The sequence below is a fragment of the Actinomadura meyerae genome (assembly GCF_900188445.1).
Lineage (GTDB): Bacteria > Actinomycetota > Actinomycetes > Streptosporangiales > Streptosporangiaceae > Spirillospora > Spirillospora meyerae.
In genome coordinates this window covers 109,086-165,293 of the sequence record NZ_FZOR01000006.1, presented here as the reverse complement: position 1 = coordinate 165,293, position 56,208 = coordinate 109,086, and the positions used below count along the sequence as shown (strand labels likewise).

Below are 56,208 nucleotides of genomic sequence, written 5' to 3'. Positions count from 1 at the left end.
CCCGGGGAGAGACCGCGGAAAGGGCGGGAACATGAGCGCCGAGACGCTGCCGGTCGCGACGACCGCGCAGGTGCGGGCGTACGCGCGGCGGCTCGTACTGCGGCACCCCCGCGCCCTCGCCGGGGTGCTCGGCCTGCACGCGCTGGCCGCCGCGGCGGGCCTGGTCACGCCGCGGCTGCTCGGCGCGCTCGTCGAGGACGTCCGCGACGGGCACGCCGCCATCGACACCGCCGGCCTCGCCATCGCCGGGTTCGTGATCGCGCAGGGCGTGCTGATCCGGTACGCCTACCTGGCGTCGGCGAAGCTGGGCGAGCGGGTGCTGGCCGAGCTGCGGGAGGAGTTCGTCGACCGGGTGCTGGCGCTGCCGCTGTCCACCGTGGAGCGGGCCGGCACCGGCGACCTGGTCACCCGCGCGTCCCGCGACGTGGACACGCTCAGCACGTCCGTCCGGTACGCGATGCCGGAGACGCTCGTCGCGATCGTCGTCGGCTCGCTCACCTTCGGCGCGCTGCTGCTGAACGGCCCGCTCGTCGCGCTGCCCGCGCTGGTCGCCGTGCCGCTGCTGGTCGCGGTGATGCGCTGGTACCTGCCCCGCGCCCACACCGGCTACCTGCGGGAGAACGAGGCGTGGTCGCGGATCGCCGACGGGCTCACCGAGACCGTCCAGGGCGCCCGGACCGTCGAGGCGCTGGGGCTCGCCGAGCGCCGGCACCGCCGCGGCGACGACGACATCGCGAACTCCTACAAGGCGGAGCGCTACACGCTGCGGCTGCGCATGGTCCTGTTCCCGGTCGCCGAGCTGAGCTTCGTGCTGCCCGTGGTGTCGACCCTGCTCGTCGGCGGCCTCCTCTACATCCACGACATGGCGACGCTCGGGCAGGTGACCGCCGCGACCCTGTACGCGCAGCTGCTCATCGAGCCGGTGGACACCATGCTCTCCTGGCTGGACGAGCTCCAGCTCGGCGGCGCGTCGCTGGCCCGCCTGCTCGGCGTCGGCAACGTCCCGCCCGACCGCGAGCCCGGGGACGCCCGGCCCGCCGGCGACCGGCTGGCGGCCCGCCGCGTCCGCTACTACTACCGGCCGGGCAGGGACGTCCTGCACGGCGTGGACCTCGACCTGCGGCCCGGCGAGCGGCTCGCCATGGTCGGGCCGAGCGGCGCGGGCAAGTCCACCCTCGGCCGCCTCCTCGCCGGGGTGGACGGCCCGCGCGGCGGCGCCGTCACCGTCGGCGGCGTCCCGCTGGTGGAGCTGCCGCTGGACGGCCTGCGCCGCGAGGTCGCGCTGGTCACCCAGGAGCACCACGTGTTCCGCGGCACGCTCCGCGAGAACCTCCTGATGGCCCGCGAGGACGCCTCCGACGAGGAGATCCGCCGGGTCCTCGCCGCGGTCGAGTGGGACGGACCGGACCTCGGTACCGTCGTCGGCTCCGGCGGCGCGACGCTGACGCCCGCGCAGGCGCAGCAGCTCGCGCTGGCCCGGCTCGTCCTCGCCGACCCGCACACCCTCGTCCTGGACGAGGCGACGTCGCTGCTCGACCCGCGCGCCGCGCGGCGCCTGGAGCGGTCGCTCGCCGCCGTCCTGGACGGCCGGACCGTCGTGGCGATCGCGCACCGCCTCCACACCGCCCACGACGCCGACCGTGTGGCGGTGGTGGAGGACGGGCGCATCACCGAGCTGGGCGCCCACGAGGACCTGCTGGCCAGGAACGGCTCCTACGCGGCCCTGTGGGCGTCCTGGCACGGCTCAGCCGGCTAGCACCGACTTGAGGTAGTCGACCTGGAGGTGGAGGAGGTTCTCCGCGACGACCTCCTGCGGGGTCATGTGGGTGACGCCCGACAGCGGCAGGACGGTGTGCGGGCGCCCGGCGGCCAGCAGCGCCGACGAGAACCGCAGCGTGTGCGCGGCCACCACGTTGTCGTCCGCGAGCCCGTGGATGACCATCAGGGGACGCTTGAGGTCGGCGGCCCGCTCGATGAGCGAGTTCGCGGCGTAGGCCTCGGGCTCCTCGTCCGGGTGGCCGAGGTAGCGCTCGGTGTAGTGGGTGTCGTACAGCCGCCAGTCGGTGACGGGCGCGCCCGCGATGCCCACGTGGAACACGTCCGGGCGCTCCAGGACGGCGAGGCCCGCGAGCCAGCCGCCGAACGACCAGCCGCGGATGCCGACCCGGTCGAGGTCCAGCGCGGCCGGGTGCTTGCGCGCCGCCTCGATCAGCGCGGTGATCTGGTCCTCCAGGACCGGCCCGACGAAGTCGCCGTGCACGGCGCGCTCCCACGCCGGGCCGCGCGCGGGCGTGCCCCGGCCGTCCGCGATCACGACGGCGAAGCCCTGGTCGGCGAGCCACTGCGGCTCGCAGTACATGCGCTGGACGGCGAGGACGCGCTGCGCGTGCGGCCCGCCGTAGGGGTCCATCAGGACGGGCAGCCGCCCCTGGGACGGCTCCCAGCCGGTGGGCAGCAGCACGGCCGTGCGGATCTCCCGGTCGCCCGCGCGCAGCAGCTCCACCTTCGGGGTGATCACCGGGGTCTCGGCGAACGAGGCGACGGGGTGCGTTCCGGCGGGCGTGCGCACTTCGATCTCCGAGCCGGGGCGGTCGAGCCGCGAGCCCGTCACCACGGTGATCCCGCCGGAGCGGATGCCGCCGAAGACGCCGGGCCCCTCGGTCAGCCGGGTGGTCTCGCCGCCCGCCCAGGAGTAGAGGTGGACCTCGGCGGGGTCCTCCGAGGCGGTGAACAGGACCGACTCGCCGTCCACCCCGAGCACCGACCGGACCTGCAGGCCGGCCGGCGTGACCGGCTCGCCGCCGATGGTGACGCGGCGGGTGTCGGCGTCGCGGTCCTCGGTGGTCCAGACGAGGTCGCCGGAGGACGTCCGCGCGGGCAGGCCGGGGACGATCTCCGTCCACACCGGGTCGTGCTCGGTGTGCAGGAGGGTCGTCTCGCCGTTGGACGGGTCGACGCTCAGCACCCGCTGCGCGCGCTGGTCGCGCGGCTGGACGACGATCAGCAGGCCGTGCCGGTCCCAGGAGGCGGCCACGAAGTAGGGGAACATGCCGCGGTCCCAGGCGACGGCGGTGCGCCGCCCGTCCACCTTCAGCAGCACCAGGGACACCAGCGCGTTCGGCGTGCCGGCCGCCGGGTAGGCGATCTCGGACGGGGGCCGGTCGGGGTTGGCGGGGTCGGCGATGTGCCAGCGCTGCACGGGCGTCTCGTCCACCCGTGCCGCCAGCAGCGTGCCGCCGTCGGGCGCCCACCAGTGGCCGCGCATCCGGCCCATCTCCTCGGCCGCGACGAACTCGGCGAGGCCGTAGGAGACCTGGTCGGACTCGGGCTGGACGAGGGCCCGGTCGTCGGTGCCGTCCATCTCGATGACGCGCAGCGTCCGGCCCGACACGTAGGCGACGCGCCGCCCGGCCGGGTCGGGACGCGGGTCGAACACGGGTGCCCGCGCGGGCAGCTCGCGGACCAGCGCGGTGGCGATGTCGACCGCGTACAGCCGCCCCGCGAGCGTGAACACGGCCTGCCGCATGCCCTGGTCGGTGGCGTAGCCGACGATGCCGCCCGCCTGCTCGCGGGCGCGCTCGCGCCGGGCCCGCTCCTCGGCGGGCAGGTCCTCCTCGCCCGGCACGTCCAGCGCGGCCGGGTCGGCGATGCACTCCTCCTCGCCGGTCGCGGTGTCCAGCGTCCACAGGCAGGTGACCGGGTCGTCGCCCGCCCTGGTGCGCAGGAACGTCACGCGCGACTCGTCCGGCGCGATCTGGAAGGCGCGCGGGACGCCGAGGCTGAACCGGCGGGTGCGGGCGCTCTGCCGCGGATAGCTGATGCTCATGGCATCCGAGTCTGCCAGGATGCCCGGGAAGTACGGCGCACGGCGGCCTCCTGCCCTCTATGATCACGGGTCGTCGCGTGGTGGCCGGGGAATGTCCCGTGCCCGGGTCCGCGCTCGCGTAAGCTCAAAGCTTCCCCAAGCACTTTTTTCGTCGTCGCGGGCTGAGGAGTGGTCAATGCCGGAGCTGCAGCCGGGAGATCCCCGGCGGCTTGGCTCGTACGAGATCGTCGAACGGCTCGGCGAGGGCGGCCAGGGCGTCGTCTACGCCGGTGTCGACGCCTCCGGGAACCGCGCCGCGATCAAGCTGCTGCGCGCCGACCTCGCCGCGGACACGATGGCCCGCACCCGGTTCGTCCGGGAGGCGCAGGCCGCCAAGCAGGTCGCGCGGTTCTGCACCGCGCAGGTCCTGGAGGCCGACGTCGCGGGCGACCAGCCCTACATCGCCAGCGAGTACGTGCCCGGCCCCTCGCTCTACAAGCAGGTCACCGAGACCGGCCCGATCGGCGGCGCGGCGCTCGACCGGCTCGCGATCGGCACCGCGACCGCGCTGGTCGCGATCCACCAGGCCGGGATCGTGCACCGCGACTTCAAGCCGCACAACGTCATCATGGCGCCGGACGGCCCGCGGGTGATCGACTTCGGCATCGCGCGCGCCCTGGACACCGGGCAGACGAACGCGACGAAGGCGATCGGCACGCCGTCCTACATGGCGCCGGAGCAGGTGGCGGGCGCCACCCTCACCGAGGCCGTGGACGTGTGGGCGTGGGCGACGACCATGGTGTTCGCCGCGACCGGCCACCCGCCGTTCGGCGACGACACCGTGGTCGCGGTGATCAACCGGGTGATGAACGAGCCGCCGATGCTGGACGGCGTCCCGCCCGACCTGCACCGGCTGATCGCGGCGTGCCTGGTCAAGGAGCCGGAGCGGCGGCCGACCGCGCAGCAGATCATGATGGCGCTGATCGGCAGCGGGCCGGGCGGCGCCGGGCAGACCCGCATGGACGACCCCGCGCAGGCCACCACGATGCTCGCGGAGGGCTCCACGCTCGCCGCGGGCGGGCTCGGCGCGGCCGGGCTCGCCGGCGCGGGCGCCACCCACCCGGGCGGCCCGGCCGGCGGGACGCGCCGCGTCTCGCCGTCGGAGTACACCGGGAGCCTGCCGCCCGCGGGGCCGCCGCGCGGCGCCGCCCGCGCCCGGTACGACGACTGGGAGCCCGAGCGCAAGTCGAAGTGGCCGATCGTCGCGGCCGTCGCCGCGATCGCCGTGCTGGCGCTCGTCGTCGGCGTGTACGCGGCGACCCGGGGCGATGACGGCTCGCCGAACACGCCCACCACGCCGTCGGTGACCGACTCGGCGGAGGTCTCCGAGACCCCGACGTCGGAGGAGCCGGAGGAGCCGACCCCGACCCGCACCCGGACCCGCCGCACCACCCCGCCGCCGCAGACGTCCGAGCCGGTGACCGAGGAGCCGACCAGCGAGCCGCCCACGTCGGAGCCGCCGACCAGCGAGCCGCCCACCAGCGGCCCGCCGACCACCGGCGGTGGCGGCGGTGGCGGTGACGACGGCGGCACCGGTGGCGGCGGCGGTGGCGGCGGGCCGGGCTCCGACGACTGATCCCGACCCCGACCCCGACGCCCGCCCCGACGCCCGACCCCCGCGACCGACCCGGCCGGCCGGTCCCGACCGGCCCGGCCGGGACCGGCCGCACCGCGTGGGGCAGGGCGGTCATCGCCGTCGCGCCGTGCCCTGAGTAGGCTCGTTGACTATGAAGGAGCCGCGGATCCTGTTCGTCCACGCCCATCCGGACGACGAGTCCATCGGGACCGGGGCGACCATGGCCAAGTACGCCGCCGAGGGCGCCCACGTCTGTCTCGTCACCTGCACCCTGGGCGAGGAGGGCGAGGTCATCCCCGAGGAGTTGCGCCACCTGGCCTCCGACAAGGAGGACAGCCTCGGCGAGTACCGCATCGGGGAGCTCGCGGCGGCGTGCGAGGCGCTCGGCGTCCGCGACCACCGCTTCCTCGGCGGCGCGGGGCGCTGGCGCGACTCCGGCATGATGGGCGCGCCCACCAACGACGATCCGCGCTGCTTCTGGCGGGCGGACGTCGACACCGCCGCCGCCGACCTCGTCCCGGTGATCCGGGAGGTCCGGCCGCAGGTGATCGTCACCTACGACGAGCGCGGCAACTACGGGCACCCCGACCACATCCAGGCGCACCGCGTCGCGCGGCGCGCGTTCGAGCTGGCCGCCGACCCCGCGTTCACCGGGGGCGGCGAGCCGTGGCGGGCCGCCAAGTTCTACGCCTACGCCACCCCGCGCACCGTCCTCGCGCGGGCGATCGCGGTGATGCGGGAGGCGAAGCTGCCGTTCGCGCGGGTCGCCGGGCTGGACGAGCTCGGCTCCGGCGTCCCCGACGGGCAGGTCACCACGGTGGTCGACGCCCGCGCGCACCTGCCCGCCAAGCTCGCCGCGCTGCGCGCCCACCGCACCCAGATCGTGGTGGCGCCCGAGCAGGTCGGCCCGTTCTTCGCGCTGTCGAACAACCTGGGGCAGCAGGCGTTCGGCACCGAGTACTTCATCCTGCAGGCCGGGGAGCTCGGCCCGGTCGGGCCAGGCCGCCGCGAGCGCGACCTGTTCGCGGGCCTCGCGGAGCGGACCTCCGGCGACGGCGCCTGACCGCCCCGGCGCCTGACCGCCCCGGCGCCTGACCGCCGCGGGGCCCGCGGCCGGTAGCCTGGCCCCGTGCACAAGGACGATGACGAGGCGCGGGTGAGCCTCGCCAAGGACGGCCTCCCGGCGGACGGCGCGGCGGGCGCCACCGCCGCGCGGGAGCCCGGCGCGGAGGGCCCGCTGGACGCCTTCGTGTCCGGCGCCGCCTACGCCGCGCTCGCGCTGCTCGGCGCGGTGTTCGGCGTGGTCGGGTCGTTCAGCCAGGACTGGACGCTCGGCCCGGTCCCCGTCGCCGCGATCGTCCTGGTCGGGCTGGTCTTCGCGATGGCCCGGCTGGCCGGCCTCGGGATGGGCGGCCGGCTCGGCGCGACGGTCCCCGCGGTGGTGTGGGGCGTGGTGGTGTTCGTCCTCTCCATGCGCCGCGGCGAGGGCGACCTCGTCATCCCCGGCACCCTCGCCGGATACCTGTTCATCGTCGGCGGGATGCTCGCCGCGGTCGCCGGCGTCATGACGGTGCCGCCGGCCCGCCCGCCGGGCCAGTGGCTGCTCGGCGGGGCGGGCCGGGTCCGCGACTAGCGGCCCCCGGTCAGGACGCCATCGGGTCAGGACGCCATCGGGGCGGGCTCGGCGTCGAGCCGCGGCACCGCCGTGTCGCCCTTGCGGCCCTTCAGCGTGAGGCACGCGGCCGCGCTGAGCAGGATCACGGCGATCGGCAGCCACATCGCCGGCTTCATCGCGTGCACGAAGCCGTGCGAGAACACCTGGCCCGCCAGCTCGTGGACGCGGTGCGCGACGTTCGGCGGGACGCCCGGCGGGAGCTGCTGCTCCGCGCCGCTCTGGCCCGCGCCGACCTCCAGGCCGCCCTTGGCGGCGTTGGCGAACCCCTGCACGAACCCGGGGCGCACGTCGGCTGGCAGCACCGACGAGCGGGCGGACGCCTCGTCCCGCAGCGCGGAGGCGAGCTGGTTCTGCATGACGGCGCCGACCGCCGCGCTGCCGAGCACCGACCCGACCTGCCGGATGGTGTTGTTCACGCCGGACGCGGCGCCGGCGAGGCGCGGCGGGACGTTCCGGGTCGCCTCGGTGGCCATCGGCGCGAACACGCCGCCGATGCCGATGCCGGACACGACGAGCGCGGGGATGAACGCCTTCCAGTCCGTCCCGACCTCGGCGACGAGGACGATCCACATCATCCCGGCGCCGTAGAGCGTGAGGCCGCCCATCAGGATGAACTTGCCGCCGATCCGGTCGGACAGCCGACCCGCGACGGGGGCGAGGAACATCGACACCAGCGACGACGGCGCCATGACGAGCCCCGCCTTGAGGGCGCTGAAGCCCAGCACCGACTGCAGGTAGATCGTCATCGGCAGGAACATGCCGACCATGCCGACCGAGACGGCCGCGCCGACGAGGTTCAGCACGGTGAAGTTGCGGTCCCGGAACAGCGAGAACGGGACGAGCGGCTCGCCGTCCTGGCGGGACCGCTGCTGCACCACGAAGATCACGAACAGTGCGATCCCGGCGGCGATCAGCCCCCAGATGCCCGCGCTCCACTCGTGCTTCTGGCCCTCGGTGAGCGCGAACGTGAGGCAGAACAGGGACGCGGACGCCAGCAGCACGCCGACGAAGTCGAACCGGTGCCGGACGCCGGGGGTGCGGCCGGGCAGGATCGGCACCGCCATGGCGAGCACCAGGATCCCGATGGGCAGGTTCACGAAGAAGATCCAGCGCCAGTCGAGGCTGGTGACGAGCAGGCCGCCGACCGTCGGTCCGGCGATCGTGGACACCCCGGCGACCGCGCCCCACACGCCGAGCGCCGCGCCGCGCCGCTCGGCGGGGAAGACCCCGATGATGATCGACATGGTCTGCGGCATCAGCAGCGCCGCGCCGAGGCCCTGCACCGCGCGGGCGGCGATGAGCTGCGTCGGGTCCTGCGCGACGCCGCACGCCAGGCTCGCCACCGTGAAGAGCGCGACCCCGGCGATGAACAGGTTCTTCTTGCCCCACAGGTCGCCGAGGCGGCCCGCGGTGATGAGCAGCACCGCCAGCACCAGGACGTAGGCGTTGACGACCCAGAGCACCTCGTCCAGCGAGGCGTGCAGCTTGTCGGTCATGCTCGGGATCGCGATGTTCACGATCGTCAGGTCGAGCAGCGTCATGAAGAATCCGAGGGAGAGCGTCAGCAGGATCGCCCAGGGATTTCCGCGCCATTTGCTCATGGGGCCCCCTTGTCGTCGTCGCGTGGTGGTCGGGGGCGCGGGTGGCAGCGGGTCTGCACCTCGTCGTCCCTCCAGGTGAGGCGGCCGGACTCCAGGTCGGCGACCAGTGCCCGCACGAAGTCGAGCTCGCCGCGCAGCTGAGCGATCTTCCACTCGTGGTCGACGAGCTTGTACCGCTCCAACCCCTGCTTGAGGAGCGCGTCGTGCGCGGTCCGGCGCCCGGCGAGGGCGGCCTCCAGCGTGATCGACCGGCCGCGCAGCAGCCGGGTGACCTCGCTCTCCGGGAGCAGGTTGAGGAACGCCAGCCCGGTGCCGAACAGCGGGAACTCCTCGGCGGGGTGGCGCAGCAGCTCGGCGAGCCGGATCTGCGCGGCGTCCCGCCCGGCGGCGGTCACCGCGTAGATGGTGCGCTCGGGCCGCCGGCCCTCCCGGCTGGTCTCCAGCGGCTCGATCAGCCCGCACGCGGCGAGCCGCTCCACCGAGTGGTAGAGCGACCCGTGCGTGATCTTGACGGCCTGGTCGTAGGCGTGGTCGCGGATGCGCTGCTGCATCTCGTAGGGATGCATCGGGCCGTCGCAGAGCATCCGCAGCACGGTCAGCGCGAGCGGTGTCAGCGGTCGGGGCATGGGTCCGGCCTCATGGTCGATTCCGATTAGTCCAGACAGACTAATCCAAATGGATCGACTTCGTCACCTCGACGGCGAGCCGGACATGTCCGTCCAGGTCGGCGGGGGTCAGCGCACGGTGTCCACGGAGTTGGCCGCGCCGTTGCGGGCGACGTAGTCGCCGACGGTGTCGTCGCGGACGGCGGTGAACAGCGCCCGCACGCCATCATCGTCCAGGAGTACGACACTCTGGCCGTCCCGCTCGGCGGGCCTGTCGACCGGCGCGGTCAGGTACTCGACCAGGGACGACCTGAGCAGCCGGTGCGCGAGCCCGCGCAGCGTCCCGGCGGTGACCGAGTCGTCCACGGTCACCGACCCGGTCACGGCCCGGATGAACCGGTCGATCTTGATCGGGTTGCGGGTGTCGAGGGCCTTGCCGGCGAGCGCGTGCAGGAACGCCTGCTGCCGCTTGATGCGGTCGAGGTCGCCGTCCGGGAGGTTCCATCGCTGCCGGACGAAGTCGAGCGCCTCGGTGCCGTCCAGGTGCTGCGCGCCCGCCTTCCAGTGGCGCTCGTGCTTCGGGTCGTAGGTGTCCTTGGTGATGGTGACGTCCACGCCGCCGAGCGCGTCGGTCATCTTCACGAACCCGGTGAAGTCGAGCGAGGCGTAGTGGTCGACGCGGACGCCGCTGAGCCGCTCCACCGTGCGGACGAGCAGCGACGGCCCGCCGTGCGCGAACGCCGCGTTGATCTTCGTGGTGCCGTGCCCGGGGACCGGCACCCAGCCGTCCCGGGGGATCGAGATCAGCGACACCCGGTCGCCGCGCCCGGACAGGTGCACGAGCATGATCGTGTCGGCGCGAGCGCCCATCGACGGGATGTCCGCGCGCCGGTCGGAGCCGATCAGCAGCCAGTTCTCGCCGCGGCCGGTGGAGGACGGCCGCCCGGCCCCGGTGGGCAGCGCCCCGGAGACCCGCCTGACCTCCCCGTTGTAGGCCCGTTGCAGGAGGTAGAGGCCTCCGGCGAGAAGGAGCAGGACGCCCACCGCGAGCCCGCCGCAGCCGATGGCGACCCGGCGCCGGCTCGTGTTCCGCAACAGCATGCGGACCACCCTGCCGCCACGCGCGCCGCGCGCCGCGCCGCGCCGCCGGGCGGGGGAAACTCTTTGACGACTCGCGGGTTTGCATTAGCGAAGCGAGACGCCGCCGGGCGCCGTTGACCGGCGGCGTCTCGGGCCGGGGGGAGCGGGCGGGCGGAGCCGCGCCCGCGTACGGCGCCGCTAGCCCTTGAGGGCGATCTCGAGCTGGTCGAGGGCCCAGTCGAGGTCGGCGCGCTCGATCACCAGCGGCGGCGCGAGGCGGAGCGTGGTCTCGTGGGTCTCCTTGGCGAGGACGCCGAGGTCCATCAGCCGCTCGCTGACCGGGCGGGCCGGGCCGTTCAGCTCGACGCCCGCCCACAGCCCGCGCCCGCGCACCTCGCGGACGAGGTCGCCGGGCAGCCGGCCGAGCCGGTCGTGCAGGTGCGCGCCGAGCGTGCGGGAGCGCTCCTGGTACTCGCCGGTCTTCAGGATCGCGATGACCTCGCGGCCGATCGCGCAGGCGAGCGGGTTGCCGCCGAACGTCGAGCCGTGCTGGCCCGGCTTGAACACGCCGAGCACGTCGCGGTCGGCGACGACGGCGGAGACCGGCATGATGCCGCCGCCGAGGGCCTTGCCGAGGATGTAGACGTCCGGGACGACGCCCTCGTGCTCGACGGCGAACGTGGTGCCGGTGCGGCCGAGGCCGGACTGGATCTCGTCCGCGATCATCAGCGTGCCGTTCGCGGTGCACAGCTCCCGCACCGCGCGCAGGAACCCGCTCGGCGGGACGTTCACGCCGGCCTCGCCCTGGATCGGCTCGATCAGCACGCCGACGGTGTGCTCGTCCATCGCGGCCTTGAGCGCCTCGGCGTCCCCGTACGGGACGGTCCGGAAGCCGGGGGTGTAGGGGCCGTAGGAGTCGCGGGCGTCGGGGTCGGTGGAGAAGCTGATGATCGTGGTGGTGCGGCCGTGGAAGTTGCCCTCGAACGTGATGATGTTCGCCTCGCCGGCCGGGACGCCCTTGACCTCGTAGCCCCACTTGCGGGCGGTCTTCAGCGCCGTCTCGACGGCCTCGGCGCCGCTGTTCATCGGCAGCACCATGTCCTTGCCGCACAGCTCGGCCAGCTCGGCGACGAACGGGCCGAACTGGTCGTGGTCGAACGCGCGGCTGACCAGCGTGACGCGGTCGAGCTGCCGCCGGGCGGCCTCCGCGAGGCGGGGGTTGCCGTGCCCGAAGTTGACCGCGGAGTAGGCGGCCAGCATGTCGAGGTAGCGGCGGCCCTCGACATCGGTCAGCCAGGCGCCGTCGGCCTCGGCGACCACGATCGGCAGGGGGTGGTAGTTGTGCGCGCTGTGGTCCTCGGACATCGCTCGCAGCTGGTCGGTTTGCGTCACGACGCTCCTTCGCGGCTCGGCCCGGCCGGTCGGGCCGGGGCATGGCTGGACACCGGACGGGTGGTCCGGTGCCGAGGGGAGGGCCGGGCGGGGTCCGGGTGGCCGCCGGTCCACTTCCCAGCGTATGTTCGGAAATGACCGCCGACCAATGACGAAAACCGACTTCGGGGGTGTTATTTGTTGCGTCTTGACGATCTGGACCGTCGAATCGTTGCGCGGCTCCTGGAGGACGGGCGCGCCTCGTACGCGCAGATCGGGGACAAGGTCGGGCTGTCCGCCCCGGCGGTGAAGCGGCGGGTGGACCGGCTGCGCGCGGACGGCGTCATCAACGGCTTCGCGGCGGTCGTCGACCCGGCCGCGCTCGGCTGGACGACCGAGGCGTTCATCGAGATCTTCTGCACCGGCGCGACGTCCCCGGAGGAGATCTACGCCAGCGTCCGCGGCCACCCGGAGGTCGTCGCGGCGTACACGATCAGCGGGGACGCGAGCGCGCTCGTGCACGTCCGGGCGCGCGACATCCAGCATCTGGAGCAGGCCCTGGAGCGGCTGCGCCGGGAGGACAACATCACCGCGACCAAGACGGCGATCGTGCTGTCCCGGCTGATCGGCCGGCCCACCGACGCGCCGTCCGGCGGTCCGGTTACCGGGCAGTAGGCTGCCGTCATGGACTTCGCGACCGCTGACCTCATCGACGACTTCGGGGCCGAGCTGCGCAGCTGCGAGACCCAGTTCCGCCAGTACGGCGGCCGGACGGCGTTCGCCGGCCCGGTCTCGACCGTGCGCTGCCACCGCGACAACGGCCTGGTGAAGAAGCTGCTGAACACGCCGGGCGAGGGCCGGGTGCTGGTCGTGGACGGGGCGGGCTCGCTGGCGTCCGCGCTGATGGGCGACATGATCGCGGCGGCGGCGGTGGCGAACGGCTGGTCCGGCGTCGTGATCAACGGCGCGGTGCGGGACGTGGCCGCGCTGCGCGGGCTGGACCTCGGCGCGAAGGCGCTCGGCTCGAACCCGCGCAAGAGCGCCAAGGACGGCGCCGGCGAGGTGGACGTCCCGGTGTCGTTCGGCGGCGTGGAGTTCCGCCCCGGCGACTGGCTCTACAGCGACGAGGACGGCATCGTCGTCGCCGAGCGCGAACTCCCGCTCTGACCTGCGCGCATCGCGCGACATGACACGCCGTTCGCCACAAGATCGGCTAATTCGGCCCTAGCCGGTCGTGGCGGCGCGGGTCTTTCCTGCACTCGACGACACACCAGAGGTAGGGGAGACATGCGCGTCAAACAGATGCTGCTGGTACCCGCGTCGGCGATGCTGCTGGTCGCGGGCCTCGCCGCCGTCCCGGCCGCGGCGGAGCCGGGGCCGCCGATCCCGGAGGAGACCGCCAACCCCTGGCAGATGCGGCACTGGCCGCAGACGCAGCCGTGGCAGCGCGGGCAGCCGTCCGCCCGCACGTTCGCGGCCGGAGCACCGAGCCCGATCGACCCGCAGAACTACGAGCTCCCCGACACGATGACCTGGGACGACTACAAGAAGATCCCCGGCACCTCGTGGGCGGATCCGTCCCGCAAGGGGTCGGTGGAGAACTTCAACGTCGCGATCGTCCTCGTCGACTACCCGAACCAGCCGTTCGAGGTGACGCGGCCGCAGAACTCGTCCATCTTCGGCAACCCGGTGAAGGTCGGCGACGTCCCGCGCGAGCGGGTCGCGACGTTCTACCAGGACCTGCTCAACAAGCCGCAGGACCTGAACCACGGCCACACCCTGCACGAGTACTGGATGGAGGACTCCGGCGGCCGGTACGGGGTCGACCTCACCGGGTTCGGCGCCTACCGGATGCCGGCCAAGGACCACGAGTACGGCGTCGACGACCGCATGCAGGGCGGCACCGGCTGCCCCGCCGGCGACACCTGCAACCGCGACCTGCGGGCCGACGCCCGCGCCGCCTGGGTCGCCGACGTCGGCGAGGAGACCGCGAAGAAGTACGACTTCGTGTTCTTCCTCAGCGCCGGGCAGGACGAGTCGTCCACCTGGCAGGAGTTCGGCGAGATGAAGTTCACCGCGAAGGAGGACGTCCCGCCCGAATGGGGGCCGGGCGACCCCGCCCTGACGAACTGGGTGCGGACCCGGTACGTCCCGTGGACGTCCTGGCAGGCGGGCTCCACGATCTGGCCGAACGCCATCTTCGGCGTCTCCTCCACCCAGGCGGAGAGCTCCGGGATGTCGGTCTACGCGCACGAGTTCAGCCACATCCTCGGCATCGGCGACAACTACAACAACCCGTACGGCGACCCGCCGCGCCGCGCCTACAGCGGCCCGTGGGACATGCTGAGCCGCGGCACGTTCAACGGGCCGGGCGGTCCGCACAGCCGCTGGACGATCCCGGCGACGGGCGGCGGCTCGATGGGCGCGCAGCACATGCTCCGCAACAAGATGAAGCTCGGCATGGTGAACCCCGACAACGTGCTGCAGCTCAGCAGGGAGGCGCTCGCCTCGTCCGGCATGGTCGTCGCACGGGTGACCGCCCGGTCGGTCGACCCGGGCAGGAACGGTCTCTCGGGCATCAACGTGAAGCTCGGCGACGGCGGCGACAAGGGCCCCGCCTGCGACACCTCGTCGGACCCGCTGTGCGACGGAGGCGGTTACGACAACTACACCCTCGAGGTCGTCGACCGGCTGGGCACCGACTCCTTCACCCCCGACTCCGGGGTCCTGCTGGCGAAGACGAAGGACGAGGACGACGCCCCGTTCATCTGGGTCAAGGACGCCAACCCGCAGGACATCGACAAGGTCGACTTCGTCCGCCCGGACGGCACCCCGGTGAAGATGACGATCGGCGACTATCGGCAGCTCTCGGACGCCCTGTACCACGCGGGCGCCGACTCCGGGAGCGAGTACGAGTACGTGGACGAGGCCAACCGGCTGCACTTCTACGTCCTGGACCTGAAGCGCGACCGGCGCGGCGTCCTGTCCTACACGGTCGCGGTCAGCTCGCTCGACGGCGCCGGCCCGCAGCGGCGCGGCGTGAAGGTGGACTCCGGGCCCGCCAGGCCGACCGGCGCTGGCTGGATGAAGTGCACGCTGACGCTCCGCAACACCGGCCGCGGCGGCGAAGGACGCCACGGCTCCGACGTGTTCCGGCTGAAGGCGGGCGTGACCGGTGACGGCTGGACGACGTGGCTGCCGAACGAGCTGGCCACCGCGCCCGCGGGCGGCCGGACCGCCGTCGAGGTGTGGGCGAAGCCCGGGCCCGGCGCGTCCCGGCACGCGCGGCTGCGGTTGACCGGGACCTCGGAGAGCGACCCGTCGAAGTCGGACTCCGGGACCTGCGCGCTGCGCTGATCCGGAGCGGGACGGCCCCGGCGGCGGGGCCGTCCCGTGCCCGGCGGCGGGGCCGTCCCGTGCCCGGCGGCCGGGCCGTCTCGTCCCCGGCGGTGTAAACAGAAATTGCCCATTAAGAAAGGTGCGGCCGCTTTTACCCCGACCCGGACGCGGCAACGTCACGAAACGTGATGATCATGCAACGTACGGTGACCGCAGTGGGGTGTGCGGCCCTCGCGGCTGTGGCGGCCGGTGTTCCGGCGATCGCCTCGGCCGCCGGACCCGCCGCCGCTCCCGCGGGTCCCGCCACGGTGACGGCGACCATCGCGAAGGCCCCGGCCGGGCTCGATCCCCGCGACTTCGAGCTGCGCCGGGGCCCCTCTCACGCGGCGCCGATGCGGGCGCTCGACCGCGTGCTGCGGCACGGCGGCGTCGACGGAGTGATCCGCTCGTCCGGCCAGCAGAAGCTGGGCCGCGGCTGCGGCCGGCCGGCCGCCGTGCCCGCCGGGTCGCTCGTGCACTGCTTCGACCGGGCCGACACCGCGACCAGGGCATGGGTCCCGCAGGGCGTCACGACCGCGTCGGACGCCTTCGCGGGCGAACGGTCGCCGGGCGGCGGCAGGCCGGTCATCGTGTCCTGGCACAACGGCGGCAAGGTCAGGGTCACGGTCGTCGATCCCGACCGGCGCACCTACCGGCACGTCCTGCTCGTCGAACCGGAGGTGCGGGGCGGCCGCGCCACCTTCACCGACGTCGGCGTCCACGCCGGCGGGATCGCCTGGTACGGCGACACCCTGTACGTGGCCGACACCCGCCACGGGCTGCGGATGTTCGACATGCGCCGGATCTACGACCTGGGCAAGAGCGCGAAGGGCTCCACCGGCCATTCGGGACGGGTCGGCCTGTACAAGGGCAAGTACTACGGGCACGGGTTCCGCTACGTCCTCCCGCAGTCGGGCAGCTGGCGGTGGGCCCGCGGCAAGGTCGGCCGCCAGTGCCGGGGCTCCGGCCCGCCGCGCATGTCGTGGATCTCCATCGACCGCACCGACCTGCCGCACGTCCTCGCGGGCGGCGAGTACTGCCTGCCGAACTGGAAGCGCGGGCGGGTGGTGACCTGGCGGCTGGAGGCGCTCGCCGGAGGCGGGCCCGTCCGCCCCACCGGCGGAGCCGAACTCCCCGCCGACCGGATCCAGGGGGCGGTGAGGACGAACGGCCGCTGGTGGTTCTCGCAGAGCCGCGGCGCGCGCCAGCGCGGCCGGCTCCTTACGGCCCGCTCCACCGCTTCCGGCTGGAGCGGGGTGCGGAGCCGCGCGTCCTCCCACGGTCCCGAGGACCTGTCCTGCCAGCGCGGCGCGCACCGCGTCTGGACGGTCGCGGAGTACGCCGGCAGGCGCGCCCTGTGGAGCTTCCGCGCCGGCTCCTGCGCCTGATCACTGTCAGGCGTTGACCGACGTCCGGGTCCGCGCGGCGTCCTCGACCGGGCGCCGCCGGACCCGGCCCAGCGCGACCGCGCCGAGCGCGGCGGCTCCCAGGCCCGCCCCGATCCACGCCGTGGCCGGGTAGTCCATCCCGGCGTCGAGCGCGAGCCCGCCGAGCCACGGCCCCGCGGTGATGCCGATGTTGAACGCGACCACGTTCCCGGCGGCCACCAGGGTCGCGGCGCCGTCCACCATCCCGAACGCCCGCGTGTTCAGCGTGGGGTTCGTGGCGAACCCGGCGAACCCCAGCAGGAACACCAGCGCGACGACCGGAACGGGCGAGTGCGCCGTCAGCGCGAGCAGCACGGACACGACCGTGAGCCCCCCGAACCCCGCGTACAGGGTCGGGACGGCCCGCGTGTCGGCCGTCCGCCCGCCGGCGGTGATCCCGATGAGCGCGCCGACGCCGTAGAGGGCGAGGACGCCGGGCACCCACGCCTCCGCGATCCCCGTCGTCTCCGTCAGCAGCGCGCCGAGGTAGCCGAACGTGACGAGGAGCCCGCTGGTCGCCAGCGCGGTCGTCCCGTACAGCAGCCACAGCCGGGGGACGGCCACCGCGCGCAGCTCCGCCCGGACGCGCGGCGCCGGGCCGCCCGACCGCCCGGCGGGGATCGTCGCGGCGACGCCCGCCATCGCGGCCGCCGACATGGCCGCCACCGCCCAGAACGCGGCCCGCCAGCCGAGGTGCTGGCCGATGAGCGTCCCGGCGGGCAGGCCCACGATCGCGGCCACGGTGAGCCCGCCCGCGACGATCCCCATCGCCCTGCCCCGCGCGCCCTCCGGGACGAGCGCGACCGCCGTGGCCGCGGCCACCGCCCAGAACCCGGCGTAGACGAACGCGCCCACGATCCGCATCGCGAACAGCACCCAGTAGCCGGGGGTCAGGGCGCTGACGGCGTGCGTCACGACGAACACCGCGAGGAACGCCAGCATCGTCCGCCGGTGCGGCCACCGCAGCGTCAGCAGCGCCAGGACGGGGGCGCCGACCAGCATCCCGATCGCGAACGCGGAGATGAGCAGCCCCGCGTCCGGCACCGACACGCCGAGGTCGGCGGCCATCTCCGGCAGCAGGCCCGCGAGCATCAGCTCCGACGTGCCCTGGGCGAAGATCGCCATCCCCAGTACGTACACGGCCAGTGGCATCGCTGTCCCTCTCGTAGTATTGGATAGATCAGTACAAAATTGGGGCGTGGAAAAGGGCGGCCGGGGCCGCCCTCGTCTCAGATGGAGGTCATCGCGGTGTCGGCGATGCTCCGCAGCGTCGCCCGGTCGGCGCCGCCGCGGGCGGCGACCTGGATGCCGCTCACCGTCGCGGTCACGAAGTTCGTCAGCGCCGCCGGATCCCGGTCCGGGGGGATCTCGCCGACGCGGATACCGTGCTCGATGGCGGACTTCAGCAGGTCGAAGCGCCGCCGCCGGTCCCGGTCGAGCCGCTCGGCGATGTCGGGGTCATGCGGGCCGAGCTCGACGGTCGCGTTCACGACCAGGCATCCGGACGGGTCTTCGGCGTCCGGTTCGACGGCCCAGTCCAGCACGGTCCGCAGCTTCTCCCGCACGGGCCTGGACTCGTCCTCCATCAGTTCGGCGAGGCGGCCCGTCCGGTGGTGCATGTAGTGCGTCAGCGCCTTGACGTACAGGTCCCGCTTGCTGGCGAACGTGTTGTAGATGCTGCTGCGCCCGAGGCCGGTCGCCTCGCACAGCTCCTGCGTCGAGGTCGCCTCGTAGCCGTCCGCCCAGAAGGCCAGCATGGCCGCCCGGACGGCCCGCTCTTCCTCGAACTTCCGCGGCCGCCCCATGCCCGTACGCTAACACGTTATGTATCGGTCGGTCCAATATCGTCAGCGGACGGACGCGACCTGGACGAACCGGCTCTCGTACCCCTGCGTGAGGACCCCGCGCCCGGGGACGCGCTCGGCCGGCGACGGCCCGCCCATCAGCAGGGCCGCGCACACCTCCGGGTGCAGCTCGTCGAGCAGCGAATCGGTCCCGGCGGACGACCTGGTCTCCGTGCGGGCGACGACGAGGTGGAGCCGCCCCTCGCCGAGGTGCGGGCCGAGCGGCAGGAACAACCCGCGGTCGAGCAGGTCGTGGTCGTCCACGAGCAGGTAGAACTCCGCCGCGGGCGACCTTTCCAGGCGTCCGAGAAGCCCGCCGATCAGTGACCGCGCCTGCGACGTCGTCGCGGCGTACTCGCCGGTGGAGACCCGGGGCGGGCCGCCCAGCCGGAAGTCCAAGTCGTTCAGCCCGCCGCTCGGGTCGATGACGTACGGCTCCTCCCCGCCGGTGCTGAGGGCGTCGAAGACGAGGTACAGCACGTTCGTCTTCCCGGATCCGGGCGGGCCGACCACGCTGAAGTGCGGCAGCTCCCGGAAGGCCAGGACGGCCGGGGCCTGCGTGCCGTCCTCGACGCCGATGGGGATGCGCCCGTGCGAGGCCATCGCCAGCTCGCCGCGCGGCAGGTGCTCCGGCAGGGAGCCCGCGTCCCCGCCCCACTCCGCCGGGGCGACCATGCGGAACCCGTCGGCGGTGCCGGGCGGCAGCAGGGTGAGCAGGGCGCGCATGGCCGGGGCCGGCCCGCACAGGACGATCAGCGGGTCCGCGCGGTCCGCGGCCATCCTCGCGATCACCTCGATCGCCGCCATGGCCAGCGGCCCGCCCTCGGCGGTCACGAGTTCGCCCGCGTCCTCCACCACCAGCACCCCGCCCGCCGACTCCCGGAAGAGCCGGGGGACGGGGGTGTCGCGCTCGCCGGAGTCCTGGCCCACCAGCATGCGCCAGGACGTCGCGGTCACGTTCCCGTGCGGCAGTGCGCCCTGGGAGGCGCGCCGGCTCCCGTACCACCGTGCCGTCGTCAGCATCTCCTCCCCGAACCGGCCGCAGAACACCAGATGCCCGTCCGGGGGGAAGTCGTCGAGCGGGGGCACCGGATCGGCCAGGGGCGTCCGCGCGGTGGCGGGAAGCGCCGCGCGTTCGCGCGTCCGGCGGACGAAGTCCTCGACGGCGGGCGCGGGCGGCTCGTCGGCGACGCTGAAGCGGCGCGGTGCACCGCTACCCGCGCGGAGGTAGGCCGTCCGCTCGCCGGCGAACGGCAGGGACGCGCGTCCGAGGACGCGCTGGAGCACCGCGGGCGGCTGCTCGCTCGCGGCGACCCGCCAGCCGAGGAGGGGCAGGAAGCGGTCCCAGATCGTCGTGTCCTCGACCGTCGCGGAGCCGACCAGGAGCTGGACGCCGAGCGCCGCGCCCTTCTGCGCCACGGTGAGCAGTGCCTCGGCCGCCTCGGGTCTGCCGGCCGGGAAGGTCAGCGACACGTCGGCGAAGACGACGAGCCCCGGCGGATCGGCCACGGCCCGGGCGGAGCGGGCCTCCATCTCGTTCGACAGGAAGCCGGTGAACCGCCGGAGGCGGTCCGCCGATCCGAGCAGTTCCTCGTCGGAGTAGCGGACGTGCGGTAGGTCGAGCGGCTCACCGAGCGGATGCTCGCCCAGCCCCGCGAAGGCGAACGTGAGGTCGCTCGGTGAGTAGGCCGCGGCGAGCGAGAACGTGATCGCGCGCATGACGCGGCGCCGTGCCTCGGTGTCGCCGACGATCATGCCGTGCGGGATTCCGGCCGAGATGTCGAGCGGGTAGAGGGTGACGACGTCACCGCTCTCGTCGTATCCGATGCCGGGGCTCCGCGGCTCGGACGCGGGGAGCGCCCACGTCTCGTGGAACATGCCGCTGGGGCCGCCGCCGTTGAGGCGGAGGACGTCGAAGCGCGGCGGGGCCTCGGGCGCGGGGGGTTGCGGTGGTGCTACGGGGTCGGCGGGGAGGTGGAGCCTGTCCACTCGCGGGGCCCGCCGGCGCACCGCCTCCACGATGGAGTCGGCGTCGTCGGAGGAAAGGCGGGCCGGCCGGAAATCCTGGTGGAAGTGGCTCCCCGTCGGGAGCTTCATGGACATCCTGTGCTCCCCCATGTCGGCCTGCCAGGTCGCGAGGTCCGCCGCCCAGGGGAAGAAGGCGGCGTCGGCGTGGGCCATGGAGAAGACGAAGCGCAATCCCTGGTCGGCGCCCAGCTCGCAGAGCCGCGCCATGGCCTCCGGGAGGTCGTGCCCGAACAGGTCGTCGGCGTCCTGGACGATCACGACGAGCGCGGGCAGCGGGGGGAGCGGGCGCCCTCTCGCGAATTCCGTCTGGTAGGCGTCCCACGTGCGGACGCCGGCCTCCCGCAGGACGGCTTCGCGGCGCCTCCGCTCGGTTTCGAGGGTCTGCGGGAGGCCGTCGAGCAGCGCCGGCAACGGAGTCGACTCCGAGGTGGACAGGGCGAGATGCGGGAGGTCCGCCAGGTGGTCGAAGGTGTCCCACCGCGAGAAGTTGACGAACCCGAGGTTCACGAGTTCGGGCGAGTGGGTGAGGACGAGCCCGGCCACGATCACTCGCAGCAGCGCGTCGCGGTCCGCCGGGGGGCCGGTGACCAGGCCGTGGGGGAGGTCGGGGCGGCCGCTGAGGATGTCCAGGCTGAACCAGCCGCCGTCGCCGGCCGCGCCGATGAGCGTCTTGCGGGACGGGCCGTGCCAGTGGCGGTCGATCAGCTCGTCGGGCGATGCGCCGAAGAGTTCCAGCAGGTCGGGCGCGGGAGCCCTGTTGGAGTCGGGGGCCGGGCTGGAATCGGGGGCCGGGGCGGAACCGGGGGCGAGGTGGGTGCGGGTCTCCGGGGTGACGAGCGCGAAATGGTCGGTGTCGGCGGTGAGGGTGACGGGGCCGCCGTCGGCGGGCAGCAGGGCGCGGAACGTCTCGGCGGCGGTCCCGGCGCGGCGCTCGATCTCGGCGGAGACCGCTTCGAGGACGCGCCGCGTGTGCAGGGCCTCGGGCCGCGGGAGGGTGTCGAGGAGGGCCTCGCGGGCGCCCGGCACGAACGCGTAGCGGACGTCGCCCGCCGGGCGCAGCAGGCCGCTGAGCAGGACCTCCGCGAGCTGGCCCGGCCCGGAGCCGCCGAGGACGCGGTGCTGGATGAGCCGCATCACCGGCAGGGACGGGTCGGACACGGCGACGTGCGCGGCGAGTTCGGCGGCGCCGGGGGAGGCCGTGGCCAGGAATCGGCGGACGCGCTCGCCGATCGGCAGTTCGCGCTCGCGGCCGACGGGCGCGGAGCCGGACGGGCGGGCGGGCAGCGCGGCGACGGCGGCGGGCTGCGGCCCGGAACCGGACACCAGGCGGGCCCACGCGGCGAACCAGCGCGGTGCCGCCTCCATCACCGGGACGGGCACGCCCGGCGGCATCGCCCCGTCGTGCGGGGTGAAGCGCAGGGCGGTGTTCGCGGCGCCGGGCCGGGGGAGGGCCGCGAGGCCGGGGACGGCCGGTGCGGCGGTGCGGCGCCACAGGCGCTCGGCGAGCGGCTGGAGGATCGCGGTCGGCCCGGCCTGCGCCCAGCGGCGGACGGTGCGCGGGGCCTGCCCGCTCCACCAGTGCGGGCCCGAGCAGTCGCTCAGGACGAGCACCGCGTGGCGGCCCGACGCGTCCAGGAGGGTGCCGGGGTCCTGGGGCGGGGCGCCGGGGGCCGAGGCGATGCGGCCGGTTGCGTCCAGGTAGGCGACGTGGACGTCCTGGAAGGCGCCCTGGCGGATCAGCGTCTCGGTCAGCTCGCGGGCGAGGGGCCGCCAGAGCCGCATGGTCGGCCCGGTGTCGACGACGAGGCTGAGCGTGAGCCACCGTTCCGACGACGGGACGAGTACTGGCGCCCACAGGCCGGTGTCGGCGATGCGCGCGGCGGTCGCCTCCTCCTCCAGCTCGCGGCGGTGCCGGGACGGGACGCGGCGCTTCAGCGGTCGCAGCGCGCGCTGCACGCCGAGGGCGTCCGCCAGCATCGGCGCGGTCGGGACGAGCACCTCCGCCGCCGACCCGGCCGGTTCCGCGCCGGGGCCGGGACGCGGGTGGAGGCCGGTCAGCGGTTCCGGCGCGGGCTCCGGAGGCACGGCCGCGGGCGGTGGCTCCGGGACCTCCCCCGGCTCCTCGGGGTCCGCCCGCGGGCGGGCCGGGGGCGGCGCGGGGGAGGTCTCGTCCTCGGCGACGGGGGTGATGTGGCAGGCGAGCCACAGCATCTCGCTCAGCTCGCGGGCGTCCGGCGGCGGCCCGGTCGCCGCGAGGGCCGCGCGGAGCCGGTCGATCCCGTTCATGCGTCCCCGTTCATGCGTCCCCGTTCATGCGTCCCCGTTCATGCGTCCCCGTTCATGCGTCCCCGTTCATGCGTCCCCGTTCATGCGTCCCCGTTCATGCGTCCCCGTTCATGCGTCCCCGTTCATGCGTCCCCGTTCATGCGTCCCCGTTCATGCGTCCCCGTTCATGCGTCCCCGTTCATGCGTCCCCGTTCATGCGTCCCCGTTCATGCGTCCCCGTTCATGCGTCCCGGTTCATGGCTCCCCGTTCATGGCTCCCCGTTCATGCCTCGTCGTCGATCGGCCCGGTCAGGTACGGCATGATCCGGTCGGCGAGGGCGTGCCGGTCGGCGGCGCCGGCGTGCCGGCACAGGTAGACGGCGTTGAGCAGCTGGTCGGTGGCGAGCGTCCCGGACGCGGACCGGTCGAGGAAGCGGCGGACGAGGTCCTCGCTCCGGTCGGCGAGCGGCCCGAGGTGCTCCCGGACGATCGCCGCCAGCTCCGCCTCCCCGGTCGGCTGCCGCAGCTCGACGGTGACGCAGCGGCGCAGGAACGCGGGCGGGAACTCGCGCTCGCCGTTGCTGGTCAGCACGACGAACGGGAAGGCGTTGCAGCGGACGGTCCCGCCGGTGACGGTGACTCGGGCGCCTGGCCCGTCGGCGGCCATGACCTCGGCGGACGGGTCGGCGCGCCGGGTCAGCTCGGGCAGCTCGTACTCGCCCTTCTCGAAGATCGTGAGGAGGTCGTTGGGCAGGTCGATGTCGCTCTTGTCGATCTCGTCCACCAGCAGGACGCGCGGCCGCCGGTAGGGGAGCAGCGCGGTGCCGAGCGGGCCGAGCCGGATGTAGCGGCCGATGTCGTCGCCGGGCGCGTCTCCACCGGCGGGCGCGTTGCCGCGCCCGGCCGCGTACAGGCGGGTCAGGGGGTCGTACTGGTAGAGGCCGTCACGGAGCGTGGTGCGGCTGGTGATGGGCCAGTGCAGGACGGGCCCGAGGCCGAGTTCGTGGGCCACCGCGTAGGCGAGTGTCGACTTCCCCGTGCCGGGCGGCCCCGTCACCAGCAGCGGCCTGCGCAGGTACAGCGCGGCGTTGACCTGCTGTACGGCGTCGTCCGATGGGCGGTAGGTGGTGGCCTGGTGGTCGTTGCCGGAACCGCCGGGCGGGGTGTCCAGGACGGGCTCGCCGTCGAACGTGCGCCATGGCGGCGGGCCGGGGAGCCGGTCGATGCCGTCGTGGGTGCGACGGCTCCCTGTGTAGAGCAGCCAGTCGGACACCTATACCTCCATGGCGAGCGGGGGGTCGGGAAGGCGGGACGGGTCGTCCCACAGCAGGGTCAGGTCGCGTCCGCAGTGCGGCTCGTCCTTCGGTGCCACGAGGGCGGCCTTGCGCAGGGCGAGCGCGACCTGCGGCAGCTCGCCCGGATGCCGGTCGCCGACGGCGGCGGTCAGCTCGTCCAGGACACGGTGCCCCCGGCAGTCGTGATGGGACGCCGCGTCGCAGGGCGTGCGGGTCCACAGCATGACGGGGATGCCGTTGTTGAGCGCGGCCGTCAGCCAGCTCTTCACCGGACGCGACCCGTAGACGAGCACGCAGAAGTCGACGTTGGCCTCCAGCCAGTCCTGGAAGTCGCTGCCCTTGCGGGGCGCGTCGCAGGCGATGGGGCGCGGGTCGCTGCGGCCCCGCTCGTGCAGCAGCCGCCAGCGGTGGTGGGCCTGGTCGCGGCGGAACGAGTCGGGCCGCATCCGCTCGACGTCCCGCACGACGACCGGGTAGCGGCGCATCGGGATGCGGTTGCGCGGGTCGAGGTGCCACTGCTCGAACGGCTTGCCGAGCCAGCTCTCCGGCACCGCGAACTCGATCATCCAGTCGCGGCCGAACAGCGCGGGCGCGAGCGCCGCCACGCCCGCCTCGGCCACCGCCCGCACCCGCTTCTCCGGGACGCGCTCGGTCGGCCGGCGCGGCCCCTCGGCGCCGTCGATCCAGGTGTGCACGGTCACGTCGAAGGCGTTGTCGAACGTGACCCGCTCCAGCCGGACGATCACCGACGCGGGCCCCGAGCGCGGGGCGGCGGCGGGCGCCGCGCCGGGCAGGTGCCGCGCCGACCAGGCGGTGAGCCGTGCGCGCGCCGCGTCCGGCAGGTGCGGGCCGAGCGCCGCGAGGTAGCGGACGAGCCGGTCCTCCGGCCAGCCCTCGGCGACGTACCGGACCGACCCCCACGCCGAACGGAACCCGCCGGACGCCGGGCGCCCGGTGACGCGCTCCAGGGCGGCGGCCAGCGGGTCGGTGTAGCGGACGCCGTCGAGGAGTTCCCGCAGCTCGCGGCGCGCGTCCGGGGTGAGCCAGCGGAGCGGCAGCAGGTCGTCCAGCTCCTCCCAGTGTGTCCGGATGTGCGGGAGGGGCAGCATCCAGCCGAGGTCGGCGCGGTCGCCGTCGCGCAGCTCGGCGTTGGTCACCATGCCGATGACCTCGCCGCTCGCCGCGTCGTACACGGCCGACCCGCTGTAGCCCTCCTCCAGCCAGTCGCCGGGCCCGGTCTTCAGCTCCCACCACTCGCGCCGCATGTCCCGGTGCGGGGACGTCGTGACGTGCGCGTGCCGCTCGTTCCCGTCCTTGCGGCGCGGGAACCCGCAGACGGCGAACGTCCGGCCGGTGAGGGAGTGCTCGTGCAGGTCGTCGGGGGCGGCCAGGCGGGCGGGCGCGTACGGCACGGGCCGGCGCAGCTCCAGGACGGCGACGTCACCCGGGTCGCCCTCGCGCCGCCACGCGCCGCGCCGCACGACCGCGGCGGGCAGGTCCTCCAGGAGGCCGGGGAAGCCGACGCGCGCCTCGTCCAGGCCGTGGACGGTGTGGGCGCAGGTCAGCAGCCGGGTCTCGGTGATGAGGAACGCCGCGCCGAGCTTGCCGCCGGACGGGTGGCCGACCCAGGCGCGCCACTGCCAGTCGTCCACGACCCGGCTACGCCTCCTCCCCGGCCGCGCCACCGGCCGGCGGGCTCGGCTGCCCCCAGGTCATCTTGACCTTGAGATGCCCCTCGACGGACGTCTTCGCGATGACGGCCCCTGCCGCCGCGTTGAGCTTGACGCCGAACTCCAGCTCGACCGCGTCCGGGTTCAGGTCGCCGCCGCGCAGCGCCGCGAGCGCCGACTGGGCCGCCTCCCGGACGTTGTGGAAGGCGTCCTCGAACCGGCCGGCCGCGTCGTGGAAGATCTCGCCGCTCCGGGAGACCGACCGGAAGCCGGGCTCGCGGTCGTCGCTCTCCACGACGATCGTCCCGTGCTCGGTCTGCCAGCGCACCAGTTCGTTCACGACCGCCCCCTCACGCACGCAAATCTAACAAGATCGTCGGAGCCGGGTGCTTTGCTGGGGGAAACGGGGCCACAGGAGGACATGATGATCACAGTCGAGCAGGTGCGGGCGCTCGCGATGACCCTGCCCCGCACGACGGAGCACCTCATCCGCGACCGGGTGAAGTTCCGGGTCGGCTCCATCGTCTACGTCGCCTTCTCCCGGGACGAGACCGAGATGGGTTTCGCGTTCCCCAAGGAGGAGCGCGCCGCGCTGGTGGCGTCCGAGCCGGAGAAGTTCCACCTGCCCCGCGAATCCGACATGCGGTTCAACTGGGTGGAGTGCTGGACGGCCGCCCTCGACGAGCCCGAGATGCGGGAACTGGTCATGGAGGCGTGGCGGATGGTCGTCCCGAAGAAGGTCGCCGCCGCCCGCCTCGGCGAGGCTTAGCCCGCGGCGTGGCGGGTCTCGGTGCGGGGTGGGCTTCGGTGCGGGCGGGCGTGTCAGTGCGGGGGCGGCATCGGGTGGAGGGCGTTGGACGCGGTGCAGCCCGCCTCGCCCGGCATCCGCTGGATGCGTGACGGCACCCAGACGCTCGTCCGGCCCGGCGAGACCCGGGCGAGGACGCAGTCGAACGCGTCCGACAGGTACGGCTTCACCTTGAGGACGAGGCCGACCGCGTCGCCCTCGGCCCTGAACTCGCTGCTGATCGCCGGGTCGAGGCGCAGCGACGCGACCGCCGCGCGGACCTTCGCCTCGTCCGCCCGCCCTCCGGCCGGGACGCGCGGCAGGGCCTTGCGCAGCTTCTCGTAGGGAAGCTCGGGCGTCTTCGGCCACGGCTTGAACTTCAGCGGCTCCCCGGCCGGGCAGGCGACCTCCCGGGTGCCGTAGTGGCGGAATTCCGTGGTCGTCGAGAACCGCATCCGGAAGCACCGCTTCACGGTGACGGGCTCGCCGGGCGCGAACCAGCCCTCGGTCCCCGTGCCGGGGACCCGGAGGACGAGGGTCACGCCCGCTCCGGCGGTGGAGGTCCCGGACACTCGCATGACCTCGACGTCGTCGAGGTCCGCCGCGCGGTGAGCGATGTCCTGCGCGGGCCGCACGCGGGCGGTGTAGAGCTTGTCGCCGACCAGCTGGGCGGTCTTGCGCGCGTCCTCGGTGGCGCGTTCCTCGGCCGTCCCGCCGCCCGCGGCGTAGGGGACGGAGCCGCATCCGGCGCTCAGCAGGACGGGCAGCAGGAGGATCGCGAGTCGGCGCATCCGCTCATGGTCGCGGCGCACGGCACCGGACCGCATCCGTACATGTACTCATCTGGGGGTGAGTGTGACGGAGATCGGCCGGTGGTCGGAGTGGCGGACGCCGGGGTTGGCGGCGTCCCGCCCGACCAGGCCGGACGTGACGAGCACATGGTCGATCTGCTCCGCCGAGTCGGGCGTCGTCGGGAACGGGCGGGACGGCGCGAGCGCGTCCGTCAGCCCGGCGCGCATCAGCACGTCCCAGGGGCGGGAGCCGGGCTCCAGGTTGAGGTCCCCGGCGAGGACGACCTGCCGGCCGTCGCGCGCGGAGTCCCGGGCCAGGGCGCCGAGCTGCTCGGCCTGCCGCAGGTCGGACCAGTCCGACGGGGGCTGCGTGTGCGTGGCGATCACCGTGATGTCGCGGCCCTGCCAGCGCAGCCCGACCGCGAGCGCCTGTGCGCCCGTCGGGCCGCCCTCGGCGAGCGGCACGTTCCGGACGGACGTCACCGGCAGGTCGGTGAGCAGCGCGTCGCCCCACACCTCGTCCGCCGCCGGCGCCCAGACAGCCCGCAGCCCCAGTCGTTCGGAGAGCAGGCGCAGCGAGTCGCGCCCGCCGTTCAGAAGCCACGCCCGGTCGACCTCGCTGAGGACGACGACGTGCGGGCGGAGCGCGCGCAGGGCGTCGGCCTGCCGGGTGACGGTCATCGTGCCGTCCATGCCGTATCCCATGCGCACGTTGTACGCGGCGAGGCGCAGCCCGCCGTCGTCGACAGGCCGCCAGTCCGGCCCCGTGTCGCGCCACAGCGGAACGGCCGCCACCGCCAGGACGGCGATGACCGCAGCGCCCGCGACCCACCGTTCGAACCCCTGCTCCCGCTCCGGGCGCGTGGCGCGGACGATCAGCGCGGCCATGCCGAGCGCGGTCACCACCGGCACCCACCGGTTCGGGGTGCCGAGGTCGTAGGCGGAGTAGTAGGCGAACATCAGCACGACGAACAGCAGCCAGCCGCCCGCCATCGCCGCCCCGCGCCGTCCCGGCCGGTCGGGCCCGGGGACGGACGCGGCCCAGCCGAGGCACCCGGCCAGCGCGACCTGCCCGAGGACCTGCGCGGCCACCGTCCAGGCGGGGGAGACGCCGTGGACGCCGTCGACCGTGGCGCGCCCGGCGGCGAACCCGAGCACCGACAGCACGAGCCCCGCCGTCGGGACGAGGGGATGCCGCGTCCAGAACCGGGGCCGCGCCGCGACCGCAACCGACAGCACGGCGGCCGCCGTCACGACCGCCGCCGCGACACCGCCCGGCCATCCCGCGCTGGCCTGGGCGTGCGCGGCGTTGCCCGTCCACATGCCCCACAGCAGGAAAGCGGGACCGGCCGCCAGCCAGATCCGGGGCGCGGCGCCGCCTTCGCTCTCGCCGGGCCGCCCAGCCAGCGCGAAGGCGAACAACCCCAGGTAGGCGACGACCGGGATCCACGGCACGAGGCCCGTCCGCCACACCAGGTCGATGCCCTCGACCGCCGCGTGCAGCGCCGTGGCCGCCGCGAGCCCGCCCGCGAACCCGGTCATCATCGGCGCCGTGTCCCGGACGGTCATGGCGGTCGCGGTCAGCCACACCAGCCCGCCGAGCAGGCCCGCGCTGGCCGCGTAGAGCTGGGGGTCACCGCCGTCCGCGGCCTGGAGGACGACCCGCGCGACCACCATCAACGCTCCACCGCCGACCGCCAGCCTGCCCGCCGGGACGACCCGCGCCAGCGGGACGGTGAGGAACGCGGCCACGAACCACGACAGCGCGTACGCGCCCATGACCTCGGCCGGGGTGGAGCCCGCGCTGCCCACGAGCGTGATCAGCGAGGGCAGGAAGACGTGCAGCACGTCCGCCAGCACGACGACGCCCAGCAGGACGTCCCACCGGATCCGCGACATACGCCCCTCCCCGCCCAGAATGCGAGGAAGTCTCACGTATTGGGGTTGCGGTGCGCAAGGGGCGCCGGACGTCAGGCGGCGGGCGTCAGGCGCCGGCGGGCTGCGCCTCCGGGGCTTCGACCGGCTCAGGCTCCTCCGCCGGCTCCGCCGGCTTCCGCCCCCACGCCATCGCCGCCGCGAAGCACGCGAACGGCAGCGCGGGCAGCATGTAGCGGTAGTCGAAGTCGACCGTGATCGGGGGGATGGCCAGCAGAGCCACCCCGGACACCCAGAACAGCGCCGTCCGCGCGCGCGCCCGCCGCCACACGATGCCCGCCGCTCCCGCGAGCAGGACTACGCCGAGCACCGTCCCGGGCACGCTCACACGCTCCTGGTAGCCGCGCATGAAGCCCGCGTAGGGGTCGACGATGTGCGTCCTGCCGGTGCCGTGCGAGTACTCGTGGACGACCGTCCGCCGCGTCCCGCCGCCGAGCACCTGGAGGCCGGGCTTGCGCGCGGTGGGCTTCGTGGGGAAGTGGTACCGGGCCTCGGTGCCGACCGTCGGGTACTGCGACCGGTGCCACGAGAACGTCCGGACGAAGAAGTCGTACGACACGACCCGCGCGTAGTCGAGCGGCTGGTTCCGGATCGCCCACAGCGCGAACCGCTGCGCGCGCGCGTTCGTCTCCTCGTCGAACGCCTTCCCGTTGGACCATCCGGTCGGGGAGTTCGCCTCCCAGATCTGGTGGGACGACGCGGGCCGGTCGCCCTTCTGCCCGTACGGGCACAGGCTCGCCAGATCGGCGGGCGGCGTGTGCGCGTCGCAGTCGGCGAACGCGGCCGTCCGCCCCCACAGGAAGACGCCGTCCACCCCGGACATCGCGAACCGGCCGTGCTCCTGCTGGAACCACGCGCCGTACGCGCCGACCGGCAGCACGAACGCCGCCGCGAGCGCCGCGTACACCGGCCACCGCGTCCGCCGCACCACCAGGTACAGGACGGCGACGAGGAACAGCGGCACCCCGACCGTCCGCGTGATGGCCGCCACCCCCAGCAGCGCGCCCACCGCCGCAGCGCGCCGCCACCCGGCCGACCCCGGCTTGGCCAGCAGCAGCATCGCCGCGAGCACCAGGACGGTGAACAGGGTGTCCGACAGGAGCAGATGCTCCAGTTCGATCTGGAACGAGTCGAGCAGGATCGGCGCGACGGCCAGCGCCGCCCACGTCCGCCGCACCTCGAAGTCGCGGACGAGCATCCGGTAGCCGGCCACCGCCAGCCCGATGATCGCCGCATGCTGCAACGCCGTGATCAGCGCCAGGCTGTGGAACGGCTTCAGCACCCACAGGAACAGCCCGTAACCGGACGGCCGCAGCGGATGCGGGAACGGATCGTCGGCGACCCGCAGGAAGTCGTAGCTGTCGTTGAACCACAGCACGCCCCGGAACCCCAGCATGGTGACGACCCGCAGCACGACACCGGCGACGAGCACCAGCGCGAACAGCCAATGCCCCCTGACCGCGCCGACGACGGCACCGGCCTTCGCGCGACGTTCGGCAAGAGGGGCAGGCGGCACAGGGGAACCTTTGCTGTGGACGTGCGGGCGGACGAACCCGCGCCGGGCGATGATCGGCCCTTTCGCGCCGGGGGCGGGCCTCTACGCCGCGTCACCGCGACCGCCCGCGCATCGGCCGCCGATCCTACCAGCGCCTCCGGCGGCTCCCCGGCCGTCCGTCCCCCCGGCGACGACGGACGGGGCGCGCCCGGAGACCGGACGCGCCCCGCCCGCCGGCGTCGCCGGATCGGTCGTTGGGCCGGATCAGTCGTTGGGGACGAGCATGAAGGCGCGGGGCGAGCCAGTGCCGACGATGACGCCGTCGTCGTTGATCGCCTTCGCGTTGTAGAGGATGGCCCCCTCGGGCAGGTTCACGGTGACCTTGTTCAGGTCGGTCATCTTCCCGTCCTCCCAGATGAAGGCGCGGCGCCCGACGCCTCCGCTGGAGTCGGTGTCGGAGATGCCGACGATCTGGCCCCGGTTGTTGATCCCGCTCACGAAGCTGGCGGACCCGCCGAGGGTGCCGAGGTCGGTGATCTTCCCGTCGCTCCACTTGACGGCGTGCATGTAGCCCGTGAGCCTCTGCGAGTCGCCGACGACCGTGCCCTGGTCGTTGACGTCGATGGCGCGGGTGCCGGGGTACCCGCCGCCGCCCAGGGTGCCGAGGTCCCGCACCGTGCCGTTCTCCCAGATGACGGCCCGATTCGCCCCCGACTTCGTCACGGCGGTGCCGATGACCTGGCCCCTCTCGTTGATCGCCGTGGCCTGGCTCTCGGTGCCGTAGGAGACGCCGCCGAGGCCCGGCAGGCGGCGCATGGCGCCGTCGGCGTCCCAGACGGCGGCGCGGCTCGGCTGCCCGGCCTCGCTGAACGACCCGGCCACGGTGTCGGACTCGTTGATGTCGAGCGCGGTGCTGCCGTTCGCACCGCCGTAGGGGGCGCCGAGGTCGACCAGCTCGCCGTCGCGGTACACCACGGCGTGCGCGGGCTCGTTCGAGGCACCGCTGTAGGCGGCGCCCACGATGCGCCCGGCGTCGTTGACGCCCAGCGCGGTGAGCATGGGCAGCCTGCCGATCTCCCCGTCCTGCCAGACCACGCCATTGCCGGCCGAGCCGACCACCAGGCCGCCGGCGTTCACGTCGTTGGCGACGCTGGAGGCGTAACCGGGCAAGGATCCGAGATCGACATAGGTGTAGGTGGTCGCCTGCTCATCGGCGTGGGCGGGCACGGTGACCGCGGCGGCGGCCAGGGCGGTCGCGGCGGCGGCGGTGGCGGAACGGCGCAAGAGCGTACTTATCGACATGCGAATGATCTTGCTCGGCGTGCGCGCCCGGCGATAGACCGCGGACCATTACCGGGTTCTTACGGGCCGGTCCTCACCGGTCGGCGGGGACGAGCAGGCTGAACAGCCGCACCGCGACCCTCCCGTCCGGCAGCGGCGCCGGGCTGCCCGCGACGACCGCCTCGCCCGCCGGCCAGGCCGCACCGTCCAGGAGCACCTCGTTGCTCTGCAACCGGCCCTCGTGGTGGGCGACGAAGAAGCGCATCCAGTGCACCCGCCGGGTGAGGGGCTGCGAGCGCAGCGCGTCCAGCAGCCGGTCGAGCAGCGGCCCGGCGGGCGGCACCGGCCGGTCGGCGAACATGGTGAGCTGAGCGCCCAGCACCAGCTCGAACGCGCCGGACGGATGCTCGTACCGCTCCCGCTGGACCTGGCCGGGCGCGGCACCGGGACGCAGCAGCCCCTCGACGATCGGATGCAGCGCGCCGCGTTCGAACTTCTGCAGCGCCCCGCCGATCGCCTCGCGCCAGGTGGCGCCGGGCCCGGCGAAGCTCTCCACCAGCCGCGGCGCGGCGAGCGCGGGATGCGACACGGCGAAGTCGATCTGCCCCATCACCAGCCCGGGCGGGGCGGGATGGACGAACAGCCTCGCGTCGACCGACGTCCCGCCGCCGAGCACCGCACCGTGCCCGCGCAGCATCTCCTCGAAGACGGCGCGCGGGCAGGGCACCCCGCCGTCGCCCGGCGCGGGCGGGGGCAGGTCGCGCAGCGCCCGGACCTCGCCGATCGCCATGTCCGCCATCTGCACGCCGTCGTTCAGCGCCTGGTTGATCACGTTGAACTCGGCGCTGCGCAGCGCGATCCGTTCCATCTCGCCGCGGTCGGCCCGCTGCGCGCGGGCCAGTGCGGCGGTGAACACCGGTTCGTCCGCCAGCCGGATCCGGCCGCTCGGGGCGGCCACCACGTCCGTGTAGGTGATGTCCGGCAGCAGCCGCCGCGTGAACGCCATCGGCAGGAAGGCCAGCAGCCGCTCGGCCAGCCACGGTTCGACCCCGGCCCCGGTCAGCCGCTCCAGCACGTCGGCGTCGCCGGGCGGCTCCGGCCCCGAGCAGAACGCGGCGACTCCCACCTCGACGGCGCTCTCGAACCCCACAGACGTGATCATCGCGAAACCCTATCTCCGCGGACGTATCACCCGCAGGCGCAATCACCGCCCAGCGCAGGAGGTCAGCGGTGCCGGCGCCCGGTCCGGCCGGGCGCCGGCACCGGTCACGTCACCCTCGGCCGAGGTGCCGCGCGAGGAACCGGACCGCGCTGTCGGCCTCGAACCTCGGCAGGTCCTTGTGCTTGCCCACGTTGGCGTGCAGCGTCTTCTCCGCCGAGGCGAAGGCGTCGAACAGCGCCAGACCGGCCTCGCGCGGGATGTGCTCGTCGTCCCACTGCATGGCGAACTCCACCGGGACGGTGATCCGCCTCGCCGCCTCGGCCAGCCGGTCCGGCCAGTGCATGCCGAACACCGCTGCGCCGATGCGGGAGTCGGCCGCCGCCAGCGGGACGCCCACCGCCGTGCCCATGTTGAGCCCGAAGTAGCCGACCGGCCCGCCCTTGCCGATCTCGGGGAGCCGCTGGAGGGCGTCCAGCGCCGCCCGGTACTCCGGCACGGCGCGCTCCGCCAGGTGCGCGTTGTAGCGGACGACGATCGGGCCTTCCGGCTCGCCCGCCTCCCGCGCCCGGTAGAGCGCGGCGATCTCCGCCTCGTCGTGCGCCGTGCGCGGCCGGTCGCCGTGCCCGGGAGCGTCGAGGACGGCGACGTGGAAGCCGCAGCCCTCCACGAGGAGCCGTGCCCGTCCCGCCATCGCCGGGGACTTCTTGTGGTTGCCGCCGCCGTGGCCCATCAGCACCAGCGGCGCGCGGCCGGTACCGGCCGACCACAGCACGCCGGGGACGCCGTCCACGGTGAAGTCGCGTTCGAGGACGCCGCCGGACGACGTCTCGGCGGTGAAAAGCAGAGAATGCAAGGTGGTGCCTTTCAGGAGTGCCTGACTGGTCGCGGCGCTCCCGGCGATCCCTACGTCAACCGCCCGACCGTGACGACGAGGGGAGCACCCACATCGGTACAGCGTTCATGGGTCTCACCTCCAAGCGTCAGAACACGGCCGCCGGCAATCTATCAACCACCCCGCGCGCGGCCGACTTCTTTTCCGCATGCGCCCATCACAGCCGGGCGGTGACGAACCGGACGCGCTCCTCGACGGGCACGCGGGGCAGTTCCACCAGCTCATAGCCGTACTCGGCGTAGGTCGTGACCATGGATTCGTAAGTCCGCTCCGCCTCGGCCGGAGACTGCTTGCGCTCACTGTCCTGCTCGTAGATCTCGGGCCAGGGCGGGGCGATGAACACGCGCCGCCGATAGCGGAAGGTGCGCGCGGCGGTATGGACATGCGGCGGGACGGGCCGTCCCTCAAGGCGGAGATAGCCGACGATGTCGGGGATCCCGCGATCGAAGAAGACGGGCCCCGCCCGCCCCTCCATGCCGCGGTAGGAGCGCATCTCCCAGCAGAGCATCATCTCGGCGAACAGGTCGACGTCCTGCCAGGGCAGCGCGCGGCCTCCGATGGCGGCCTGATCCTGGATGACGCCTCGTCCGGCCTCCTGGGACCGGGCGAATCCGGCCTCCTCCAAGCGGTCGATCAAGGTGCTCTTCCCGGACCCGGGGCCTCCGGTGACCACAACGAACCCCTCCACCGCCGCACCCCCTCTCCATGCCGCCGCGCAACCCGCCGACCGCACCCTACGACGTCAAGATCATCAGAGGCGGGACGGAGCCGCCTCCGATCGCCGGCCGCCCTGGACGGCGAGGCGCGCGGCGGCGATCCCGACCTCGCCGAGCAGCCCCGGCGCGGCGGACTGGTCGGTGGCGACGGCGAGCCCGCCGCCGCGCTCGACGGCCGGACGGTCCCGCCAGGTCGTCCCCGGCAGGTCCAGGGCCCCGCTGCACTCCGTGCGCAGCGCGGCGCGCCGCCACACCACCGCGTCGCGCCAGCCCGGCCACGTCTGGTCGAGCAGGCTCTGCACCCGCCGTTCGGCGTCGCCTCTCCGCTCCCCGGGCGCGCACGCGGCGGAGATCTGGACGAGTTCGCGTCCGGGCGGGGCCAGCGTCGCGTCGGCCATGCTGTAGCGGGCGATGTAGATCCGGTCGTCCAGGTCCAGGATCCGGAACCAGTCGGGACCATCGCCGGTCCGCATGCCCAGGTCGAACGTCGCCACGCGGGCACCGGGCCAGGTGAGCGACGCGTCGCCGGTGAGCTGCCGCGCCGAGGCGAGGCTGGTCGCGATGATCGCCGGCCCCGCGGGCGGCACGGACACCCGCGTCTTGGTGCGGATCTCCACGCCCAGTTCAGCGGCCCGCTCGGCGAGCAGGTCGACCAGGGCCGTCCACCCGCCGACCACGTACCGCGCCCCGCCGACCAGCGCCCGGCGGAGGCCCTCCCGGACGAACGCGGCCGAGAGCCGTCCGGGATCGTGGTCGAAGGTGAAGACGAACGCGAGCCCGATGATCGCCTCGGCCGTCTCGGCGTCGACGTGCCGGAGCAGCCACGCGCGGAACGGCTCGTCCACCGGTGCCTCCTCGGGGAGCGCGGCGCCCGCCTCGCCGACTTCGCTCATCCAGGGACAGATCCGGCTACCGGCCCGCATGAGGCCGGGGACCCGCGGCGCCGCCACGACGGCCGGGGCGAGGCCGCGCTCCTCCAGCCACGTCCACCAAGGCCCGTCCACGTAGATGGCGTGGGGCCCGGCGTTGGCCCGGTACGGACCGTCCAGCGTGCGCGCGCGCCCGCCAGGCTCGGCATGCGCCTCGGCGACGGTCACCCGAAGGCCGAGCTCGGCCGCCTCGATCGCCGCGGTCAGCCCGGTGAGCCCCGCGCCGACGATCGTCAGTTCCGCTGCCACAACGGATCCCTTCTGTTCGGTGTTCTCGTCGTGGAAAGTGGCGGGGAACCTTCGGAAGGTTCTGCGTAACCTTCCTGGCGTGGATCCGGAGATCGTCGCGGCTGCTCAGCGGGGAGACGCGCTCGCGCTCGACCGGCTGCTCGACGAGCTGGCCCCGTACGTCCGCCGCCTGTGCGCGCGGATCGCCCCGGCGGCGGCCGACGACGCGATGCAGGAGGCCCTCCTCGCCGTCTTCCGCGGACTGCCCTCGCTGGACGCCCCGGAAGCGATCATGACCTGGACGCGGTCGATCGCCGTCCGCACGGCGATCCGCCTCGCCCGCCGCCACGACGCGGAGACCGCCGCCGAGGAGGCGGTCGTCGACCGCGGCGCGTCCTCCCTCGAAGGACTGGTGGACATCGACGACGCTCTGGCGCGACTGCCGCTCGCCCAGCGCGCCGTCCTGGTCCTTCGCACTCGCGAAGGCCTCAGCGAGGAAGAGATCGCCGCCACTCTGGGCATCGCGAAGGGAACCGTGAAGTCCCGGCTGCACCGGGCCAGGGCCGCGTTCCGGGAGGTGTGGGAATCGTGAACGACCCCGTGGCCGGCATCGACCCGCTCGACCGCCTCGACATCCTCGCCGCCGCCATGCCCGGCGCCGCCGTCGTCCGGCGCCGCCTCGCCGCCCCCTTCGAGGACGTGTGGCAGGTCATCGCGAACCTGGAGGACAACCTCCACCGCTTCGAACCGGGCGTCGCCCGCGTCCACATCACCGAGCGGCGCGGCGAGTTCCTCAGCCTGCGGGTGCGGCACACCGACGGCCGCGAGGAGGCGATGGACGCCAGGCTCCGTCCGGGCTGGTGCCTGATGCAGTCGCCCACGGTCGTCGTCGCCTTCGCCGCCCGCCCGGAGGGCGCCGAAACCCTCCTGGCGCACCTGGAACACGGACGCACCGAACGCCCGCACGACACCGACGCCGCCCTAGCGAAGATCGCCGAAGAACTCCAGGCCATCGAACGACTCGCCACCCGCAACTGACCACCTGAACCTACGACCGCTGCCTCAACTCGGCCAGCAGCGTCCGAAACGCGCCGACGTCGAGAAGAAGCAGAGGCCCGCCGAGGTCTTTGGAGTCCCGCACACCCACACCGCCGGGGAGTGCCGCAACCTCGACACAGGCACCTCCTTTGTCGTCACTGCCGCGAGCCTTACGCCATGTGATCTCGTCCATGTGGCAGTCCTCCAGGGGAGTTGGCCCTGACTTCAGCGTGGCTGCGGGATGACATGTCTGCCATGGGGGCCGGGCTGTGCACCTGGCGAAAGAGGGCTACGGCTGTTGCTTGAGCGCGGTCAGGAGCGCCCTAAACACGCCCGTGGTGAGGAGGACAGCCCCGATGAGGGCGGCCGACTCCGCGCACGCGCCGCCATGATCATTGCTCCGCAGAGTCTTACGCCACGTCACTTGCTTCAAGTCGACATTCCTCCTGCGGGAGGTGGTCCAATCTCCAGCGTGGATAAATGGCACCGGTTTGTCCACCCCGGAGACGGGTCATGGCCGAGCACTCTGCGCGACGCGGCTGGTCAGGGGATCACTGCTGTTTGAGTTCGGCCAGGAGTGCATTGAACTCGGTCGGACGGAGGAGGAGTCTGGGGCCGTCAGGGTCTTTGGAGTCGCGCACGCCAATAGCCCCGGTGAGGGCGGCCAACTCCACGCAGGAGCCGCCTTGGTCGTTGCTCCTGTGCGCCTTTCGCCAGGTCACGCAGTCCACGTCGGCAGTCCTTCCACGTAGTTGGCCCCGGTTCACAGCGTGGGCCTGAGATTCCGGCTTTCCGGGCATGCGGTCAACCCCAGTCGAGTGGTCAGATCTACGCGCCTACCGGGGGCTACGGCTGCTGCTTGAGTTCGGCCAGGAGCGAGCGGAACGCCGCCAGGCGGAGGAGTAGTCTGGGGCCGTCAGGGGCCTTGGAGTCCCGCACGCCCACCGCCTTCGGGAGCGCTGCCAGTTCGACGCAGGCCCCGCCGTGATCGTTGCTGCGCTGCGCCTTGCGCCAGGTCGCATCGTCCACCGGTCTTTCGCCTTTCGTATGAAGTCGCAGGAGTCGCTGACGCTCAGTGCACGCGCCTGCAACTCGCGGAAGAGGATCTGCTGTCGTTTCAGCCGCCCGTCAAGCGTGCTCTGAGAGGGGAGGAGTACCTGGGCGTACTCCTTTGTCTGCAGGAGACCGGTCACGAACGTGGCCTCGTAAGCACGGAGGAGTTCGGCTGACGCTTCGGCCTCCGAGAACTCGGCGAAGAACTTCGGGTAGGTCGCGGAGCGGAGGTGCTTGGTCCAGGCTGCGGTGAGTTGATCATCCGTGCCGAGCGCCTGGTCCATGCGCTGGGCGAAGTCCTTGCGGCAGCGCGTGTGGCCGCTCTCCACCTGTGAGATGTAGGAGGGGGTCACCGCTACTCGCTTGGCGAGTTCTGTTCGGGTGATGTTCGCCTCTTCCCGCAGGTGACGGACAACTGCGCCGAAAGCCTTGAGGGCGGGGGAGGGCTTGCGTCTGGCCATGGCGGGGGGCCTCCAGTACTTCTGAAGTGTTCTTCAGTGGTTGTGAGTCCTTGGTGTGCGTCTCCGAGCTTGCATGGTAACGCTACGCCTCGCAGTGGATTCTGTGCACAGAGTCACGGAAATCCGGAGGTGATCGTTTATGCAGGGGCGTGCGGAGATCGTCGTCCCGGTTCGGGCGGAGTCGGTCAAAACGGCTCGGGACTGGGCGGGGGACGTCCTGGAGAAGTGGGGGCAGGACGCCTATGTGGCGCAGGTCGTGGTCTCGGAACTCCTCACCAACGTCCTGCGGCACACCGGGAGCGCCTCGGCGACCGTGCGGCTGCTCCAGACGGACCGGGGCGCCGTCGTGGAGGTGTGCGACTCATCCGACGTCCTGCCGGCCGCGGGCTCGCCCGAGCTGCTGAGCGAGGACGGGCGCGGGCTCGCGATGCTCGGCGCGCTCGTGAAGGAGTGGGGCGCGCAGCCGCTCGGAGGCGGCGGGAAGGCAGTCTGGGCGCTCCTGCCCGACGGATCTGCGTGAGTGAGGGCGGCGCGCTGGCACGGCTTCGGACGCGCTTTCCCGGCTGGACCGTATCGGTGGAGTGCGGCATGTGGCGGGCCTCGGGAAGGCGGCTCATCTCCGCGTCGTCGCCGGAGCTGCTGGAGGCGGCGATGCGCGGCGATCGGCCGTTCTCCGATGCGCTCGCGGCGCGCAGGGTGAGGGTGGTGCGCACCCGCGGGGCTGGCTCCCTCGCGTGGGGGAGCGGCTCCGGTCGTGCGGGGGAGTTGCGGCGCGCGCGTCGCGGCGAGGGTGGGGCTATCCGATTTCCCCAAGGAGACGATGTGCATTCCGCGCCCGTGATTCCGCGCGCGGTCCGCTGGATCGCCTACGCCATCCCGCTGTGCGTCCTGCCGTCCGCGCTCTTCCGGCTCACGCTGACACCCGCCGACGCGACGCTCGGCGAGAAGATCTATATCCCGGCGCTCAGCGTCGTGTCCTTCGCCTTCGCCCTGCTCGCGCTCGGGCTTGTGCGCCCCTGGGGCGAGACGGTCCCCCGATGGGTGCCGTTCGTGCGCGGGCGGACGATTCCGGTGCGCATGATGGTCATCCCGTGGGCCGTGGCCGCGGTGGTGCTCACCCTGCTGGCCGCGTACGGCGTGCTGAACTCGGTGTTCGGCTTCGTCGAGTCGGGACCCGTGCTCATCGGCAAGGAGCGTCCTGAGCAGGCCGAGAACTTCGAGGACATCGGTCCGCTCGGCATTGCGTCCTACGCCCCGTTGCTGGCGTGGGGGCCGCTCGTCGGGGCGGCGACTCTCGCCTACCATCGCCGCCGCACGTCCGCGCGGCCCGCAGAGGCATTGGCCACAGCAGGAGACACTTCGGCTGGGACGTTGAAAGGGGCCCGCCCGTAAAAGCGGGGCCCTTCCTGAAAAGGATCAGCGTCCGGCGAGGGCCGCGACCCGGCGACGATCTCCCAGAAGCCCGGGCATCCGTTCTCCTGCCAGCGCGATCTTTGTGAGGTGGCGACGGCCGGTGGGCTCAGTCGTCCAGTACCTCGATCAGTGGCGCCGAACCCTTGTTGACCGTGCCCATGGCCTCCTGAGACACCCCCTCGCGTTCGCCTGTGATCCGCATCGGTGAGATCGGTGTCACGAGGTAGGTGCCGGGGGCCAGGGTTCTGGGGCCGGGAATCCGGAGCGTGTACGTCTGGGTCCACTTGGAGTGGTAGGCGCAGTCGTCCTTGACGTAGGACTCTGTTTTCCCGGTGAGCGTGTGACCGGTCGGGATGTAGACGGCGCCGGTTCCGGTGGGCAATTGCTTCGGCTTCGCCGGAGGTACGCGGTAGAAGGCGAGGTCAGGTGAGGACTCGTTCGGTGAGTCGCTTTCGAGCCAGCCGAACTTGTAATTACCGGCTACATCGTCGCGGTTCGGGTGTTCGCCGTAACACTGGCGACGTCCATCGGGCAGGTATCTCCCGCCCACTGGGGATCGGGCCCGGAACTGCTGGACGAGCCGCAGCGACGAGCCGCGCTTCACCCTCGCCGGGGTGACCGTCATGGTCACGTCCATGGTGGGCGTCTCGGACGCGGGCATGTTCGGCTGCCCCACGAGAATCCCCGGCCGGGTCCAGTGGGCGTGGATTCCGCCGTGGCTCTCACCGCCCACGCCCGGACCAGAGGGCCAGAGCACCCAGGCGGCGATCACCGCGCCCACACCGCCGACACCGATGCCCGCGATGCCCTTCGCGCCGCCGACCTTGCTCAGGACGCCCTTCGACACGGAGGTGCCCGTCTTCGCCATCACGTCCACCGACGTGGCGCCTTGCGCGAGACCCGCGGACACATGTCCCGCGGCAGTGGAAGCGGCTGCGCCGGTCGCGGTGGCGCCGGGGGCCAGGAGAGCACCGCCGAGCATCGCCAGCGGGACGGCCGTCGCCACCGTCGCGGCGATCGCTCCCAGCGTCAGGATTCCCCGGCGTTCCCAGTCGGGCCCGTAGGTCCGGGCTGCGACGGCTTCCAGCTCGCTCACGAATTCGTAGGCGTTCCAGACTCGCTCACCGGGGCTTCTCGCCAAACCTCGCCGCACGAGTGGGTGCAGAGGCTCGGGCACACTCTCGAACGAAGTGAAGCCCTCGTCGTGTGCGGCCTTCAGTTCGGTGAGGGTGGTGCCGCTGAAGGGTTTCCTGCCGGTGACGCATTCAACGAAGACGCATGTCGCCGCGTACATGTCGGTCGCGGGAGTCGCGGGGTCGCCTGCCCATTGTTCGGGAGCCATATAGGCGGGCGTTCCCGACCGGCCGCCCTGCCCGGTGAGGGCGGCGATCCCGAAGTCGATGAGTTTGCTCTGCCCGTCGTCCTGGACGAGCACGTTCCCCGGCTTGTAGTCGCGGTGGACGACCCCGGCCCCGTGTGCGGCCCCCAGGCCGAGCAGCGAGCCCTTCAACGTCGCCAATGCGGCTTCGGGCGCCAGCGGCCCTTCGTGCTCGTCCAGGAGCTTGCGGAGCGGACGGCCCGGTACCGCCTCCAGGACGAGCGCCGCGCCCCAAGGGGATTCCAGGTAGTCGAGTAACCGCGCCACATGCGGGTTGTCCACCCGCTTGAGCATCTGCGCCTCGTCGCGGAAGACGCTTCTGGCGGCCGTGTCGCCGAGCAGGTCGGCGGCAAGGTACTTGATCGCGACCGGTGGCCCGCCGGACTCGTGCCGGGCGAGGACGACCTCGCCCTGGGCTCCCGTTCCCAGCTGCGCGATCTCGACGAACCCCGGCAGTCGACTCTGGTGCTGTGTCACTGGCCCGTGTTCGTCTGGATCTCGCTGACCACCAGTGGCGTGGCGGGTGAGGTCATGGTCTCGTTGCCCAGGTTGCCGCCTTGCGGATCGCACGCGGGCCCCGTACAGGTCCAGGTGAGGGACCAGGTGATGGTTGCGGTGATCTTGTATGCGCCACCGGGCTCCGCGGCGGACGACCGCCGGAAGGTGTGGCTGCAGGTCTTCCCGTCCTTGCGGCCGGGGCCGTTGCAGGTCTTCTGCGTCTCACCGAGGTTCCAGGTGACGGAAACCGGTGTCGCGGTGGCCTGGATCATCTGCCCGCCGCCGCCGATCGGCTGGGTCTTCACCACGTCGAAGCCCTCCACCCACAGGGCGGTCCGGACGCGGACATAGGTCTTGTCGGACGGCGCGGTGTGGATCGTGGGCGTCGGCAGCTCGGCCGCGCTCTGCGCCGCCCTCACCCAGTCGAGGGTGGTGGGCGCCGCCGGGGGTGGTGGGCCGTCCCCTCCGACCTGAAGGAATCCCGGTGCCTCGCCGTCCGTCAGACCTTCGGGATCAGGCGGCTCCACGGGACCGGAGGCTCCGCCCCCGGAAGGGGAGCCCCGCCCGCCAGAGCCGCCGGACCCGGTCCCTCGGTCGACCCAGTTGCAGCCGAACGGATTCCCCTTCTTGCAGTCGTCGGCCTGGGCGGCGGTGGCGGTCAGCAGGGGTGTCGCGAGGGCGGCCATGAGGATGGCGGCGGAGAGCGCGGCGCGGTGGGCGCGGGGTGTGGGAGGCATCGCGTGTCCTTGCCTGCCGGCGGTCAGCATGTCTTGTCCCGGACGAAGGCGGCGGCCTTCCAGACGCCGGAGTCGTACTGGAGGGTCGTCCGGAAGACCCGGGCGTCGCCAGGCCCCCCGTCGATGCGCTTGCCGGTCCTCGCCGAGTACCGGTAGCTGAGAAGGGTGCGGATGCAGTCGATGACGTAGACCTTCGTGCCGTCCTTGGACCTGGCGTAGACGCGCGGATTGAACGTGCTGGTGAAGCGCCAGATCTCGCCCTTGGCCTTGACCGTCTCCACGTCCTTCGTGACCTCGGTGAGGAGGGGGTCCATGGCGACGTCGGCCAGGCCGGACGGGTCGTTGGTGTCGTACGCCTTCTTGTACGCGTCCTGGTAGGCGCGGTAGCGCTTGAGGACGGTCTTGAACAGCTCCTCGGTCGGGACGGCCGAGGGGGCGCCGCCGGCCTTGGACGGGGCGGCCGCGCCGTTGTCCAGGGAGCCGCTCGGGGCGAGCCGGCCGTTGGCGGACGAGCCGGACGATCCGCACCCCGCGACCGCGAGGAGGGACGCGGCGGCGAGCAGGGAGGCGGCGCGACTTGACCGGAGCGGGGAGGAACGTACCAACCGGGCGCGCATCGTCTTCCTTGAGCGGCAGCCGACAACGGGGCGGAATACGCGGAAAGCTTACAGAGGAGCGTGGGACGGGAAAAGGGATTCGTTGCGAACGGTTTGACCTCCACCTTGGTTGAGGTAGCAGGCTGGCGGTGGCCGTCACTGACAGGAGGGTTCCGATGCGTGCGGTGTGGTTGAAGGAGTTCGGCGGGCCGGAGGTGCTCGTCGCCGGGGAGGCGCCGGATCCGGTCGCGGGTGCGGGGCAGGTGCTCGTCGATGTGGAGTTCGTCAACATCACGTTCGTGGAGACGCAGTTGCGGTCGGGGACGGGGCCGGCGCCGGTGAAGCTGGAGCCGCCGGTGATCCCCGGCAACGGGGTCGGCGGCGTGGTCGCGGCGGTCGGCGAAGGTGTGGACGCGGGGCTCGTCGGGCGCCGGGTCGTGAGCGGCACCGGCGGCAGCGGCGCCTACGCGGAGAGGGTCGCCGTCGATGCCGCGGGGCTGTTCGAGGTGCCGGACGGGCTCGCGCTCGACGACGCCGTGGCGCTGCTCGCCGACGGCCGGACGGCCGCGATGATGGTCGACGCGGCCGATCCGCGGCCGGGGGAGCGGGTGCTGGTGGAGGCCGCGGCCGGGGGTGTCGGGACGCTGCTCGTCCAGCTCGCGAAGGCGCGGGGCGCGGCCGTCGTCGCGGCGGCCGGGGGTGTGGGCAAGACCGAGGTCGCGGTGGGGCTCGGCGCCGATGAGGCGGTCGACTACCGCGAGCCGGGCTGGGCCGGGAAGGTCGGCGCGGTGGACGTCGTGTTCGACGGTGTCGGCGGTGATGTGGCGCGGGAGGCGTTCACGCTCCTGCGGAGCGGCGGGCGCATGGTCAGTTTCGGGCTGGCGTCCGGTGAGTGGGCGGGCATACCGGAGGAGGACGCGGCGGGACGGGGCGTAACGCTCGTCCAGCCTCAGGTGACGCCCGAGCGGCTCAGGGAGTTCACCCTGAGCGCGCTTGAGAAGGCGGCCGAGGGGCGGCTGCGTCCCGTCATCGGCCGCCGGTTCCCGCTTGAGGAGGCCGCCGACGCGCACAGGGCCATTGAGTCGCGGTCGACCGTGGGCAAGACGCTGCTGGAGGTCCGGCCGGGCTAAGCGACCCTCTTCAGGAAGGACTGGAGGTTGGCCTCATAGGCCGTCGGGTCGACGTTCCACGATTCGGTGTGGTCGCCCGGCGTGGGGATGTGCGTCACCATGCCGGGCGGCGCCGTGCGGGCGAAGGTGTGGGCCGGGCCGTTGTCGACGGTGGCGTCGTCCCTGGTGGTGTAGAGGAGCACGGGGGTGCGCAGCCGGGGCGCGAAGCGGCGCTGGTCGTAGTCGGCCAGGTCGATGCCGATGCGCCACTGCAGGACGCGCTTGGCCACGTCCGTCATGAAGCCGGGCAGGTTGCGGGCGGCGCCCTGCTTGTCCAGGGTGGCGCTCCAGTCGAGGACCGGGGAGTCGAGGACGACGCCCCGCACGAACGACGGGTCCTTGCGCAGGGCCGTCATGACCATCGCGCCGCCCATCGACCATCCGTACAGGACGACACAGGTCGCGCCGTGTGCGCGCGCATAGCCCATCGCGGAGATGACGTCGTGCCATTCGGTGTCGCCGAGATGGTTCTTGCGGTCACTGGACGGAGGCGCGCCCACGTCGTTGCGGTACGCGATGGCCATCAGCGGCATGCCCATCTCATGCACGGGCTTCATGACGCGAAAGGTCTCGGCCTTGTCCGCGTTCCGTCCGTGGACGGCGATGACCCACGTCCCCTTGGCGGACGCCCCGGGCACCAGCCACGCCGGCATCGGCCCCGCCTGGGACGGATACGTGATGTCCTCGAAGGGCAGGCCCAAGGCCGTCTTGGGGTCGCCGTCGTACATCCAGTGGTCGACGGCGGCGGGCGCGCCCTTCACCAGGGACCCCGACACGACCGACGAGACCTCCCGGACGACATGCCCGTCGTCGCCGCCGACGACCGGGCCGAGCACGGCGCGGCCGTCCTTCCAGACCAGCGACCACGTTCCGGGGCGCTCGGTCACCGGCTCGCGGGGGAGGGTGACGGTGCCGTCGGCCGCGTCCACGATGGTGAGCGGGTACTCGGCGGTGTGGTCGACCTCGATCGCGACGCCCGCGAAGTACCAGCCCACCCCGCCGAGCACCGCGAACAGCAGCACGGCGAGCGCGGCGAACGTCGCCATCAGCGGGCGGAGGACGCGGCGGCGCCGCGGGCGGGCCGGCGGTTCGGGCGGCGCCGGCGCCGGGGACTCTGGGGCTTCGGTCGACACGACATACGACGTTAGCTTCTCCCGGACGCCCCGAAAGCCCGGGTCACCCGGTGGTGCGGATCATCTGCCGGTCAGGTGCCATCAAGGGAACCTCCGGGCGAATCCCCGTATCGCCTCCGGGCGAATCCCGTATCAGGCGGAGCCGATGGCGGACACCAGGCCCAGCGCCAGCACCAGGTCCAGGTGGATGAACGTCTCCAACTTCGCGCCCGGCGGCACGTCCGGGTCGGCGGCGAGGCGGTCGAGGACGGCGAGCGCGCCCGGGGCGTCCAGGTCGTCGGCGAGCGCGGCCTCCGCCCGGTTCGCGTACTCCCGGTTCATGGGACGGCCCGGGGACGTCGCCCACTCGGCGACCTTGCCGCGCCACGCGTCGAGCCGTCCGGCCGCCGCGGAGAGGTGCGCGCCGGTGAGGTCGACCGGCTCCCGGTAAGGGACCTCAAGCATCGCCAGACGGGCGTCTACGGCGTCCGGGGGCCGCGTGCCCGTCTCGGTGGGCACCGTTAGGCACAGGGCGTCCACGGCGGTGTCCGCACAGACGTACACGTCCGCGTCCGGGAGTGGGTCGTCGAGCACCTCGAAGGGGGCGACCCCGTAGTCCGCGGAGGCGCCGTCATGAGGAGCGCTCACCAGGCGGACGCGGCGCCCGCCCCGCTGCGCCACCCGGCGCAGCAGGTCCGCGACCACCAGCGCGCGGTACCCCGCACCCGGCAGAACCTGCACGCGCAGGCCCGGCCCGGTCGGCAGCGGTTCCGTGCGTCCCGTCCGATGGTCGTACAAGCGCAGCATGACCCCACCCTAGGCGGGGCCATGCGCGGTGCTCAGAGCGGGCGGTCGGACGCCAGGGGGCCGAACGGCAGCGGCGCGGCGCCGTCCGTGCGGCGGACGGCCGCGAACCGCAGCCGCACGTAGTCGGCGACCCAGCCGGACTCGCGGCGCAGCGCGGGCGCGGCGAGGTCGTTGACGCGGTCGAGCAGCGGGTCGACCAGCTCCGGTGGGACGTCCGCGAGCGCGCGCGCGGCGTAGGCGCGGACCCAGTCGGCGGCGCCGTTCGGGCCCTCGGTCATCCGGGTCGGGCGCTCGGCGTGCTCCAGCAGCCGCAGCGTGAACCCGCCGTCCTCCAGCTTCGCCGCGTACTCGGCCGGCGAGGGGAAGTACCAGGGCAGCTCGGGCTCGCCGAGGCCGAACACCCGCCACGCCGTCTGCATCGCGACGATCAGCTCGGCGCAGTTCCCGGCGCCGCCCATCTCGCCGACGAACCGGCCGCCGGGGCGCAGCGCCGCGTGCACCCGCTTGATCACGGCGTCGGGGTCGCGGGTCATCCAGTGCAGCGCCGCGTTGGAGGCCACCGCGTCGAAGGACTCGCCGACGGTGAAGTCGTGGGCGTCACCGACGATGAAGGACAGCCCGGGATGCATGGCGGTCGCCTGCGCGACCATCTCCGGGCTCCCGTCGATGCCCAGCACCTCGGCGCCCCGCTCTGCGATCTCCGCGCTGAACGCCCCGGTGCCGCACCCGAGGTCGATGATCCGTTCGCCGGGCTGCGGATCGAGCAGATCGACCAGGGGCGCGCCGTGCGCGGAGACGTACCCGAAGGCGGAGTCATACGTCGTCACGGCCCAATTCACTGTCATAATTTATCGGAGAAAGTCCTGCGAGGAGGTGGCGTTGGGGATGGCGGACGTCACGTCCGAGGTCAGGATCACCGGTGCCGAGCGCCCGGACGGCCTGACCCTGCGCACCGTCGGCCTGGCGGCGCGGGGTCTGCCCGAGCTCCGCGCGGAGGGCCTGCCGCCCTATCTGGGGGACGGCTGGGCGCGCGTGCTCGGCCTCGCGGCGCAGCGGCTCGCGGCGACCGGCGAGCCGCCCGCCGAGCTCGCCCCCGGCGTCCCGATCCGGTTCGAGCCCGCGGGGGACGGGGCGCTGGCCGCCGTCCCGCCGCCGGGCCGCGACGCGGGCGAGTGGCGCCGGGACGTCCTGCTCCGGCTGTTCCCCGAGGCCCGGAGCTGAAGGTCCGCCCCGAAGCCGACCCGAAGGCCCGACCCGAAGGCCCGACCCGAAGGCTCAAGCTGAAGTCTCGTTCTAGAATCGAGTTCTGTCCAGCGTGAGAGGGGCTCGCAGGTGCCGTACCAGGAGATCGAGTACGAGGTCAGCGACGGGATCGCCACCGTCACGCTGAACCGCCCGCAGAAGATGAACGCCTACACGTTCACCATGCGCAACGAGATGCTCGACGTCTTCGACCGCATCGACGCCGACGACGACGTGCGCGCCGTCGTGGTGACCGGCGCGGGCCGCGCGTTCTGCGCGGGCGCCGACCTGAGCGGCGGCGGGGACACCTTCGACAAGGAGAAGTCGAAGGACATGTTCGCGGGCGAGGACGACGTCCTGGAGGACGGCACCCCGCGCGACGGCGGCGGCACGGTCGCGCTGCGCATCGCCCGCTGCCTCAAGCCCGTCATCGGCGCGTTCAACGGCGCCGCGGTCGGCGTCGGCGTCACGATGACCCTCCCGATGGACGTCCGGCTCGCCAGCGAGAAGGCGAAGTTCGGCTTCGTGTTCGCCCGGCGCGGCATCGTCACCGAGGCGGCGTCCAGCTGGTTCCTGCCGCGGCTCGTCGGCATCGCGCAGGCCATGGAGTGGGCCGCGACCGGCCGCGTGTTCGACGCCCAGGAGGCCCTCGCGGGACGCCTGGTCTCCCGGGTCCACGCGCCGGACGAGCTGCTCCCCGCCGCCTACGCCCTCGCCCGCGAGATCGCCGAGAACACCTCGGCCGTGTCGGTCGCGGCGATCCGCCGCCTGATGTGGTCGGGCCTGTCCGCGCCGTCCCCGTGGGACGCGCACGCCGCCGACTCCCGGCTGATGGCCGCCCTCGGCGGCGCCGCCGACGCGATCGAGGGCGTCTCGTCCTTCCTGGAGAAGCGCGACGCCGACTTCCCGATGCGCGTCAGCAAGGACCTCCCGCCTGAAGTGCCCGACTGGCCCGTCCGCTGACGCGCGCACGCCGCCCCCGAGGCGTCACCCGTTGTCACCCGCAGTGCAGCCGAAGTTCACGTTCTTGTGGCCTTGGCGGTGTGTGTCGGGCGAATGACGGAGGGTATTAGCCGCCCGAAAGCGACATGTTCGGGGGTGCGTGGTGCGGATCCGGAAATGCGCCGTCATCGGCGCCGGCCTGCTACTCCTCGCGGGATGCGGCCACGCCGACAAGCGCCAGGCGAGGACGGCCGGGCAGCACGCCACGCTGGGGAGCGGGACGCCGACGCCCCGCCCCCCGGCCCCGGCCCCGCCCCCGCCGCGCAAGATCGACTGCGACCGGGCGAAGTGCGTCGCGCTCACCTTCGACGACGGCCCCGGCCCCTACACGGCGGGCCTGCTCGACACGCTGAAGAAGCGCGGGGTGCGCGCCACGTTCTTCATGCTCGGCGAGAACGTCGGCGCGCACGCCGCCGTGGTGCGCCGCATGGCGCTCGAAGGGCACGAGCTGGCCAACCACAGCTGGTCGCACCCGCAGCTCACCGGGATGTCGTCCGCCCAGGTGCGGTCGCAGATCCAGCGGACGCAGCAGGCCATCGCGCGCGCGTCCGGCGGGGTGCGGCCGACGCTGATGCGCCCGCCGTACGGGGCGACGAACAAGCGAGTCGGACGCGACATCGGGATGCCGCTGATCCTGTGGAGCGTCGACACGCTCGACTGGCTCCACCACGACGTCGCCCGCGACACGCGGGTGGGGGTCAGGGCGCCCAAGCCCGGCGGCATCGTCCTGTTCCACGACATCCACAAGGCGAGCGTCCAGTCGATCCCGAAGGTCGTGGACGGCCTGCAGAAGCGCGGGTTCACGCTCGTCACCGTGTCCGAGCTGTTCCAGGGGCAGAAGCTCACCCCGGGGGCGACCTACACCGAGCGGCCCCGGCCCGCGCCGGTCACGGCGAGCCCGCCGCCGGCCGGTTCGCCCGCCGGGCCGGCGAGCCCGACACGCCCGGGAGGCGACGCGGGCCCGGCGCCGTCGAGCACCGGCTGACCGGGCGGGCGCCGGCGGCGGGAGGCACCGCCGCGGCGGGCGGCGTCAGCCGTCCTCCGGCTCCGGTCGGCGGGGGCGGCGGCGCGGCGGCGGCTGCGGCGGGACGACCTTCGCCGCGACCATGATCTCCTCGGGGACCTCGACCAGCTCGCCGTCGCGGCGGCGCACCGCGAGGACCTTGTTGGACCACGATTCGAGTACGCCGACGACGTCGCTGTACTCTCCCGTAGGCAGACGGCGGCGCAGCGAGATCCGCTGGCCCACGTCCGCGCCACTGATGGACACCACCAGCCGCGCGGCGAAGCGGGCGGACATGTGAGGACCCCCATGTCGAATCGACTGAGCCGTCGTGGCCATACTATTCACAGCGAGCTTGCGGTGAGCCGTGACGTGCGGCGGGGCCGGAAATCCGAGAGGAGTCACTGACGTGACCTACGTCATTGCGCAGCCCTGCGTGGACCTGCTCGACAAGGCATGCATCGAGGAGTGCCCGGTCGACTGCATCTACGAAGGGAAGCGTCAGCTCTACATCCACCCGGACGAGTGCGTCGACTGCGGTGCGTGCGAGCCGGTTTGCCCGGTTGAGGCCATCTACTACGAGGACGACGTCCCCGACCAGTGGAAGGACTTCTACAAGGTGAACGTGGAGTTCTTCGACGACCTCGGGTCGCCGGGCGGCGCCTCCAAGGTCGGCAAGATCGACAAGGACCACCCGATCGTCGCCGCGCTGCCGCCGCAGAGCCACGACGACTGAGCCCGGGGGACCGAAGGGCGCGCCCGGCGCGGGCGCGGTCCGAGGGTCTCCCCGTGCCGTTTTCCTCCGGGCCGCGGCCTTCCCGGGTGCGGGAGGGGCCGCGGCCCGTCGGCCGTACGGGGCCGCGTGCGGCCCGCCGGCCGTCCGGGCCACGAGCTAAGGAGCAGGTCAGTGTTCACGTTGCCGGACTTCCCGTGGGATCGGCTCGCGCCCTACAAGGAGCGGGCGCTGGAGCACGCGGACGGCATCGTCGACCTGTCCGTCGGGACGCCCGTCGACCCGACGCCCGCGCCGGTCCGGGAGGCGCTCGCCGCGGCCGCCGACGCGCCCGGCTACCCGCAGACCTACGGGACGCCCGCGCTGCGCGAGTCGGTCGCGGGCTGGCTGCGCCGCCGCGCCGGCGTGTCCGGCGCCGACCCGGACGCGGTGCTTCCCGTCATCGGCACCAAGGAGCTGGTCGCCTGGCTGCCGACGCTGCTCGGCGCCGGCCCCGGCGCCAAGGTCGTCTTCCCCGAGCTGGCCTACCCGACCTACGACGTGGGGACGCGGCTGGCCGGGGCCACGCCCGTCCCGGCGGACGGGCTGCTCGCGCTCGGCCCGGTGAACCCGAAGATCGTGTGGGTGAACTCGCCGTCCAACCCGACCGGCAAGGTGCTGCCCGCCGAGCACCTGCGCAAGGTCGTCGCGTGGGCGCGCGACCGCGGCGCGGTCGTGGTCAGCGACGAGTGCTACCTGGAGTTCGGCTGGGACGAGGCCAACCCGCCGATCTCGATCCTGCACCCGGACGTGTGCGGCGGCTCCCACGAGGGCCTGCTCGCCGTCAACTCCCTCTCCAAGCGCTCCAACATGGCCGGCTACCGCGCCGGGTTCGTCACCGGCGACCTCGCGATCGTGAAGCGGCTGCTGGAGGTCCGCAAGCACGCCGGCATGATCGTCCCGGCGCCGGTGCAGGCCGCGATGACGGTCGCGTTCGCCGACGACGCGCACGTGGACGAGCAGCGCGCGCGCTACGCCCGCCGCCGCGCCGTCCTGCGTGACGCGTTCGAACGGCACGGGTTCCGCATCGAGCACTCCGAGGCGTCGCTCTACCTGTGGGCGACGCGCGACGAGCCGTGCTGGGACACCGTCGCCCACCTGGCCTCCCTGGGCATCCTGGTCGGCCCCGGCGAGTTCTACGGCGCGGGCGGCGCCCGGCACGTCCGGATCGCCTTCACCGCGACGGACGACCGCGTAGCCGCCGCCGCGGAACGCCTCTGACGCCGCGGCCTCGCCTCCGGCGCGGCTGATCCGCCTCTGACGTCACCGCCTCGCCGGATCCGCCGACGCCCCGTCACGGACGGTGTCGGTGCGGTTGCGGCCTTGCATCGGATCCGGCGTTTCTGCATGAAACCGCCAGATCATTTGATACGTCTCATCGCGGTATGGGCTTGCGGCGCCACAGTCGGTAGGATCCGCTGGTCCGCGCCCGGTGTGTCGACGAATAGATGGAGGTGTCCGTGGGCGGAACGCCGATAGTCGTTCTACTGGCGCTGATCCTTGTCGCTCTGATCGTGCTCATCATCGTCCTGCTGCGGCGACGTTCGAGCGCCCCGTCCTCCGCCCCGGCCCCCGCCGCGCCGCGCGACCCGTTCGCCGCCGAGGACCAGGTGGCCGGCGACCCGCGGACCCTCAAGGCGGGCGACATGGTCGAGTACCTCGGTACCCGCTACTTCGTGCGCGGCTCGCTGCGGCTGAAGGAGGGCGGCTACACCTGGAGCGAGCACCTCCTGGACGCCGACACCATCGAGGGCACCAAGGTGTGGGTGTCCGTCGAGGAGGATCCCGACCTCGAGGTCGTCTGGTGGACGGAGTACGACGCGGGCGGCCTCACCCCCGGCGAGAAGACCGTCGTCGTCGACGGCGTCGAGTACCGCCGCGACGAGCACGGCACCGCCGACTACACCAGCGAGGGCACGACGGGCGTCGGAGTCCAGGGCCGGGTGGAGTACGTCGACTACGAGGGCCCGCGCGGCAAGTACCTGTCGTTCGAGCAGTACGGCGGCGGCCAGTGGGAGGCGGGCCTCGGCGAGCGCGTCCCGACCGGATCGATGACGATCTACCCCGGCGGTAGCTGACTTGCGCGCGACCCTCGACACCCCCTACGCCGACGCGCGCGCGGACGGGCTCTCGTTCGTGCTCGGCCTGCCCCCGCTCACGGCCCTCGCCGTGCTGCCGCTGGAGCGGGCGGGCCTGACCGTGGAGATGCGCCTGCTCGGCGCGTCCCACCAGGTCCTCGCCGGGCCGCTGAGCGAGACGGTGGCCTGCCTGCCGGACCGCACCGAGCCGCTGCCGGGACGCGCCGCCACCAGCGTGCCCGGCTGGGCCTACGACTTCGCCGCGACGACCGCCGCGCACAGCGACGAGACGGCGTTCGCCCGCGCCGTCGAGGCCGTGTGCGCGCGGCTCGCGGACCGCGATGACGCGCTGACCGGGGCGTTCCCCGGCTCCCCGCACGCCGTCACCGCACTCGCCTTGGAAGAGACGCAGGAACCCGGCTTCGGCTGGCGGACCTGGCACGCCTACCCCCAGACCCGGGAGATCGTGATGACGCGCAGCCGGTTGGTGAGACCCTCGTGAACAGCAGAGACCGGGCGATGAGCAAGGACCGCGCGACGAGCAAGGACCGCGCGACGAGCAAGGACCGCGCGACGGACGGGCACCGGGCGGGCAACGGCGTCCGGGCGCGCAAGGGGCACCGGGCGGTGGGCGCGGTGGCGGCCGCGGCCCTGGCCGCGACGGCGCTCGCCGGCTGCGGCCAGTCGCAGGCGTCGTGGATCGGCGACAAGTACTCCCGCGTCGGCACCGACACCTACCGGTCCCCGAAGGCCCCGCAGGCGGTCGCCGGGGAGATCGGCCGGAAGTTCAAGCCGATCGACCGGGTGGACTCCATGGCGACCAAGGGCGCCGCGGGCGGGATCTTCCTGCGCTACCCGAAGCTCGTCGTCGGCGTCCTGCCGAGCGGTACCGGCAGCCGGATCACGGTCGACAAGCCCCGGCGCGGCTACAACCGCTACTACACCCACGTGGGCGGGTTCTGGTCGAGCCCCGGCAGCAACGGATGGAACAGCAGAGGCGCCGCGTCGTTCCGGGGCGGCGGCCCAGGGTCGGGCAAATGAGGAGCGACACATGAACGACGACATCCTTCAGGAGATCGGCGCCACGTTCGCCTACGGTGCGGTCGGCATCGCGCTGATGGCGCTCGGCTACCTGGTGGTGGAGGTGACGACGCCCGGCAAGCTCGGCAAGCAGATCTGGACCGAGGGCAACCGGGGCGCCGCGCTGCTGCTGGCGGCCAAGCTCCTCGGCATCGGCGCGATCGTCACCACCGCGATCGTCACCAGCGACAGCGACCTGTCCGAAGGGCTGATCGACACGGCCGTGTTCGGCGGGTGCGGCATCGTGCTGATGATCATCGCGTTCCTGCTGCTGGACGTGACGACGCCGGGCAAGCTCGGCGCCACCCTGGTGAACGCCGACACCGGCGGCACCACCATCCACCCCGCGGGCTGGGTCGTGGCCGCCGCGGACCTCGGCGTCGCCGCGATCGTGGCCGGGGCGGTCTCCTGACGTCCCGCGACCTGCACCCGGCCGATCCGGACCTGGCCGAGTCGGACCTGACCGAGCCGGACCTGACCGGGCCGGACCCGGCCGAGCCGGACGAGACCGGCCCGGCGGAACCGGTTCCGGCGCGACCCGGCGCGGAACCCGCCCCGGCGTCCGCCCCCGCGGGCGGGCCGGGGCGGACGCGCGTGCCCGCGCGGCTCGCCCGCACCCTGATCCTCGCGGCGGTGTTCACGTGCGCGGCGTGCGGGCTGGTCTACGAGCTGGCGCTGGTCGCGCTCGGCAGCTACCTGGTCGGCAACTCCGTCACGCAGGCGTCGATCGTCCTGTCGGTGATGGTGTTCGCGATGGGCGTCGGGTCGCTCGCGGCGAAGCCGCTGCAGGGCCGCGCGGTCGTCGCGTTCGCGGTCGTGGAGGGCGTGCTCGCGCTGATCGGCGGGGTGTCGGTCCTCGCGCTGTACGCGGCGTTCGCGTGGCTCGACCTGTACGTCCCGGCGCTGGTGGTGGTGGCGTTCGCGGTCGGCGCGCTGATCGGCGCGGAGATCCCGCTGCTGATGACGCTCTTGCAGCGCATCCGCAGGCAGGACGCCGGGTCGGCGGTCGCGGACCTGTTCGCCGCCGACTACGTCGGCGCGCTGGTCGGCGGGCTCGCGTTCCCGTTCCTGCTGCTGCCGGCGTTCGGCCACATCAAGGGCGCGCTGCTGGTCGGCGTGGTGAACGCGGTCGCCGGGATGGCGGTCGTGCTGTGGCTGTTCCGCCGCGACGTCGGGCGCGTCGCGCGGGCCGCGCTGGGGCTCGGCATGGTCGCGGTGCTCGCCGTCCTCGGCGGGACGTACGCGCTGGCGGACGGCTTCGAGGTGTCGGCGCGGCAGGCCCTCTACAGCGACCCGATCGCGATCTCCAAGCGCACGAAGTACCAGGAGATCGTGATCACCCGGCAGGCCGGGCTGGGCCCGTCCGACCTCCGGCTGTTCCTCAACGGCGACCTGCAGTTCTCGTCGGTGGACGAGTACCGGTACCACGAGTCGCTCGTCCACCCGGTGATGGCGGGGCCGCACGGGCGGGTCCTCGTCCTCGGCGGCGGGGACGGCCTGGCGCTGCGCGAGGTGCTGCGCTACAAGGACGTCCGCAGCGCCACGCTGGTCGAGCTCGACCCGGAGATGCTGCACCTCGCCCGCACCTACCGGCCGATCGTGTCGCTGAACCACCGCTCCTTCGAGGACCCGCGCGTCCGGACGGTCGCCGCCGACGCGTTCTCGTGGCTGCGCGGCCTGCGCGAGCAGTTCGACGCGGTCATCGTGGACATGCCCGACCCCGACGACGTGTCCACGGCCAAGCTGTACTCGGTCGAGTTCTACGGGATGGTGAAGCGGGTCCTCGCGCCGGGCGGGCGGATGGTCGTCCAGTCGGGGTCGCCGTACTTCGCGCCCAAGTCGTTCTGGAGCATCGAGAAGTCGATCGCGGCGGCCGGTTTCGGGGTGCGGCCGTACCACGTGGACGTGCCGAGCTTCGGCGACTGGGGGTTCGTCCTCGCCGCCGCCGGGGAGCGGCCGCCCGCGCTGCGGCTCGCGCCGGGCGTGCCCGGCGGCCTGCGCTTCCTCGACGGCTCCGTGCTCCAGGCGGCGGCGGTGTTCCCGAAGGACCGCCGGAGCCGCGACGTCGAGGTCAACACGCTCGTCCATCCGCGCCTCGTCGAGTACGAGGGCGAGGAGTGGAAGAACTCATAGCGGGGCGCGCGGTCAGTCGGGGACCGACCGGCGGATGGCCTTGTCGACGGCCCGCTGGAACGACGTCACCAGCGACTGGATCATCAGCGGCTTGAGCTTGCCCGCCATCTCCATCAGCCGCTCGCGCTCCTGCGGCGAGCGCCCGCCCTCCCGGTAGGGCCGGACGACGGTGTCCTGGAAGACCTGCTGGAGTTCGGCGGCCAGCGCGGTCGTGTGCCGGTCGACGGCCCGGTGGGACGCGATCAGCGTGTCCAGCGGCATCGGCAGCGCGGCCAGCTCCGCGCTGATCCCGAGCAGGGCGGGGCTGACGACCCGGACCACGTCGTCCGAGACGTGCTCGACGACGCCGAGCGCCTCCAGCCGCTTGAGCGTCGCGTCGTCGAGGTGGCGCCCGGCCCGCCGGTCGAGCTCGTGCCGGTCGAGGTCCTCCGGGCGCTCCGGCGCCCAGGGCGACAGCAGCGCGCGCTGGAGCGCGAGGTCCTCGGCGGGGGCGTCCAGGGGGATCTTCTTGAGGTGCTTCTCGATGGAGGCGAGCGTCAGCCCGAGCGACTGGAGCTCCCGGACGAGTTCGAGCCGCGCGAGGTGGTCGGGCCCGTACAGGCCGGTGCGTCCGCGCAGGCGGGGCGGGGGGAGCAGGCCGCGCCCGGCGTAGAACCGCACGGTCCGGACGGTGACCCCGGCGCGCGAGGCCAGCTCGTCGACGGTGAGCTCCATCCCGCCTCCCTCTATGTGACAGCACC

55 protein-coding genes and 1 pseudogene (1 of these 56 cut by a window edge) are annotated in these 56,208 nt (G+C 73.3%); 25 read left to right on the top strand and 31 right to left on the bottom strand.

Annotation, left to right across the window (positions count from 1 at the left end):
- Together CHF16_RS09190 and CHF16_RS09185 are read left to right on the top strand one after the other, a co-directional pair.
- On the top strand, positions 1-35 hold the final stretch of the coding sequence (locus tag CHF16_RS09190; RefSeq protein WP_245868304.1) for an ABC transporter transmembrane domain-containing protein. The gene continues 1,711 nt to the left of window position 1, outside the view; the window shows 35 of its 1,746 coding nt (coding positions 1,712-1,746); its start codon lies off the left edge, out of view; its stop codon occupies positions 33-35.
- A complete protein-coding gene (locus CHF16_RS09185; RefSeq protein ID WP_089325502.1) occupies positions 32-1,756 on the top strand; it encodes an ABC transporter ATP-binding protein in 1,725 nt (574 codons plus the stop codon). Before CHF16_RS09190 ends, CHF16_RS09185 begins: the two co-directional genes overlap by 4 nt.
- Here the strand turns inward: CHF16_RS09185 and CHF16_RS09180 are convergent.
- Positions 1,745-3,826 (bottom strand): S9 family peptidase, encoded by a 2,082-nt coding sequence (locus tag CHF16_RS09180; RefSeq protein ID WP_089325501.1) that lies wholly within the window; start codon positions 3,824-3,826, stop codon positions 1,745-1,747. The two genes, CHF16_RS09185 and CHF16_RS09180, sit on opposite strands and share 12 nt — an antisense overlap.
- Positions 3,827-4,001: 175 nt before the next feature.
- Here CHF16_RS09180 and CHF16_RS09175 point away from each other — a divergent pair, with 175 nt between their 5' ends.
- The 3 genes from CHF16_RS09175 (at position 4,002) to CHF16_RS09165 (ending at position 7,074) form a co-directional block, all read left to right on the top strand.
- Positions 4,002-5,441, top strand: coding sequence for a serine/threonine-protein kinase (locus CHF16_RS09175; RefSeq protein WP_089325500.1), 1,440 nt, complete (start codon positions 4,002-4,004; stop codon positions 5,439-5,441).
- Positions 5,442-5,592: 151 nt separating this feature from the next.
- The gene (gene mshB / locus CHF16_RS09170; RefSeq protein WP_089325499.1) at positions 5,593-6,504 is read left to right on the top strand and encodes an N-acetyl-1-D-myo-inositol-2-amino-2-deoxy-alpha-D-glucopyranoside deacetylase; all 912 of its coding nucleotides are present in this window, start codon (positions 5,593-5,595) and stop codon (positions 6,502-6,504) included.
- Positions 6,505-6,570: 66 nt separating this feature from the next.
- Positions 6,571-7,074, top strand: coding sequence for a DUF6113 family protein (locus CHF16_RS09165; RefSeq protein ID WP_089325498.1), 504 nt, complete (start codon positions 6,571-6,573; stop codon positions 7,072-7,074).
- Positions 7,075-7,100: 26 nt separating this feature from the next.
- On the opposite strand, the gene CHF16_RS09160 is transcribed toward CHF16_RS09165, so the two are convergent.
- The 4 genes from CHF16_RS09160 to rocD all read right to left on the bottom strand — a co-directional run bounded on the left by CHF16_RS09160 (position 7,101) and on the right by rocD (position 11,767).
- Entirely contained in the window at positions 7,101-8,717 is a 1,617-nt protein-coding gene (locus CHF16_RS09160; RefSeq protein ID WP_089325497.1) for a DHA2 family efflux MFS transporter permease subunit, read from the bottom strand.
- The gene (locus tag CHF16_RS09155; protein WP_089325496.1) at positions 8,714-9,343 is read right to left on the bottom strand and encodes a PadR family transcriptional regulator; all 630 of its coding nucleotides are present in this window, start codon (positions 9,341-9,343) and stop codon (positions 8,714-8,716) included. Before CHF16_RS09155 ends, CHF16_RS09160 begins: the two co-directional genes overlap by 4 nt.
- Before the next feature lie 108 nt (positions 9,344-9,451).
- Positions 9,452-10,423 (bottom strand): LCP family protein, encoded by a 972-nt coding sequence (locus CHF16_RS09150; protein WP_089325495.1) that lies wholly within the window; start codon positions 10,421-10,423, stop codon positions 9,452-9,454.
- A gap of 177 nt (positions 10,424-10,600) precedes the next feature.
- Entirely contained in the window at positions 10,601-11,767 is a 1,167-nt protein-coding gene (gene rocD, locus CHF16_RS09145) for an ornithine--oxo-acid transaminase (protein ID WP_089325494.1), read from the bottom strand.
- Between the two features lie 207 nt (positions 11,768-11,974).
- On the opposite strand from rocD, the gene CHF16_RS09140 reads away from it, so the two are divergent.
- From CHF16_RS09140 to CHF16_RS40155, 4 genes are all read left to right on the top strand, one after another.
- Complete coding sequence (locus tag CHF16_RS09140) at positions 11,975-12,448, top strand: Lrp/AsnC family transcriptional regulator (RefSeq protein WP_089325493.1); 474 nt, start codon at positions 11,975-11,977, stop codon at positions 12,446-12,448.
- Positions 12,449-12,457: 9 nt separating this feature from the next.
- Complete coding sequence (gene rraA, locus CHF16_RS09135; RefSeq protein WP_089325492.1) at positions 12,458-12,940, top strand: ribonuclease E activity regulator RraA; 483 nt, start codon at positions 12,458-12,460, stop codon at positions 12,938-12,940.
- 120 nt (positions 12,941-13,060) lie between these two features.
- On the top strand, positions 13,061-15,130 hold the full coding sequence (locus CHF16_RS09130; RefSeq protein WP_245868303.1) for a M6 family metalloprotease domain-containing protein: 2,070 nt from the start codon (positions 13,061-13,063) through the stop codon (positions 15,128-15,130).
- Between the two features lie 290 nt (positions 15,131-15,420).
- Complete coding sequence (locus CHF16_RS40155) at positions 15,421-16,539, top strand: hypothetical protein (protein ID WP_179271449.1); 1,119 nt, start codon at positions 15,421-15,423, stop codon at positions 16,537-16,539.
- A 6-nt stretch (positions 16,540-16,545) separates the two neighbouring features.
- Here the strand turns inward: CHF16_RS40155 and CHF16_RS09120 are convergent, their stop codons facing one another.
- The 6 genes from CHF16_RS09120 to CHF16_RS09095 form a co-directional block, all read right to left on the bottom strand.
- Positions 16,546-17,730: a Cmx/CmrA family chloramphenicol efflux MFS transporter gene (locus CHF16_RS09120; RefSeq protein WP_089325490.1), complete on the bottom strand. Its 1,185-nt coding sequence runs from the start codon at positions 17,728-17,730 to the stop codon at positions 16,546-16,548.
- A 77-nt stretch (positions 17,731-17,807) separates the two neighbouring features.
- Positions 17,808-18,383, bottom strand: a complete 576-nt coding sequence (locus CHF16_RS09115) for a TetR/AcrR family transcriptional regulator (protein ID WP_089325489.1) — start codon at positions 18,381-18,383, stop codon at positions 17,808-17,810.
- A gap of 42 nt (positions 18,384-18,425) precedes the next feature.
- The gene (locus tag CHF16_RS09110) at positions 18,426-22,736 is read right to left on the bottom strand and encodes an SAV_2336 N-terminal domain-related protein (RefSeq protein WP_089325488.1); all 4,311 of its coding nucleotides are present in this window, start codon (positions 22,734-22,736) and stop codon (positions 18,426-18,428) included.
- A 262-nt stretch (positions 22,737-22,998) separates the two neighbouring features.
- Entirely contained in the window at positions 22,999-23,988 is a 990-nt protein-coding gene (locus CHF16_RS09105) for an AAA family ATPase (RefSeq protein WP_089325487.1), read from the bottom strand.
- Positions 23,989-25,662, bottom strand: a complete 1,674-nt coding sequence (locus CHF16_RS09100) for a VMAP-C domain-containing protein (RefSeq protein ID WP_179271448.1) — start codon at positions 25,660-25,662, stop codon at positions 23,989-23,991.
- Between the two features lie 7 nt (positions 25,663-25,669).
- A complete protein-coding gene (locus CHF16_RS09095; protein WP_089325485.1) occupies positions 25,670-26,020 on the bottom strand; it encodes a CU044_2847 family protein in 351 nt (116 codons plus the stop codon).
- Positions 26,021-26,101: 81 nt separating this feature from the next.
- Here CHF16_RS09095 and CHF16_RS09090 point away from each other — a divergent pair, with 81 nt between their 5' ends.
- The gene (locus CHF16_RS09090) at positions 26,102-26,449 is read left to right on the top strand and encodes an MmcQ/YjbR family DNA-binding protein (protein ID WP_245868302.1); all 348 of its coding nucleotides are present in this window, start codon (positions 26,102-26,104) and stop codon (positions 26,447-26,449) included.
- Between the two features lie 53 nt (positions 26,450-26,502).
- On the opposite strand, the gene CHF16_RS09085 is transcribed toward CHF16_RS09090, so the two are convergent.
- From CHF16_RS09085 to CHF16_RS09050, 8 genes are all read right to left on the bottom strand, one after another.
- Positions 26,503-27,258 carry a hypothetical protein gene (locus tag CHF16_RS09085; RefSeq protein ID WP_089325593.1) on the bottom strand — a complete coding sequence of 252 codons (756 nt, stop codon included), beginning with the start codon at positions 27,256-27,258 and terminating at the stop codon, positions 26,503-26,505.
- A gap of 48 nt (positions 27,259-27,306) precedes the next feature.
- Positions 27,307-29,157 carry an endonuclease/exonuclease/phosphatase family protein gene (locus tag CHF16_RS09080; protein WP_089325484.1) on the bottom strand — a complete coding sequence of 617 codons (1,851 nt, stop codon included), beginning with the start codon at positions 29,155-29,157 and terminating at the stop codon, positions 27,307-27,309.
- A gap of 85 nt (positions 29,158-29,242) precedes the next feature.
- Complete coding sequence (locus tag CHF16_RS09075; protein ID WP_143227927.1) at positions 29,243-30,709, bottom strand: hypothetical protein; 1,467 nt, start codon at positions 30,707-30,709, stop codon at positions 29,243-29,245.
- A 243-nt stretch (positions 30,710-30,952) separates the two neighbouring features.
- Positions 30,953-31,990: a DUF3466 family protein gene (locus CHF16_RS09070; protein WP_143227926.1), complete on the bottom strand. Its 1,038-nt coding sequence runs from the start codon at positions 31,988-31,990 to the stop codon at positions 30,953-30,955.
- A 73-nt stretch (positions 31,991-32,063) separates the two neighbouring features.
- A complete protein-coding gene (locus tag CHF16_RS09065; protein WP_089325481.1) occupies positions 32,064-33,131 on the bottom strand; it encodes a DUF6348 family protein in 1,068 nt (355 codons plus the stop codon).
- A gap of 109 nt (positions 33,132-33,240) precedes the next feature.
- Positions 33,241-33,984, bottom strand: a complete 744-nt coding sequence (locus CHF16_RS09060) for a dienelactone hydrolase family protein (protein ID WP_089325480.1) — start codon at positions 33,982-33,984, stop codon at positions 33,241-33,243.
- A gap of 196 nt (positions 33,985-34,180) precedes the next feature.
- Complete coding sequence (locus CHF16_RS09055; RefSeq protein ID WP_218826598.1) at positions 34,181-34,711, bottom strand: AAA family ATPase; 531 nt, start codon at positions 34,709-34,711, stop codon at positions 34,181-34,183.
- 63 nt (positions 34,712-34,774) lie between these two features.
- Entirely contained in the window at positions 34,775-35,917 is a 1,143-nt protein-coding gene (locus tag CHF16_RS09050) for an FAD-dependent oxidoreductase (RefSeq protein ID WP_218826597.1), read from the bottom strand.
- A 79-nt stretch (positions 35,918-35,996) separates the two neighbouring features.
- Between CHF16_RS09050 and CHF16_RS09045 the strand changes: the two genes are divergently transcribed.
- Positions 35,997-36,488, top strand: a complete 492-nt coding sequence (locus CHF16_RS09045) for an RNA polymerase sigma factor (RefSeq protein WP_218826596.1) — start codon at positions 35,997-35,999, stop codon at positions 36,486-36,488.
- Positions 36,485-36,934, top strand: coding sequence for an SRPBCC family protein (locus CHF16_RS09040; RefSeq protein WP_089325478.1), 450 nt, complete (start codon positions 36,485-36,487; stop codon positions 36,932-36,934). Before CHF16_RS09045 ends, CHF16_RS09040 begins: the two co-directional genes overlap by 4 nt.
- 10 nt (positions 36,935-36,944) lie before the next feature.
- Here CHF16_RS09040 and CHF16_RS09035 read toward each other — a convergent pair whose 3' ends face one another.
- From CHF16_RS09035 to CHF16_RS42155, 4 genes and pseudogenes are all read right to left on the bottom strand, one after another.
- Positions 36,945-37,127 (bottom strand): DUF397 domain-containing protein, encoded by a 183-nt coding sequence (locus CHF16_RS09035; RefSeq protein WP_089325477.1) that lies wholly within the window; start codon positions 37,125-37,127, stop codon positions 36,945-36,947.
- A 358-nt stretch (positions 37,128-37,485) separates the two neighbouring features.
- Entirely contained in the window at positions 37,486-37,734 is a 249-nt protein-coding gene (locus CHF16_RS09030; RefSeq protein WP_089325476.1) for a DUF397 domain-containing protein, read from the bottom strand.
- Positions 37,735-37,780: 46 nt separating this feature from the next.
- Complete coding sequence (locus tag CHF16_RS39360) at positions 37,781-37,963, bottom strand: DUF397 domain-containing protein (protein ID WP_143227925.1); 183 nt, start codon at positions 37,961-37,963, stop codon at positions 37,781-37,783.
- Positions 37,964-38,031: 68 nt separating this feature from the next.
- A pseudogene (locus tag CHF16_RS42155) lies at positions 38,032-38,448 on the bottom strand (helix-turn-helix domain-containing protein); the annotation flags it as partial.
- Between the two features lie 139 nt (positions 38,449-38,587).
- Between CHF16_RS42155 and CHF16_RS09020 the strand changes: the two are divergent.
- A complete protein-coding gene (locus tag CHF16_RS09020; protein WP_089325474.1) occupies positions 38,588-38,968 on the top strand; it encodes an ATP-binding protein in 381 nt (126 codons plus the stop codon).
- The gene (locus tag CHF16_RS40150) at positions 38,965-39,840 is read left to right on the top strand and encodes a hypothetical protein (protein ID WP_179271447.1); all 876 of its coding nucleotides are present in this window, start codon (positions 38,965-38,967) and stop codon (positions 39,838-39,840) included. The genes CHF16_RS09020 and CHF16_RS40150 overlap by 4 nt, the downstream gene beginning before the upstream one ends.
- A gap of 127 nt (positions 39,841-39,967) precedes the next feature.
- Here the strand turns inward: CHF16_RS40150 and CHF16_RS09010 are convergent, their stop codons facing one another.
- Genes CHF16_RS09010 through CHF16_RS09000 form a run of 3 tightly spaced genes read right to left on the bottom strand, consistent with a single transcriptional unit; the run spans position 39,968 to position 43,091 of the window.
- On the bottom strand, positions 39,968-41,716 hold the full coding sequence (locus CHF16_RS09010) for a serine/threonine-protein kinase (protein ID WP_143227924.1): 1,749 nt from the start codon (positions 41,714-41,716) through the stop codon (positions 39,968-39,970).
- Positions 41,713-42,474, bottom strand: coding sequence for a hypothetical protein (locus CHF16_RS39350; protein WP_143227923.1), 762 nt, complete (start codon positions 42,472-42,474; stop codon positions 41,713-41,715). Before CHF16_RS39350 ends, CHF16_RS09010 begins: the two co-directional genes overlap by 4 nt.
- Before the next feature lie 23 nt (positions 42,475-42,497).
- A complete protein-coding gene (locus CHF16_RS09000) occupies positions 42,498-43,091 on the bottom strand; it encodes a hypothetical protein (RefSeq protein WP_089325471.1) in 594 nt (197 codons plus the stop codon).
- A gap of 155 nt (positions 43,092-43,246) precedes the next feature.
- Here CHF16_RS09000 and CHF16_RS08995 point away from each other — a divergent pair, with 155 nt between their 5' ends.
- Positions 43,247-44,200 (top strand): zinc-binding dehydrogenase, encoded by a 954-nt coding sequence (locus CHF16_RS08995; protein WP_089325470.1) that lies wholly within the window; start codon positions 43,247-43,249, stop codon positions 44,198-44,200.
- On the opposite strand, the gene CHF16_RS08990 is transcribed toward CHF16_RS08995, so the two are convergent.
- From CHF16_RS08990 to CHF16_RS08980, 3 genes are all read right to left on the bottom strand, one after another.
- The gene (locus tag CHF16_RS08990; protein ID WP_089325469.1) at positions 44,197-45,372 is read right to left on the bottom strand and encodes an alpha/beta hydrolase family protein; all 1,176 of its coding nucleotides are present in this window, start codon (positions 45,370-45,372) and stop codon (positions 44,197-44,199) included. The two genes, CHF16_RS08995 and CHF16_RS08990, sit on opposite strands and share 4 nt — an antisense overlap.
- A gap of 132 nt (positions 45,373-45,504) precedes the next feature.
- Positions 45,505-46,158 (bottom strand): cysteine--tRNA ligase, encoded by a 654-nt coding sequence (locus CHF16_RS08985; protein ID WP_089325468.1) that lies wholly within the window; start codon positions 46,156-46,158, stop codon positions 45,505-45,507.
- 32 nt (positions 46,159-46,190) lie between these two features.
- Positions 46,191-46,985 carry a class I SAM-dependent methyltransferase gene (locus tag CHF16_RS08980; RefSeq protein ID WP_245868301.1) on the bottom strand — a complete coding sequence of 265 codons (795 nt, stop codon included), beginning with the start codon at positions 46,983-46,985 and terminating at the stop codon, positions 46,191-46,193.
- Between the two features lie 58 nt (positions 46,986-47,043).
- On the opposite strand from CHF16_RS08980, the gene CHF16_RS08975 reads away from it, so the two are divergent.
- The 3 genes from CHF16_RS08975 (at position 47,044) to CHF16_RS08965 (ending at position 49,387) form a co-directional block, all read left to right on the top strand.
- Positions 47,044-47,379: a hypothetical protein gene (locus CHF16_RS08975; RefSeq protein WP_089325466.1), complete on the top strand. Its 336-nt coding sequence runs from the start codon at positions 47,044-47,046 to the stop codon at positions 47,377-47,379.
- 111 nt (positions 47,380-47,490) lie between these two features.
- Complete coding sequence (locus CHF16_RS08970) at positions 47,491-48,363, top strand: crotonase/enoyl-CoA hydratase family protein (RefSeq protein WP_089325465.1); 873 nt, start codon at positions 47,491-47,493, stop codon at positions 48,361-48,363.
- A gap of 142 nt (positions 48,364-48,505) precedes the next feature.
- A complete protein-coding gene (locus CHF16_RS08965; protein ID WP_245868300.1) occupies positions 48,506-49,387 on the top strand; it encodes a polysaccharide deacetylase family protein in 882 nt (293 codons plus the stop codon).
- 45 nt (positions 49,388-49,432) lie between these two features.
- On the opposite strand, the gene CHF16_RS08960 is transcribed toward CHF16_RS08965, so the two are convergent.
- The gene (locus tag CHF16_RS08960) at positions 49,433-49,702 is read right to left on the bottom strand and encodes a putative acetyltransferase (protein ID WP_089325464.1); all 270 of its coding nucleotides are present in this window, start codon (positions 49,700-49,702) and stop codon (positions 49,433-49,435) included.
- 112 nt (positions 49,703-49,814) lie between these two features.
- Between CHF16_RS08960 and fdxA the strand changes: the two genes are divergently transcribed.
- The 7 genes from fdxA to CHF16_RS08925 all read left to right on the top strand — a co-directional run bounded on the left by fdxA (position 49,815) and on the right by CHF16_RS08925 (position 55,468).
- A complete protein-coding gene (gene fdxA / locus CHF16_RS08955) occupies positions 49,815-50,141 on the top strand; it encodes a ferredoxin (RefSeq protein ID WP_067632891.1) in 327 nt (108 codons plus the stop codon).
- Between the two features lie 171 nt (positions 50,142-50,312).
- Positions 50,313-51,398 carry a succinyldiaminopimelate transaminase gene (gene dapC, locus CHF16_RS08950; RefSeq protein WP_089325463.1) on the top strand — a complete coding sequence of 362 codons (1,086 nt, stop codon included), beginning with the start codon at positions 50,313-50,315 and terminating at the stop codon, positions 51,396-51,398.
- Between the two features lie 239 nt (positions 51,399-51,637).
- Positions 51,638-52,255 carry a DUF4178 domain-containing protein gene (locus CHF16_RS08945; protein ID WP_245868299.1) on the top strand — a complete coding sequence of 206 codons (618 nt, stop codon included), beginning with the start codon at positions 51,638-51,640 and terminating at the stop codon, positions 52,253-52,255.
- Between the two features lies 1 nt (position 52,256).
- Positions 52,257-52,757 carry a DUF2617 family protein gene (locus CHF16_RS08940; RefSeq protein ID WP_089325461.1) on the top strand — a complete coding sequence of 167 codons (501 nt, stop codon included), beginning with the start codon at positions 52,257-52,259 and terminating at the stop codon, positions 52,755-52,757.
- Entirely contained in the window at positions 52,754-53,296 is a 543-nt protein-coding gene (locus tag CHF16_RS08935; RefSeq protein WP_089325460.1) for a DUF4247 domain-containing protein, read from the top strand. The genes CHF16_RS08940 and CHF16_RS08935 overlap by 4 nt, the downstream gene beginning before the upstream one ends.
- A 10-nt stretch (positions 53,297-53,306) precedes the next feature.
- Positions 53,307-53,747 carry a DUF350 domain-containing protein gene (locus tag CHF16_RS08930; protein WP_089325459.1) on the top strand — a complete coding sequence of 147 codons (441 nt, stop codon included), beginning with the start codon at positions 53,307-53,309 and terminating at the stop codon, positions 53,745-53,747.
- Positions 53,748-53,929: 182 nt separating this feature from the next.
- Positions 53,930-55,468 carry a polyamine aminopropyltransferase gene (locus CHF16_RS08925; RefSeq protein WP_089325458.1) on the top strand — a complete coding sequence of 513 codons (1,539 nt, stop codon included), beginning with the start codon at positions 53,930-53,932 and terminating at the stop codon, positions 55,466-55,468.
- Positions 55,469-55,480: 12 nt separating this feature from the next.
- On the opposite strand, the gene CHF16_RS08920 is transcribed toward CHF16_RS08925, so the two are convergent.
- Positions 55,481-56,182 carry a MerR family transcriptional regulator gene (locus tag CHF16_RS08920; RefSeq protein WP_089325457.1) on the bottom strand — a complete coding sequence of 234 codons (702 nt, stop codon included), beginning with the start codon at positions 56,180-56,182 and terminating at the stop codon, positions 55,481-55,483.
- Positions 56,183-56,208: the final 26 nt, after the last annotated feature.

What these genes read in the sequence shown, in the direction of transcription:
- CHF16_RS09185 (WP_089325502.1), top strand. Translation starts at nt 32, where the DNA reads ATGAGCGCCGAGACGCTGCCGGTCGCGACGACCGCGCAGGTGCGGGCG.
- CHF16_RS09180 (WP_089325501.1), bottom strand. Translation starts at nt 3,826, where the DNA reads ATGAGCATCAGCTATCCGCGGCAGAGCGCCCGCACCCGCCGGTTCAGC.
- CHF16_RS09175 (WP_089325500.1), top strand. Translation starts at nt 4,002, where the DNA reads ATGCCGGAGCTGCAGCCGGGAGATCCCCGGCGGCTTGGCTCGTACGAG.
- mshB (WP_089325499.1), top strand. Translation starts at nt 5,593, where the DNA reads ATGAAGGAGCCGCGGATCCTGTTCGTCCACGCCCATCCGGACGACGAG.
- CHF16_RS09160 (WP_089325497.1), bottom strand. Translation starts at nt 8,717, where the DNA reads ATGAGCAAATGGCGCGGAAATCCCTGGGCGATCCTGCTGACGCTCTCC.
- CHF16_RS09155 (WP_089325496.1), bottom strand. Translation starts at nt 9,343, where the DNA reads ATGCCCCGACCGCTGACACCGCTCGCGCTGACCGTGCTGCGGATGCTC.
- CHF16_RS09150 (WP_089325495.1), bottom strand. Translation starts at nt 10,423, where the DNA reads ATGCTGTTGCGGAACACGAGCCGGCGCCGGGTCGCCATCGGCTGCGGC.
- rocD (WP_089325494.1), bottom strand. Translation starts at nt 11,767, where the DNA reads ATGTCCGAGGACCACAGCGCGCACAACTACCACCCCCTGCCGATCGTG.
- rraA (WP_089325492.1), top strand. Translation starts at nt 12,458, where the DNA reads ATGGACTTCGCGACCGCTGACCTCATCGACGACTTCGGGGCCGAGCTG.
- CHF16_RS09130 (WP_245868303.1), top strand. Translation starts at nt 13,061, where the DNA reads ATGCGCGTCAAACAGATGCTGCTGGTACCCGCGTCGGCGATGCTGCTG.
- CHF16_RS09120 (WP_089325490.1), bottom strand. Translation starts at nt 17,730, where the DNA reads ATGCCACTGGCCGTGTACGTACTGGGGATGGCGATCTTCGCCCAGGGC.
- CHF16_RS09115 (WP_089325489.1), bottom strand. Translation starts at nt 18,383, where the DNA reads ATGGGGCGGCCGCGGAAGTTCGAGGAAGAGCGGGCCGTCCGGGCGGCC.
- CHF16_RS09110 (WP_089325488.1), bottom strand. Translation starts at nt 22,736, where the DNA reads ATGAACGGGATCGACCGGCTCCGCGCGGCCCTCGCGGCGACCGGGCCG.
- CHF16_RS09090 (WP_245868302.1), top strand. Translation starts at nt 26,102, where the DNA reads ATGATGATCACAGTCGAGCAGGTGCGGGCGCTCGCGATGACCCTGCCC.
- CHF16_RS09085 (WP_089325593.1), bottom strand. Translation starts at nt 27,258, where the DNA reads ATGCGCCGACTCGCGATCCTCCTGCTGCCCGTCCTGCTGAGCGCCGGA.
- CHF16_RS09080 (WP_089325484.1), bottom strand. Translation starts at nt 29,157, where the DNA reads ATGTCGCGGATCCGGTGGGACGTCCTGCTGGGCGTCGTCGTGCTGGCG.
- CHF16_RS09070 (WP_143227926.1), bottom strand. Translation starts at nt 31,990, where the DNA reads ATGTCGATAAGTACGCTCTTGCGCCGTTCCGCCACCGCCGCCGCCGCG.
- CHF16_RS09065 (WP_089325481.1), bottom strand. Translation starts at nt 33,131, where the DNA reads ATGATCACGTCTGTGGGGTTCGAGAGCGCCGTCGAGGTGGGAGTCGCC.
- CHF16_RS09035 (WP_089325477.1), bottom strand. Translation starts at nt 37,127, where the DNA reads ATGGACGAGATCACATGGCGTAAGGCTCGCGGCAGTGACGACAAAGGA.
- CHF16_RS09030 (WP_089325476.1), bottom strand. Translation starts at nt 37,734, where the DNA reads ATGCCCGGAAAGCCGGAATCTCAGGCCCACGCTGTGAACCGGGGCCAA.
- CHF16_RS09020 (WP_089325474.1), top strand. Translation starts at nt 38,588, where the DNA reads ATGCAGGGGCGTGCGGAGATCGTCGTCCCGGTTCGGGCGGAGTCGGTC.
- CHF16_RS39350 (WP_143227923.1), bottom strand. Translation starts at nt 42,474, where the DNA reads ATGCCTCCCACACCCCGCGCCCACCGCGCCGCGCTCTCCGCCGCCATC.
- CHF16_RS09000 (WP_089325471.1), bottom strand. Translation starts at nt 43,091, where the DNA reads ATGCGCGCCCGGTTGGTACGTTCCTCCCCGCTCCGGTCAAGTCGCGCC.
- CHF16_RS08995 (WP_089325470.1), top strand. Translation starts at nt 43,247, where the DNA reads ATGCGTGCGGTGTGGTTGAAGGAGTTCGGCGGGCCGGAGGTGCTCGTC.
- CHF16_RS08985 (WP_089325468.1), bottom strand. Translation starts at nt 46,158, where the DNA reads ATGCTGCGCTTGTACGACCATCGGACGGGACGCACGGAACCGCTGCCG.
- CHF16_RS08975 (WP_089325466.1), top strand. Translation starts at nt 47,044, where the DNA reads ATGGCGGACGTCACGTCCGAGGTCAGGATCACCGGTGCCGAGCGCCCG.
- CHF16_RS08960 (WP_089325464.1), bottom strand. Translation starts at nt 49,702, where the DNA reads ATGTCCGCCCGCTTCGCCGCGCGGCTGGTGGTGTCCATCAGTGGCGCG.
- CHF16_RS08930 (WP_089325459.1), top strand. Translation starts at nt 53,307, where the DNA reads ATGAACGACGACATCCTTCAGGAGATCGGCGCCACGTTCGCCTACGGT.
- CHF16_RS08920 (WP_089325457.1), bottom strand. Translation starts at nt 56,182, where the DNA reads ATGGAGCTCACCGTCGACGAGCTGGCCTCGCGCGCCGGGGTCACCGTC.